Origin of the sequence: Paenibacillus methanolicus, assembly GCF_008124765.1 — a bacterium.
GTDB lineage: Bacteria > Bacillota > Bacilli > Paenibacillales > Paenibacillaceae > Paenibacillus_Z > Paenibacillus_Z methanolicus.
On the sequence record NZ_VNHS01000021.1, the window covers coordinates 1 to 57,671 of the forward strand.

General features: G+C 56.8%; 52 protein-coding genes, 2 rRNA genes, 3 pseudogenes and 1 riboswitch (1 of these 58 running past the window's edge). Of the genes and pseudogenes, 54 read left to right on the forward strand and 3 right to left on the reverse strand.

Annotation, left to right across the window (positions count from 1 at the left end):
- A 23S ribosomal RNA gene (locus tag BCM02_RS33755) occupies positions 1 to 94 on the forward strand; the annotation flags it as partial.
- Positions 95 to 178: 84 nt separating this feature from the next.
- Positions 179 to 295 (forward strand): 5S ribosomal RNA (gene rrf / locus BCM02_RS33760).
- A 375-nt stretch (positions 296 to 670) separates the two neighbouring features.
- On the opposite strand, the gene BCM02_RS33765 is transcribed toward rrf, so the two are convergent.
- A complete protein-coding gene (locus BCM02_RS33765; RefSeq protein WP_148933525.1) occupies positions 671 to 1,201 on the reverse strand; it encodes a transposase in 531 nt (176 codons plus the stop codon).
- 218 nt (positions 1,202 to 1,419) lie between these two features.
- Here BCM02_RS33765 and BCM02_RS33770 point away from each other — a divergent pair, with 218 nt between their 5' ends.
- The 10 genes from BCM02_RS33770 to rsmI all read left to right on the forward strand — a co-directional run bounded on the left by BCM02_RS33770 (position 1,420) and on the right by rsmI (position 8,884).
- Positions 1,420 to 1,614: a sigma factor G inhibitor Gin gene (locus tag BCM02_RS33770; protein ID WP_148933526.1), complete on the forward strand. Its 195-nt coding sequence runs from the start codon at positions 1,420 to 1,422 to the stop codon at positions 1,612 to 1,614.
- A 102-nt stretch (positions 1,615 to 1,716) separates the two neighbouring features.
- Positions 1,717 to 3,222 carry an aminotransferase class I/II-fold pyridoxal phosphate-dependent enzyme gene (locus tag BCM02_RS33775; RefSeq protein ID WP_246183682.1) on the forward strand — a complete coding sequence of 502 codons (1,506 nt, stop codon included), beginning with the start codon at positions 1,717 to 1,719 and terminating at the stop codon, positions 3,220 to 3,222.
- 97 nt (positions 3,223 to 3,319) lie between these two features.
- Positions 3,320 to 3,979 (forward strand): dTMP kinase, encoded by a 660-nt coding sequence (tmk, locus tag BCM02_RS33780; protein WP_148933527.1) that lies wholly within the window; start codon positions 3,320 to 3,322, stop codon positions 3,977 to 3,979.
- 55 nt (positions 3,980 to 4,034) lie between these two features.
- Positions 4,035 to 4,364 carry a cyclic-di-AMP receptor gene (locus BCM02_RS33785; protein WP_148933528.1) on the forward strand — a complete coding sequence of 110 codons (330 nt, stop codon included), beginning with the start codon at positions 4,035 to 4,037 and terminating at the stop codon, positions 4,362 to 4,364.
- A 16-nt stretch (positions 4,365 to 4,380) separates the two neighbouring features.
- Entirely contained in the window at positions 4,381 to 4,824 is a 444-nt protein-coding gene (locus BCM02_RS33790) for a YaaR family protein (RefSeq protein WP_148933529.1), read from the forward strand.
- A gap of 23 nt (positions 4,825 to 4,847) precedes the next feature.
- Positions 4,848 to 5,825: a DNA polymerase III subunit delta' gene (holB, locus tag BCM02_RS33795; protein WP_148933530.1), complete on the forward strand. Its 978-nt coding sequence runs from the start codon at positions 4,848 to 4,850 to the stop codon at positions 5,823 to 5,825.
- 4 nt (positions 5,826 to 5,829) lie between these two features.
- Positions 5,830 to 6,630 carry a PSP1 domain-containing protein gene (locus BCM02_RS33800; protein WP_148933531.1) on the forward strand — a complete coding sequence of 267 codons (801 nt, stop codon included), beginning with the start codon at positions 5,830 to 5,832 and terminating at the stop codon, positions 6,628 to 6,630.
- 48 nt (positions 6,631 to 6,678) lie between these two features.
- Positions 6,679 to 7,107 (forward strand): initiation-control protein YabA, encoded by a 429-nt coding sequence (locus BCM02_RS33805; RefSeq protein ID WP_148933532.1) that lies wholly within the window; start codon positions 6,679 to 6,681, stop codon positions 7,105 to 7,107.
- A gap of 119 nt (positions 7,108 to 7,226) precedes the next feature.
- Positions 7,227 to 8,000, forward strand: a complete 774-nt coding sequence (locus BCM02_RS33810; protein ID WP_246183683.1) for a tRNA1(Val) (adenine(37)-N6)-methyltransferase — start codon at positions 7,227 to 7,229, stop codon at positions 7,998 to 8,000.
- Positions 7,997 to 8,884: a 16S rRNA (cytidine(1402)-2'-O)-methyltransferase gene (gene rsmI / locus BCM02_RS33815; protein ID WP_148933533.1), complete on the forward strand. Its 888-nt coding sequence runs from the start codon at positions 7,997 to 7,999 to the stop codon at positions 8,882 to 8,884. Before BCM02_RS33810 ends, rsmI begins: the two co-directional genes overlap by 4 nt.
- A gap of 124 nt (positions 8,885 to 9,008) precedes the next feature.
- On the opposite strand, the gene BCM02_RS33820 is transcribed toward rsmI, so the two are convergent.
- Positions 9,009 to 9,263 (reverse strand): AbrB/MazE/SpoVT family DNA-binding domain-containing protein, encoded by a 255-nt coding sequence (locus tag BCM02_RS33820; RefSeq protein WP_148933534.1) that lies wholly within the window; start codon positions 9,261 to 9,263, stop codon positions 9,009 to 9,011.
- 358 nt (positions 9,264 to 9,621) lie between these two features.
- Between BCM02_RS33820 and BCM02_RS33825 the strand changes: the two genes are divergently transcribed.
- From BCM02_RS33825 to BCM02_RS33890, 14 genes and pseudogenes are all read left to right on the forward strand, one after another.
- The gene (locus BCM02_RS33825; RefSeq protein WP_148933535.1) at positions 9,622 to 10,929 is read left to right on the forward strand and encodes an HD domain-containing protein; all 1,308 of its coding nucleotides are present in this window, start codon (positions 9,622 to 9,624) and stop codon (positions 10,927 to 10,929) included.
- Between the two features lie 18 nt (positions 10,930 to 10,947).
- The gene (locus tag BCM02_RS33830; RefSeq protein ID WP_148933536.1) at positions 10,948 to 11,721 is read left to right on the forward strand and encodes a TatD family hydrolase; all 774 of its coding nucleotides are present in this window, start codon (positions 10,948 to 10,950) and stop codon (positions 11,719 to 11,721) included.
- Between the two features lie 175 nt (positions 11,722 to 11,896).
- Positions 11,897 to 12,104: riboswitch (cyclic di-AMP (ydaO/yuaA leader) on the forward strand.
- A 240-nt stretch (positions 12,105 to 12,344) separates the two neighbouring features.
- Positions 12,345 to 13,454 carry a resuscitation-promoting factor gene (locus BCM02_RS33835; protein WP_425466218.1) on the forward strand — a complete coding sequence of 370 codons (1,110 nt, stop codon included), beginning with the start codon at positions 12,345 to 12,347 and terminating at the stop codon, positions 13,452 to 13,454.
- Positions 13,455 to 13,573: 119 nt separating this feature from the next.
- A complete protein-coding gene (gene rnmV, locus BCM02_RS33840) occupies positions 13,574 to 14,140 on the forward strand; it encodes a ribonuclease M5 (protein WP_148933538.1) in 567 nt (188 codons plus the stop codon).
- Positions 14,137 to 15,015 carry a 16S rRNA (adenine(1518)-N(6)/adenine(1519)-N(6))-dimethyltransferase RsmA gene (gene rsmA, locus BCM02_RS33845; protein WP_148933539.1) on the forward strand — a complete coding sequence of 293 codons (879 nt, stop codon included), beginning with the start codon at positions 14,137 to 14,139 and terminating at the stop codon, positions 15,013 to 15,015. The genes rnmV and rsmA overlap by 4 nt, the downstream gene beginning before the upstream one ends.
- Positions 15,016 to 15,757: 742 nt before the next feature.
- On the forward strand, positions 15,758 to 16,642 hold the full coding sequence (gene yabG, locus BCM02_RS33850; RefSeq protein WP_148933540.1) for a sporulation peptidase YabG: 885 nt from the start codon (positions 15,758 to 15,760) through the stop codon (positions 16,640 to 16,642).
- Positions 16,643 to 16,792: 150 nt separating this feature from the next.
- Positions 16,793 to 17,065: a biofilm formation stimulator Veg gene (gene veg / locus BCM02_RS33855; RefSeq protein WP_148933541.1), complete on the forward strand. Its 273-nt coding sequence runs from the start codon at positions 16,793 to 16,795 to the stop codon at positions 17,063 to 17,065.
- Positions 17,066 to 17,277: 212 nt separating this feature from the next.
- Positions 17,278 to 17,451 (forward strand): annotated as a pseudogene (locus BCM02_RS33860) (small, acid-soluble spore protein, alpha/beta type); the annotation flags it as partial.
- Positions 17,452 to 18,061: 610 nt separating this feature from the next.
- Entirely contained in the window at positions 18,062 to 18,916 is an 855-nt protein-coding gene (ispE, locus tag BCM02_RS33865; protein WP_148933542.1) for a 4-(cytidine 5'-diphospho)-2-C-methyl-D-erythritol kinase, read from the forward strand.
- 95 nt (positions 18,917 to 19,011) lie between these two features.
- Positions 19,012 to 19,857 (forward strand): pur operon repressor, encoded by an 846-nt coding sequence (gene purR / locus BCM02_RS33870; protein WP_148933543.1) that lies wholly within the window; start codon positions 19,012 to 19,014, stop codon positions 19,855 to 19,857.
- Between the two features lie 167 nt (positions 19,858 to 20,024).
- Positions 20,025 to 20,420, forward strand: coding sequence for a RidA family protein (locus BCM02_RS33875; protein WP_148933544.1), 396 nt, complete (start codon positions 20,025 to 20,027; stop codon positions 20,418 to 20,420).
- A gap of 126 nt (positions 20,421 to 20,546) precedes the next feature.
- Complete coding sequence (gene spoVG, locus BCM02_RS33880) at positions 20,547 to 20,831, forward strand: septation regulator SpoVG (protein ID WP_018759486.1); 285 nt, start codon at positions 20,547 to 20,549, stop codon at positions 20,829 to 20,831.
- 252 nt (positions 20,832 to 21,083) lie between these two features.
- Positions 21,084 to 22,478, forward strand: a complete 1,395-nt coding sequence (gene glmU / locus BCM02_RS33885) for a bifunctional UDP-N-acetylglucosamine diphosphorylase/glucosamine-1-phosphate N-acetyltransferase GlmU (protein WP_148933545.1) — start codon at positions 21,084 to 21,086, stop codon at positions 22,476 to 22,478.
- Positions 22,479 to 22,711: 233 nt separating this feature from the next.
- On the forward strand, positions 22,712 to 23,365 hold the full coding sequence (locus tag BCM02_RS33890; RefSeq protein WP_148933546.1) for a 50S ribosomal protein L25/general stress protein Ctc: 654 nt from the start codon (positions 22,712 to 22,714) through the stop codon (positions 23,363 to 23,365).
- Between the two features lie 127 nt (positions 23,366 to 23,492).
- Here BCM02_RS33890 and BCM02_RS33895 read toward each other — a convergent pair whose 3' ends face one another.
- Positions 23,493 to 23,693, reverse strand: coding sequence for a hypothetical protein (locus BCM02_RS33895; protein ID WP_148933547.1), 201 nt, complete (start codon positions 23,691 to 23,693; stop codon positions 23,493 to 23,495).
- Positions 23,694 to 23,868: 175 nt separating this feature from the next.
- Here BCM02_RS33895 and pth point away from each other — a divergent pair, with 175 nt between their 5' ends.
- The 28 genes and pseudogenes from pth to nadB form a co-directional block, all read left to right on the forward strand.
- The gene (pth, locus tag BCM02_RS33900; protein ID WP_148933548.1) at positions 23,869 to 24,429 is read left to right on the forward strand and encodes an aminoacyl-tRNA hydrolase; all 561 of its coding nucleotides are present in this window, start codon (positions 23,869 to 23,871) and stop codon (positions 24,427 to 24,429) included.
- 77 nt (positions 24,430 to 24,506) lie between these two features.
- Positions 24,507 to 24,737 (forward strand): anti-sigma-F factor Fin, encoded by a 231-nt coding sequence (fin, locus tag BCM02_RS33905; protein ID WP_148933549.1) that lies wholly within the window; start codon positions 24,507 to 24,509, stop codon positions 24,735 to 24,737.
- A 254-nt stretch (positions 24,738 to 24,991) separates the two neighbouring features.
- Positions 24,992 to 28,516, forward strand: a complete 3,525-nt coding sequence (gene mfd, locus BCM02_RS33910) for a transcription-repair coupling factor (RefSeq protein WP_246183684.1) — start codon at positions 24,992 to 24,994, stop codon at positions 28,514 to 28,516.
- Between the two features lie 460 nt (positions 28,517 to 28,976).
- Positions 28,977 to 29,360 (forward strand): annotated as a pseudogene (locus tag BCM02_RS36715) (peptidylprolyl isomerase); the annotation flags it as partial.
- A gap of 171 nt (positions 29,361 to 29,531) precedes the next feature.
- A pseudogene (locus BCM02_RS36730) lies at positions 29,532 to 29,630 on the forward strand (TUGYCR motif thioredoxin fold (seleno)protein); the annotation flags it as partial.
- A gap of 156 nt (positions 29,631 to 29,786) precedes the next feature.
- Positions 29,787 to 30,842, forward strand: a complete 1,056-nt coding sequence (locus BCM02_RS33920) for a lactonase family protein (RefSeq protein WP_187434560.1) — start codon at positions 29,787 to 29,789, stop codon at positions 30,840 to 30,842.
- 321 nt (positions 30,843 to 31,163) lie between these two features.
- Positions 31,164 to 31,706 carry a stage V sporulation protein T gene (gene spoVT / locus BCM02_RS33925; protein WP_148933552.1) on the forward strand — a complete coding sequence of 181 codons (543 nt, stop codon included), beginning with the start codon at positions 31,164 to 31,166 and terminating at the stop codon, positions 31,704 to 31,706.
- A gap of 144 nt (positions 31,707 to 31,850) precedes the next feature.
- Positions 31,851 to 33,677 carry a polysaccharide biosynthesis protein gene (locus BCM02_RS33930; RefSeq protein ID WP_148933553.1) on the forward strand — a complete coding sequence of 609 codons (1,827 nt, stop codon included), beginning with the start codon at positions 31,851 to 31,853 and terminating at the stop codon, positions 33,675 to 33,677.
- 746 nt (positions 33,678 to 34,423) lie between these two features.
- A complete protein-coding gene (locus BCM02_RS33935; RefSeq protein WP_148933554.1) occupies positions 34,424 to 35,908 on the forward strand; it encodes a serine hydrolase domain-containing protein in 1,485 nt (494 codons plus the stop codon).
- Between the two features lie 66 nt (positions 35,909 to 35,974).
- On the forward strand, positions 35,975 to 37,459 hold the full coding sequence (yabN, locus tag BCM02_RS33940; protein ID WP_148933555.1) for a bifunctional methyltransferase/pyrophosphohydrolase YabN: 1,485 nt from the start codon (positions 35,975 to 35,977) through the stop codon (positions 37,457 to 37,459).
- Positions 37,460 to 37,629: 170 nt separating this feature from the next.
- Complete coding sequence (locus BCM02_RS33945) at positions 37,630 to 37,902, forward strand: HU family DNA-binding protein (RefSeq protein ID WP_148933556.1); 273 nt, start codon at positions 37,630 to 37,632, stop codon at positions 37,900 to 37,902.
- Positions 37,903 to 37,904: 2 nt separating this feature from the next.
- Positions 37,905 to 38,183 carry an RNA-binding S4 domain-containing protein gene (locus tag BCM02_RS33950; protein WP_148933557.1) on the forward strand — a complete coding sequence of 93 codons (279 nt, stop codon included), beginning with the start codon at positions 37,905 to 37,907 and terminating at the stop codon, positions 38,181 to 38,183.
- Between the two features lie 312 nt (positions 38,184 to 38,495).
- On the forward strand, positions 38,496 to 38,783 hold the full coding sequence (yabP, locus tag BCM02_RS33955; RefSeq protein WP_148933558.1) for a sporulation protein YabP: 288 nt from the start codon (positions 38,496 to 38,498) through the stop codon (positions 38,781 to 38,783).
- On the forward strand, positions 38,780 to 39,412 hold the full coding sequence (gene yabQ, locus BCM02_RS33960; RefSeq protein WP_246183685.1) for a spore cortex biosynthesis protein YabQ: 633 nt from the start codon (positions 38,780 to 38,782) through the stop codon (positions 39,410 to 39,412). The genes yabP and yabQ overlap by 4 nt, the downstream gene beginning before the upstream one ends.
- A gap of 44 nt (positions 39,413 to 39,456) precedes the next feature.
- A complete protein-coding gene (locus tag BCM02_RS33965; protein ID WP_148933559.1) occupies positions 39,457 to 39,765 on the forward strand; it encodes an FtsB family cell division protein in 309 nt (102 codons plus the stop codon).
- Between the two features lie 172 nt (positions 39,766 to 39,937).
- Entirely contained in the window at positions 39,938 to 40,486 is a 549-nt protein-coding gene (locus tag BCM02_RS33970; protein WP_148933560.1) for a S1 domain-containing RNA-binding protein, read from the forward strand.
- Positions 40,487 to 41,153: 667 nt separating this feature from the next.
- Positions 41,154 to 43,649, forward strand: a complete 2,496-nt coding sequence (gene spoIIE / locus BCM02_RS33975) for a stage II sporulation protein E (protein WP_148933561.1) — start codon at positions 41,154 to 41,156, stop codon at positions 43,647 to 43,649.
- A gap of 340 nt (positions 43,650 to 43,989) precedes the next feature.
- The gene (locus BCM02_RS33980; protein WP_148933562.1) at positions 43,990 to 44,718 is read left to right on the forward strand and encodes a vWA domain-containing protein; all 729 of its coding nucleotides are present in this window, start codon (positions 43,990 to 43,992) and stop codon (positions 44,716 to 44,718) included.
- Positions 44,702 to 45,628, forward strand: a complete 927-nt coding sequence (locus BCM02_RS33985; RefSeq protein ID WP_148933563.1) for a protein kinase domain-containing protein — start codon at positions 44,702 to 44,704, stop codon at positions 45,626 to 45,628. Before BCM02_RS33980 ends, BCM02_RS33985 begins: the two co-directional genes overlap by 17 nt.
- Positions 45,629 to 45,673: 45 nt before the next feature.
- The gene (gene tilS / locus BCM02_RS33990; protein WP_246183686.1) at positions 45,674 to 47,092 is read left to right on the forward strand and encodes a tRNA lysidine(34) synthetase TilS; all 1,419 of its coding nucleotides are present in this window, start codon (positions 45,674 to 45,676) and stop codon (positions 47,090 to 47,092) included.
- A 70-nt stretch (positions 47,093 to 47,162) separates the two neighbouring features.
- On the forward strand, positions 47,163 to 47,702 hold the full coding sequence (gene hpt, locus BCM02_RS33995; RefSeq protein ID WP_148933564.1) for a hypoxanthine phosphoribosyltransferase: 540 nt from the start codon (positions 47,163 to 47,165) through the stop codon (positions 47,700 to 47,702).
- Positions 47,703 to 47,845: 143 nt separating this feature from the next.
- Positions 47,846 to 49,846: an ATP-dependent zinc metalloprotease FtsH gene (gene ftsH / locus BCM02_RS34000; RefSeq protein WP_148933565.1), complete on the forward strand. Its 2,001-nt coding sequence runs from the start codon at positions 47,846 to 47,848 to the stop codon at positions 49,844 to 49,846.
- Between the two features lie 383 nt (positions 49,847 to 50,229).
- Positions 50,230 to 51,318, forward strand: a complete 1,089-nt coding sequence (locus tag BCM02_RS34005) for a BMP family lipoprotein (RefSeq protein WP_148933566.1) — start codon at positions 50,230 to 50,232, stop codon at positions 51,316 to 51,318.
- A 201-nt stretch (positions 51,319 to 51,519) separates the two neighbouring features.
- Positions 51,520 to 53,040, forward strand: coding sequence for an ABC transporter ATP-binding protein (locus tag BCM02_RS34010; RefSeq protein ID WP_148933567.1), 1,521 nt, complete (start codon positions 51,520 to 51,522; stop codon positions 53,038 to 53,040).
- 12 nt (positions 53,041 to 53,052) lie between these two features.
- On the forward strand, positions 53,053 to 54,183 hold the full coding sequence (locus tag BCM02_RS34015; protein ID WP_148933568.1) for an ABC transporter permease: 1,131 nt from the start codon (positions 53,053 to 53,055) through the stop codon (positions 54,181 to 54,183).
- Positions 54,180 to 55,142, forward strand: a complete 963-nt coding sequence (locus BCM02_RS34020) for an ABC transporter permease (RefSeq protein ID WP_148933569.1) — start codon at positions 54,180 to 54,182, stop codon at positions 55,140 to 55,142. The genes BCM02_RS34015 and BCM02_RS34020 overlap by 4 nt, the downstream gene beginning before the upstream one ends.
- A 248-nt stretch (positions 55,143 to 55,390) precedes the next feature.
- Complete coding sequence (gene nadA / locus BCM02_RS34025) at positions 55,391 to 56,329, forward strand: quinolinate synthase NadA (protein ID WP_148933570.1); 939 nt, start codon at positions 55,391 to 55,393, stop codon at positions 56,327 to 56,329.
- A gap of 42 nt (positions 56,330 to 56,371) precedes the next feature.
- Positions 56,372 to 57,671, forward strand: partial view of an L-aspartate oxidase gene (nadB, locus tag BCM02_RS34030; RefSeq protein ID WP_148933571.1) — the 5' portion only. Its footprint extends 323 nt past the window's final position; the window shows 1,300 of its 1,623 coding nt (coding positions 1-1,300); it begins with the start codon at positions 56,372 to 56,374; the stop codon falls past the right edge of the window.

The window sequence follows — 57,671 nt, forward strand, 5'->3', positions numbered from 1 at the left end:
AGACCCCTGGAAGACGACCAGGTTGATAGGTTCGAGGTGGAAGCGCAGCAATGCGTGCAGCTGACGAATACTAATCGGTCGAGGGCTTATCCTAACGTTTAAGTTCGCAAGAGCTTAAACAAAACACAGCTAAAGTGTTGAGTTTCGTATCCAGTTTTCAGGGTGTACACCTTGAATGTTTGGTGGCGATGGCGGAAGGGAACCACGCGTACCCATCCCGAACACGACCGTTAAGCCTTTCAGCGCCGATGGTACTTGGACCGCAGGGTCCTGGGAGAGTAGGACGTCGCCAAGCACGAATGACCGACCACAGTGATGTGGTCGGTTTTTTGTTGTCCGGCTATGATTACATGAGCGTCCGAATAAAGCGGGGAATATTCGTACAGAGAGCTCGCAGGAGGGAGCGGCTTGAGTTTATATTGCATGTTGAAGACCTTGCGGGAAATGATGGCATGGAAAAGAATCATTTACTCGACTAATATACCTTGAGAATAACTGGTTACTGAATTAGCACTGGATGGTTAACTATAAAATATGCAGGCTCAGTTAGATTACGAAGCTTCAAGCGGCCCTCTACAAGCCGTGGAGGAGTACGTGGAACCGTTTAGAGACGCACTTAACAATCAAAGGCCGTACAGGTATATACCCATATGGCCTTTGGCTATTGCGTTTAGCGGTGATAGAAGCTTACCTCAGTCGTCTGGAACTTGAGCACGCCGTCTGGCCGGCATTTGCGAAGCGGCCTAAGAACAAGCAATCTCGGAGCTAGAAACCAAAGGTGCCAGCTAATCAAGCTTATCATCTGGGCTTCGTTAGCCCATGGATAGGCGACTCCGATCGCACAAAGTCCTAGCCATAACAGGTGGCGGTGTACTTTTCGATAAAGGCTAAGTTCGATAAACGCGGTTGGGATGTAACCAAACCAGGGTTTGCTGAACCGCAGTCCCCAACGACGATAATTCGGCTCATCGACACGAACGAGCGTTAATCGAATAATAAGGAAATGAATGATCTGGGTAAATACAATTCCAATCCCTAGCGCAATCGCTCCATCGGTTCGGTACATGGTGAGCTGAAACAGAATAAGGACAAATGCGATGACGAAGTAGCTCCAGACGTATTCCTTGTGGATGTTGATTCTACGTATCAGTTGGTATTGATAAATCGTTGCTTTCACTTGTTCCGCAAGTGTGCCCCTCATGCATCAACGCCCTTTCAATCAGACTTTCGTTACTATTATCGGTATTTTGGCGCATGAAATGAAGACCAATGCGGAAACTGGTACAAGGTGAAGGGGCACCAAATCAAATGAAGCGACATACACTGTATTACTATTTGAAATGGGCTATGAAAGAAGTATAGGTTGCTAGAGTTTGTGGCATACTAGCAGTAAGGTAATAATGGGCGAGGTGAACGGCCATGACAGAACGGCAAATCGGCGGCGAAAGACTTTGCATCGTGTGCGGCCAAGAGAAAATGAACGGGATCTGCATCGTCAGCGAGTTCATCTGCGACGCTTGCGAGACCGAGATGGTTCGGACGGATGTACAGGACGCCAAATATCCTTTCTTTATCCATCAACTCAAGCGGCTATGGGTAGAGAAAAATGCATAATGATTAAAAATCCCCGTTCACGCGCGTTCGTGACGGGGATTGTTGTTTCTTGGCTGATATCCGGTATGATGGAAAGAGAGTTTAGAGAGAGGACGAACGAGAATGCGCCATCGAGAGATGAAACCTTGGCATGCGCCTATTGCGGCCATGCTCGAGCAACATAAACGTTCAGAGCCAGTGTCTTTCCATGTACCAGGGCATCAATTTGGCAGGGGGCTTCACCGTCTTACGGACGTTCAGTCAGCTGATCTGTCGGCTGCCATATTGCCGGTCATGGGAATTGATATCACCGAACTGTCTTTTACAGACGATCTGCATGATCCGATGGGGGTAATCGCGGAAGCCCAGCAGCTTGCTGCAGCTTGCTTTGGCGCACAGGAGACTTACTTTCTTGTCGGAGGCAGTACGTCTGGCAATATCGCGATGATTCTGGCCAGCTGCAAGCCGGGTGATCGGTTGTTGGTGCCGCGCAATGCGCATAAGTCGGTAATCAATGGCCTGACGTTAGCCGGAGCGGAAGCGGTATTTTTGAACCCGACAGTAGATGGAGATACGGGACTCTATCTACCTCCTTCGCCTGCCGTGGTGGAAGAGGCCTTAAAAAGCTATCCAGATGCGAAAGGTATATTGATGACTAATCCTAGCTATTATGGACTTAGCGTAGATTTGGGACAGTATGCGAACCTCCTGCATGCCAAGGGTAAATTACTGCTGGTCGATGAAGCGCATGGCGCTCATTACGGGCAGCATGCGGCGTTCCCAACATCCGCTGTGCAGGCTGGCGCGGACATGGTGGTTCAATCAACGCATAAGACGCTCCATGCGCTGACCATGGGGGCTATGCTGCATACGCAAGGTAGGCTGGTTGATCATGCCGCTATTCGACATTCCCTCCAAATGGTGCAAAGCTCTAGCCCCTCCTACCCGATCATGGCATCGCTCGATATTGCCCGGGCAATGTTGGACACCTACGGCGAAGCGTGGTTTGAACCGGGGTTGGGGGCTGTCCGAAAGGTCAGAGAAGCGCTGCATGCGGCGAAGGGAAGATTCGAGGCTGTCCAGATCGAGCAACGTCACTGCCGTATGGATCCTTTGCGCCTCTTGCTCCAAGACAAGCTAGGACAACTATCCGGATTTGAGATTCAACAGCAGCTAGAGAAGCATAATATTTGGGCGGAGATGGCGGATACAAAGCGTGTAGTCTTATTATTCGGTGCGCAAACGACCGAGGCTGATGCGGAACGTCTCTTGCAGGCGTTACATCATATTACGGATGAGCAATCAAGTCTGAGCTGCGGCAGTTGGATCTCGACGAGAGCGACAGATATATATGAGAGCGAGCTGGAAGAGGAATTAGCGGCTATAAGCGAACCCGTCATGTTCGATCGTAACCTTGTGAAAAGCACGGTGGTGGATCTTGAGGCGGCTGTGGGCCATTGTGCGGCCGAGATGGTCGTCCCTTATCCACCGGGCATACCGCTAGTGTATCGAAGTGAACGCATAACGGTACAAGCCGTTAATCGAATTCGTAGTTTAGCGGCAGCTGGCGCTCGATTTCAAGGGGCATCCGACCCGGCGATGCGGACGATTTCGATTATTGTTTCATAATAGAAGCGGCGAAAGACGCGCATGTCATTTACGGTTTGCGTTTCTTTTTGCTACAATACGGGGATAATCGAAATTCGGACAAGGGAGTTCACCTCATTTGCATACGGGTATATTTATTACAATCGAAGGCGGCGAGGGTGCCGGCAAAACGACACTCATCGAGACATTGGCACATAGACTGGAAGCAAGCGGCTTGACGGTCGTAAAGACGCGCGAACCGGGCGGAATCCCGATTGCGGAGCAGATCCGCGGCATAATATTGGATCGCGCCAACACCTTGATGGATCCGAGAACGGAAGCGCTGCTGTATGCGGCGGCACGACGTCAGCATTTGGTCGAAAAGGTACAGCCCGCGCTCGCCGAAGGGGCTGTCGTTATCTGCGACAGGTTCGTGGACAGCAGTCTTGCTTACCAGGGACATGCGAGAGGACTTGGCATGGAGGAAGTGCGCTCGATCAACGCGTTCGCCATTCACGACACCATGCCGGATCTCACGCTATATTTGGATATTAACCCGGAAGCGGGGCTTCGACGTATTCACGCGAGCGAGGAAGCGAGCCGGGAGATCAATCGTTTGGACCTGGAGGCGCTTTCGTTCCACCAGTTAGTCCGAGAAGGGTACCAGCAGCTTCATCGGTCGGAGCCGGAACGCATCGTGAAGTTGGACGCGGAGCAGAACAGAACGGAGCTCGCCGAAGCGGCATGGACCGCCATTTGCCGTCGATTAGAGGAAAAGGGGCTATCCGTGTCAAAATAGTAGACAGGGCTGAATGCGCGTTTATTCGGCTGGCAGAACATGGGAGGGGATTGGGATGAAGTTAGTCGTCGCGATTGTGCAGGATAAGGATAGCAACCGGTTATCGAATGCGCTCGTCCGGGAAGGTTTTCGGGCAACCAAGCTTGCGAGTACGGGCGGATTTCTTCGAGCGGGGAATACTACGTTCATGATCGGGATCGAAGATGAACGGGTGCACGAGGTCATGCAGGTTATCCGTTCCAATTGCAAAGTGCGCGATCAGCTGGTTTCGCCGGTTTCACCGATGGGCAGCACGACGGACGCCTATATTCCGTTCCCGGTCGAAGTGCAGGTGGGCGGAGCCGCCGTCTTCGTGATGCCGGTCGAGCGATTTGAACATTTCTGAATGGACGTGAGTGGATATGAAAATTAACCCGGGCATGCGTCCGCTTGGCGCGGAACGCGCGCGGACGGATACGGGCTCGAAGCCGCTGCAGCCGAAAGCATTCTCCGATATTATGCAACATCAAGACGAACAACGATCGATGGAGCAGCTCCAGCAGAAGCTTCAAGATATCCATAGTCAAGGCGAGCGCTTGGCGCGATCCATGACCGTCCGGGAGTTGACCGTGTTTCGGAACATGGTCAAGCAATTTCTCGAAGATACCGTGCGCCGCGGAGTCGGGTTGAAGGAAACGAAGGGCTTCGACCGCCGCGGCCGCACGAAACGGTATAAAATTCTGGATGAAGTCGACGGCGTGCTGGTGACGATGGGCGATGAACTGCTCACGACCGAAGAAGGTCGCATCGATCTTCTGCACAAAATCGGCGACATCCGGGGATTGCTCATTAATTTGTTTTTCTAAGAAGAAAGGAACGACGGAAGGCCATGAGCATTGCACAACTAGCCGGCCAGCCGAACGCCAAACGGATCTTGCAGCATGCGCTTACGACCGGGAAAGTGTCGCATGCTTATCTGTTCAGCGGCCCGCCGGGGAGCGGAAGGCTGGCTATGGCTGAGCAATTCGCCAAAGCGATTTTCTGCACGAGCGGAACGGGCGATGCATGCGGGGAATGTTTGGCCTGCCGCAAATTCGAGCACGGCAACCAACCCGACCTGCATATCGTCGAACCGGACGGCAATTCGATCAAAATCGATCAAATCCGCGAGCTTCAAAAGGATATGGCGTATCGGAACAGCGGCACGGATCGCAAGGTTTATATTATGAAGCGGGCCGAGACGATGACGCTTCAAGCGGCGAACAGCTTGCTTAAGTTTCTGGAAGAGCCGCCGACGCCCGTTGTGGCGATCTTGCTCACGGATAACGGACAAGCGATGTTGCCGACGATTCGTTCGCGCACGCAATGGGTGCCGTTCATGCCGCTGTCGCCAACGGAGATGCTGGAGGTGCTTCTGCAGGAGGGGCATCCGCCTACGCTGGCTCGAGCGGCGGTACATATGGCCTCGGGATTGGACGCTTGCCGGGCGATCGTCCAGCAGAATGGGTTTGCAGAAATGAGAAACGTAGTGATACAATTAGGGAAGGATAGTCTAACCCGATTCACCGCGGCGATGTTGACTGCCCAACAGCACGTATTCAAGAGCGAGCTCGGTGAGAAGCCTCAGCTGCTTCTTTCGTTGCTCTATCTCTGGTATAGAGATTTCATACAGGTTCAAGCAGGTAGACAAGAGTCGGTTGTTTTCATAGATCAGATTGAATTTCTTAGCAGGCACGCCTACAACCGTTCGTCGGAAGGATGGGTGCGTTGCATGGAGTATACGCTGGAGACGGGGAAACGCATGCGGGCGCATGTGTCGCCTCAGCTCGCGCTCGAGCAGCTGCTAATACGCATACAAGAGGGGTGACGGGTTGTATAACGTCGTTGGCGTCCGCTTCAAGAAGGCGGGCAAGATCTATTATTTTGACCCCGTCGATCTTCCCGTGGAGAAAGACCAGCATGTCATTGTCGAAACGGCAAGAGGGGTCGAATACGGCAAAGTGGTGGTCGGACAGAAGCAAGTCGGTGAATCGGATGTTGTCCTGCCGCTTAAGAAAGTAATCCGCATTGCCGGTGACAACGACGCCAAGATCGTCGAGGAGAACAAGACGGCTGCGAAGAATGCCTTCGCCACGTGCCTCGACAAAATTCGCGATCATCAGTTGAAAATGAAGCTGGTGGATGTGGAGTTTACTTTTGACCGTAACAAAATCATTTTTTATTTTACCGCCGAAGGGCGGGTTGATTTCCGGGAGCTTGTGAAGGATTTGGCCAGCGTGTTCCGCACGCGGATCGAGCTGCGGCAAATCGGCGTCCGTGACGAAGCCAAGATGCTCGGTGGCATCGGGCCGTGCGGTCGCGTGCTCTGCTGCTCCTCTTGGCTTGGCGATTTCGAGCCCGTGTCGATCAAGATGGCGAAGGATCAGAACTTGTCGCTCAACCCGACGAAGATTTCCGGTCTGTGCGGACGTCTGATGTGCTGTCTGAAGTACGAGCACGATAACTACGAAAGCGTTCGCGAAGAGATGCCGGCAGTTGGCAAAATCGTCATTACCTCTTACGGCGAAGGTAAAGTGACGGGCATTAACGCAGGTTCCAAGGCCGTATATGTGCAATTATTCGATGGCGGCAAGCCGAAAGAGCTCCCGCTTGATGATGTTGTAGTGAAGTAGATCTTGTCGGATGATGTTTCGAAGCCGAGCAGTCTTGGGGTGGAGAATATGAACAAGAACGACCTTTTTAACCAAATGGACGAGCTGGAGAAGAAATCGCTCGCGTTTCATCAAGAGCTCGGTTCAATGAAGCAGCAGATAAAGGCGCTTCTCGAAGAGAACAAGCGTCTCACCATAGAGAATCAGCAGCTGCGCAAAGTACTGAAGCGAGAAACTGGCGCGCATACGGGAACGCCACAGCCTCGCAAGCAAACGCCGGCCCCGGTTGCCGTCAACGTGGCGGCAGCGCCAGCGAGCCGGGCGCAGCAAACCGAGCTCCCGTTGGCGCTGCCGATCGATCAGGCTGCAGCCGTAGGCGAAGGACACGATAATTTGGCCCGGTTGTATCATGAGGGCTTCCACATTTGCAACGTATATTACGGTCACCTACGTACGGAAGGCGATTGTTTGTTCTGCTTATCCTTTCTGAATAAATAATCACGTACAGCCGCTTCGGGCAAGCGGCAGGTGCCGAAAGCGTCGGGCCGTCCTTCTCGAAGGGCGGCCTTTCGGTTTGCCAACTCATCAGGATTCAATAGAAACGAGGTTTCCGCGACGTGAATAAAGAAATTGCGCTTCTACCCAATGAACGTCTGGACGATTTGTTGAGCTATGGTCTGCATATTATCCAGAGCCGAGAGGTGTTCAGCTTCTCGATGGATGCCGTTCTGTTGGCGCGGTTTGCGGGCATCCCGCCTAAGGGGAACGTGCTTGATTTATGTACGGGTAACGGAGTGATTCCACTGCTGTTAAGCACCCGCACGAAAGCGATAATCGACGCCGTCGAGATTCAGCCTAGACTGGCCGATATGGCGCGCCGCAGCGTGGCATGGAACGGGTTGCGGGAGCAGATTCGTGTTTATGAAGGCGATTTGCGCACGTTTTTCGACCGGAGCCAATACGGTAGCTATGATGCGATTACGATTAATCCGCCGTATTTGCCGCCGGAGAACGGGGATCAGAACGAGAACGAGCATTATGCATTCGCGCGCCATGAGCTCAACGGATCGCTGGACGAGATGGTCCAAGTCTGCGCGAAGCTGGTCCGGACCGGGGGCAAGGTATCGATGGTACACCGACCCTCGCGGCTGGTGGAAATTACGGAGACCATGCGGCGTCATCGGCTGGAGCCCAAACGCATTCGGTTCGTGCATCCGCATGAAGAAGCAGAGTCGAATATCGTCCTCATCGAAGCGGCCCGAGACGGCAAGCCCGAGGTTCGATTGCTCCCGCCGCTTATTGTATATAATGAAGAAAGACAGTATAAGGAAGAGCTCATGCGCATTTATTATGGGGAAGCGCGCCCCGGTCAGGAGAAGAAGGAATCATGATCGTACAGCGTAGTTTCAGCGGCTCGCAAGAGAACGGAGCCGGGACGCTCTATCTGGTCGGCACGCCGATCGGCAACTTAGAGGACATGACGTTTCGGGCGATTCGAACGTTAAAGGAAGTCGATTTGATCGCGGCGGAGGATACCCGTCAAACCCGCAAGCTGCTCACGCACTTCGAAATCGCCACAAGGCTCGTCAGCTATCATGAGCATAACAAAGCGGCGAGCGGACCGGAGTTGATCCGGATGCTGGAGAGCGGGCAGTCCATCGCGCTCGTCAGCGACGCCGGCTTGCCAGCGATCTCCGATCCGGGGGCTGATCTGGCCGCAGAAGCGGCTTCTCATGGGATTAAGGTGGTGCCGATACCTGGCGCGAACGCGGCCCTGTCGGCGCTGATCGTATCCGGGCTGCCAACCGAGCGGTTCCTGTTCGTCGGCTTTCCGCCGCGCGACCGCAAGCCGCTGCGCGATTGGTTGGAGAAACTGCGGAGGCAAGAGGGAGCGGTTATCTGCTACGAATCGCCTTATCGCCTGGCCAAGACGCTCGCTGCCATGCTGGAGGTTTGGGGAGACCGCCGAATCGCGATGGTGCGGGAGCTGACGAAGCGGTACGAAGAAGTCGCGCGGGGCACGCTGTCGGAGTGCATGGCGTGGCTAGAGGAGCATCCGCCTATAGGCGAATACTGCCTCGTTGTCGAAGGCATAACCTCTGGGGGTCATGCAGAGGATGACGAGGACACCCAATGGTGGCTGCCGCTTTCGTTAGCCGAACATGTGGACCGTTATGAAGCGGAACTGGGCGATCGGAAGGAAGCAATGAAGAAGGCGGCCACAGACCGGGGATTGTCGAAGCGGGATGTCTACAATGAACTAATGCGCAAATAGCCGAAACAAAAAAAGGGCCTTCCTAGTCGGGTTCAGACCAGGAAGGCAGTAAAGGAGTTATAAAAAGGTTAGAATTAACAAGTTGGTATAAAACTATTATAACCGATTAAATTCGATTTGTCTCTTATTTTGTAACGGGCGCCGGCATTTCGGACAAACAAGAGTGGCAAATGATTTTGCCCTTGAAGTAAGTCACGTTCTCCGCGTTGCCGCAGAAGATGCAGGCAGGCTCGTATTTTTTAAGCATGATACGCTCGCCGTCCACATAAATTTCAAGCGCGTCTTTCTCTCCGATGCCGAGTGTGCGGCGGAGCTCGATTGGGATAACTACACGCCCGAGCTCATCAACTTTCCGTACGATTCCAGTCGATTTCATCATGATGGTCCGTGCTCCTCTCAAATACATATATTCGTCATTATTCGACAAAATTCTATCATTTCTTTTCTCTATAGTACCAACGTTTCCCATAATAGTCAACCTCGAAAACCCTGTTAAATTTGGGTAATTATCAAAGGATCGGCGCTAGAACGGGGTTTTGGGCTATATATATCGTACAATATTATGTCGGGTTTTGGAAACGGCATCGCGACACTTTTCGACAAATATATTAGGATTGTGTCGAATTATTGTCGAATAGCGGAATGATAGCTTAATACTGGTAGTGGTTTCTCGCATTTAAAAGTCTTGAAAGGTATTATTAGGTAAGAAGGGGAACGAAGATAGGAGGGTGAGGCTTATGGATAGCCGACTGCAGCCATTGGCGGAGGAGAAGGTCTTTAAGGATCCGGTGCATAAATACATCTACGTGCAGGACCGCACGATATGGAATTTGATCAATACGAAAGAGTTCCAACGGCTTCGGCGCATTCGTCAGCTGGGTACCTCGTATTTGACTTTCCATGGGGCGGAGCACAGCCGATTCTCCCATTCGCTCGGCGTGTACGAAATTACGCGTAAAATCATTTCGCAATTCGAACGCGGCGGTTACGAGGACTGGCCGAAGGATGAGAAGCTGGTGACGTTGTGCGCGGCGCTGCTGCACGATGTCGGACACGGTCCTTTCTCCCACTCCATCGAAGAGGTGTTCGATACCCATCACGAGGATTGGACATGCCGCATATTATTAGAAGAAACCGAAGTTAACCGCGTCCTTCGCGAGGTCGATCCCGGCTTCCCGGAGCAAGTCGCGGCAGTCATACGCAAAACGTACGAGAAGCCGATCGTTATCAGCCTTGTCTCCAGCCAAATGGACGCCGATCGCATGGACTACCTGCTGCGCGACGCTTATTTTACGGGTGTTAACTACGGTACGTTCGATCTGGAGCGCATCCTGCGCGTGCTGCGGCCGCATAAAGGACGCATCGTCGTGAAAGAGAGCGGGATGCACGCCGTCGAGGACTATCTGATGTCCAGGTACCAAATGTACTGGCAAATTTATTTCCATCCCGTCACACGCAGTTCGGAAATCATTCTGCGTCAAATCCTGCGTCGGGCTAAAGAGCTTTATATGAATGGTTATGCATTCGGGTGGATGATCGAACCGATACGCAGGCTCATTAGCGGCACGATCGACGTCCCGAGTTACCTGGCGCTGGACGAGGCTTCGATGCAGACGGCCTTTACGCTTTGGCAGTCGGAAGAGGATGCGCTGCTAGCCGACTTATGCCGCCGATTCATCGACCGCAAGCTGTATAAGTATGTAACGATGGATGAGGCGGACGAGTCGTTGTGGGCTTCAATCCGGGAGCAGTTTGCCGCCATCGGGTTGCATCCGGATTACCACTTGGAAGTCGATTTTCCCTTTGATTTGGCGTACGCTGTCTATCGACCGGGGACGCGCGGCGCGAAGAAGAACGATAAGCCGCCGATTCTCGTGCTGGACCGCGACGACGTCGTATCGGAGATTTCGCAAAAATCCGATATTATTCGCTCGATTACCGGCATGCACAGAGGGAAATACCATCTGTATTACCCGTACGAACCGCTGCTTGAATCAGCGAACAAGCTGAGTCCCGACCTTCGCAAGCTGTTTGAACTGGATTAGAGAGGAGTTTCGCCCTTCATGTTAATCGACACGCATACCCACTTGGATTCGCATAAATTCGACGACGACCGCGCGGAAGTCATCGAACGGGCCCGCGCCGCCGGTGTCGAATTACTGGTAAATATCGGATTCAACCGAGAGACCATTCCGACGACGATAGCGCTTGCCGAACAGTACGATTTCATCTACGCGGCGGTAGGGTGGCACCCGACCGACAGCCTCGATTACGGTCCATCCGACCTCGATTGGATCGCCTCGCTGTGCGATCATCCGAAGGTGGTCGCGATCGGGGAAATCGGTCTCGACTATTATTGGGATACGTCGCCTAAGGATGTGCAGAAGCGGGTATTTCGGGAGCAAATCGAGCTCGCGAAATCCAAGCGAAAGCCAATCGTCATCCATAATCGGGATGCGCACGAGGACGTTGTTAGGATTTTGAAAGAAAGCGATGCCAAGCAAGTCGGCGGGATCATGCATTGCTTCTCCGGTAGCTGGGAGACGGCCAAGCAGTGCTTGGACATGAACTTCTATATTTCGTTCGGCGGACCGGTCACGTTCAAGAACGCGCGGGTGCCCAAAGAGGTGCTGGCGAAGGTTCCGTTGGACCGTTTGCTGATCGAAACGGATGCGCCTTATTTGGCCCCCCACCCTCATCGAGGCAAGCGAAACGAGTCCGCTTTCGTCCGTCTTGTAGCAGAAACCGTTGCGGAAATAACAGGAAAAAGACTGGAAGAAATCGCTGAAATCACGAGCGAAAACGCCAGGAAATGTTTTTCCATCGGACGAAAATAGCCCAAAACGAGAGCATTTTGAATGATTCGGGTGAAAAAACTTGTTTTGGTTGGATAAATTGCGGTTTTTTCGAGAGTTTTTCCTTTAAATTCGGTAAAATCGTCCTTTATCTCATCTTTACAATCTGGAGCAAAAGACGGTATCATTCATCTCAGGGCTTTCAAGATGTATTCCATTTCCAATAACGCTTAGTCTCCAAATTGGAGAGCGGGGGAACCAAATGAGGACTTGTGCCGGGGTATGCGAGGCACGCAAAGTCGCGTTGAATTCTTCTAGGGGTGAATTTCCGCTGCGGCGCGCTTAACTAGTGCCGACAGCCGAATAGGGCGACTCTCTCGCCCGAATCCGACAGCTAACCTCGCAAGCGTCATAAGAGAGATCAACTCGTGCATCCATTCCATGCTACCCGTGTCCCACAGGAAGCCACGAAGCAGATCTTCTGTCGTCGGCTTCTTTTTATTTTGAATATTGCGAATTGTGGCGACATAGTGTGATTCATGGAGGAGGTATGAGGGAGCAATTGGAAGAAGCGGGCTTCATGCGCGCTAAATCTAATAGTCGACGCGTCTAAATCTATTTCATGCGTAACAGGGCGGCGGGGCTATGTAAGGAGGACCGAAGAAGTGGGCATAATCCAAGTTAAGGACACCCATGGGAAACGATCATCCAGCATGTCTTTCGCATTGCGATGGAAGCATGAGAACGTGCGTTTAATTGTCCTAAGCGCTATGATCTCAATCGCTATGACTTTCATGTTTCTGGTGTTGTTGTACGGAACGGCTGACAAGCGCGTCTCCGTAGTGTTGAATGGACAAGAAAACATTGTGGAAACCAAACAATGGGTCCTGCAACGCCTACTGGATGAACAAGCCATTACGGTGGGGCCGTATGATAAGGTGTCGTTGCCTTTGAATGCGGGCGTAAAAGACGGTGATCGGGTGGTCATCGAGCAAGCGGTTCCCCTAACCGTGAAGGCTGACGGCAATGTAAGAACGGTGTACACGACAGAAAGAACGGTACAGGCGGCGATCGATCAGGCTAACATATCGATTCGCAGTGAAGACAAGGTGCTGCCGTCGAAAGACGCGGCCATCGAACCGAACATGGCCGTAACGGTCGTCCGGATCGACAAGCATGTAATGCAAAACGAGTACGATGTGCCATTCACTACTGTTACCAAGGCCGACCCGACGCTGCTTGAAGGGAAGAAGAAGACCATTCAGGCAGGCAAGGCCGGCGTTGTCGTGAAGAAATACGAGAAGGTGTTCGCAGACGGCAAGCTTGTCTCGCATACCTTCGTCTCGAAGACGACCCAAAGCGATGCGGTGAACCAAGTCGTGGCGGTCGGCACCAAGAAACCCGTGGTTATGCTGACGAAGGGCGGGGTGTCGTTCCAAGCGAAGAAGACGCTGAAGAATGTCACGCTCACCGCATATTCGGCTGGTTTGGCTTCCACGGGCAAAACCAAATCCCATCCGGGTTACGGCATCACCAGATCCGGCTCCCGCGTCACGGAAGGGCGCACGATCGCGGTTGACCCGAAGGTCATTCCGATCGGATGGTGGGTGTACATCGAAGGCATCGGATTCCGCCGCGCGGAAGATACCGGCAGTGCCATCAAAGGCAACAAGATCGACGTTTACTTCGATAGCGAAGACTATGCGGAGAAATTCGGTCGCAAGAAGGGTTACACCGTGTACGTGCTGGGTCCCAAAAAGCCCGAGGCGATCTAGCGCGCCACAGGTGTCCGTAGTTACAATTTATCGTCAAACCGATGCAATTATGCCATGATAAGAAGAGGCCTCGCCTCTTCTTTTTGTACGTTTGTCCGGAAGGGATGTCAGGGAAGTCCATGATCAAAGAAATCATCGTCGTGGAAGGCAAAGACGACACCGTCGCGATCAAGCGGGCCGTCGAGGCCGAGACCATCGAGACCGGCGGATCGGCGATCGGCGAAGCGGTGCTGAAGCGGGTGGCGCTTGCCCACGAACGCCGAGGCGTCATCATTTTCACCGATCCGGACCATGCGGGCGAGCGCATCCGCAAAATCGTCGCGCAACGCGTGCCGGGGTGCAAGCATGCTTTCTTGCCGCAGGAGGAAGCGCTGTATAAGGGCGACATCGGCGTGGAGAACGCGAAGCCGGAGGCCATTCGCCGCGCGCTCGCAAGCGTCCGGACGGAAGCGATCGAAGGACAATCGGACGAGCCGCAAATAACGTGGGACGAACTGATGCGGGCGGGCTTACTCGTGCATCCGGCTGCGGCGGACCGCAGGCTGCGCATGGGCAATTTGCTCGGCATCGGCTATGCCAACGGCAAGCAGTTCTTCAAGCGCTGCACGATGTTTCGCATCACGCGGGAGGAGTTCGAGCAGGCGCTGGCGCAGATGGACCAAGAAACCGGAGGAAGCGGCCAATGACAACCAACATCGAGGTGGCGACACCGAAGCGGACGAAAGACATCATTCAGAAGTACGGCTTCTCGTTCAAGAAGAGTCTCGGTCAGAACTTCTTGATCGATCAAAATATTTTGCGCAAAATCGTCTCCGCCGCTGGCCTCGACAAGACGAAAGGGGCGCTGGAGATCGGCCCGGGCATCGGCGCGCTTACGCAGCATCTTGCGAATGAGGCGGCACGCGTGACGGCCATCGAGATCGATGATCGCTTAATACCGATCCTAGGTGATATTTTCGCCGATGCGGATAACGTGCATATCGAGCATGGCGACGTGCTCAAGCTGAACTTAAGCGAGCTGATGGCACGTCAGTTCGCTGGACTGAGCGGCGTCAGCGTCGTGGCCAACCTGCCGTATTACGTCACCACGCCGATTCTGATGAAGCTGCTCGAGGAGAAGCTGCCGCTCGAGAATATCGTGGTCATGATTCAGAAAGAAGTCGCCGAGCGGATGGCGGCCAAGCCGGGCGGCAAGGAATACGGCAGCCTCAGCGTCGCCGTGCAATACTACTGCGAAGCGGAACTCGTGTGCATCGTGCCGCACACGGTATTTATCCCCCAACCGAACGTCGACTCGGCGGTCATTAAGCTATCCGTGCGCAAACAGCCTCCGGTTCAGGTGGAAGACGAAGCGTATTTCTTCCGCACCGTCCAAGCCTGCTTCGCGCAGCGCCGCAAGACGCTCGCCAACAACCTGACCGCTTACGTCGGCAAAGCCAACCGGGAGCAGCTAGGGCCTCTCCTGGCCTCCATCGGCATCGATCCGTCCCGACGGGGCGAGACGCTCTCTCTCCAAGAATTCGCCGCGCTGAGCCGGGCGTTGATCGCCGCGGGGTTTTAATAGGAGTTGCAGTTAACCGTGCTGAATAGGCACGGTTATTTGGCGTTTCATTATCTCTTTCCACGGATGCAGAAACTCGCCGACTGGGGAGCGGCCCAAGTAAGCTTTGTCCGCCAGGACAAAAGCGTGCCTCGCCCGAAAGCACCCGCCGTCCACAGCCAATCAAGCCAGCACGAAAAAAGCGGGTGTCCAGAGGGCGGCAGCCCTTGGAGTCCCCTCGGCGGAGGGCAATGCTGTCAGGTTAAGGAAAAACGGCTGGTGAAGCCAGCCGTGGCTATAGTTGCTCGGCTTACGCACATGCCTATGTCTGAGGCCGAACTTCAAAACCCACTGAAGCTTTGTCCGTTAGGACAAAAGCGTGCCACACTCAAGCCTTCCCGCCGACCGCGAACAAACAATGCCAGCACGAAATAGGGAGTCCAGAGGGCAAAGCCCTATGGTTCCCCTCAGCGGAGGGGGAAGGGGGAGGGAGCAATAAAAGTCGGGTCAAAGGGCGGAGCCCTCTTAACCTGACAGCATTGCGGCGGAGGGGGTTGGGGGAGCGATTTTATGGAGCGACGCTCAAGAGACGGGGGTATAGCTCACAAGCTGGGTTTCAGGGGGCACAGCCAACAAAAGGGTGCAGGGGCGAAGCCCCAAATACTAACTGAGAGTCCGAGGGCAGCCGCCCTCGAAATAGGCCCCTGTCAGGGGCACCAACCGCCCCCCCTTCCCATACGATAGACGAAGAGGTGATTTGCCCATGAATCAAGGGGACCTGGTCGTCCGCAAATCGTATGGCGGGGACGTCCTATTTCGCATTGCATCGTTACATCAACAGTCGGCTATGCTAAAAGGCACGGACTACCGACTGCTGGCTGATTCGCCCGTCGACGACCTGGCGGTCGTGCCCAATCCGGAGCATAGCGGAGCGGCCAGGATGGCGCGCGTGAAGGAGTACGAGTCGCTCCAGCGGATGCAGGAGCAGCGGATGCAGCAGGCGATGAAAGGGGAAGAGGAGCAGCGGCGGACGTTAACGGACACGAAACATCCGTTCTTCGAAATGCCGGGCAAGGTGCTCCACTTAGACGGAGATGCGAATTACTTAAAGAAGAGCATGCAGCTCTATTCCCAAATGCGGGTACCGGCGCATGGCGTCTACGTACACGAGTCGCAGATGGCAGAGACGGTCAGCCGGCTGCTGCCGCAATTTCGCCCGGATATTGTCGTGATCACCGGTCACGACGGGGTGCTGAAGAATCGGACGACGAATGATCTATATAGCCTGGCCAGCTACAAAAACTCGCAAAATTTCGTCAATGCCGTCCGGATCGCCCGGGACTATGAGAAAAGCCGTGATGGGCTGATTGTCGTAGCGGGAGCCTGCCAGTCCCATTTCGAGGCGCTCCTATATGCCGGCGCGAATTTCGCAAGCTCTCCGGGCCGCGTGCTCATTCACGCGCTGGATCCGGTTTATATTGCGATCAAGTCCAGTTTTACGCCCATCAAAGAAACGGTTAACTTGCCGGACGTCATCCAAGGGACGATTAGCGGTTTTGACGGCGTGGGCGGAATCGAGACAATCGGTAAGTATCGCGTTGGGTTGCCGAAGCCAAAGACCCTGTCCGGCGTAAAGCCAACTGTTTAATATGCCGCAAGGCGGGTGCATTATGCACCAAAATCAAAAAAACCATAAAAAATTTATTGACAGGTTATTTTACATGCTGTTATAATATAAATTTTTGACAAACCACCTCACTCGCGCTATAATGGACAAGGAAAGAGGTGGTAGTGGACAATGGCAAAAAATGCGCTGTTGGAAATCAAACGCAGTCTGGAAGCCCATGTGGGCGCCAAGATTCGGCTTCGAGCTAACGGTGGTCGGCGAAAGACCATCGAACGTACCGGTGTGTTGGAAGAGATCTACCCTTCTGTATTCATTGTGAAGCTGGATCAGGAGGCCCACGCCTTTAAGCGCGTGTCCTACAGCTACGCGGATATTCTGACCGAATCGGTGGAAGTAACCGTGGACAGCGACGACGGCCAGATTCGCATATCCTATTTGCAATAAACTCTCCTTCCACATAGCACGACAGGCAAGAACGCGAATGCTTCGCGCGGCTTGAACAACGACACCACTCCAAGCGGATGTTCGGGGCTCAGGCGGCGCGAAGCAGCTCGCGTTCTTTTTGCGCTGGATAAAAACGGGCGGCGAAGCGCTGTATAGGCAAACGCGCACAGCACAAACTAGAGCGTAAAGAGGTATAAAGGAGGACAAGGCAGATGAGCCGCAGACGCAAAAGCACGATGAGCGAGCAACTCAAGTACGAGCTGGCCAAAGATCTGGGCTTTTACGAAACCGTCCAAAAAGAAGGCTGGGGCGGCATACGCGCGAAAGACGCAGGCAATATGGTGAAGCGGGCCATCCAGCTGGCCGAGCAGGCTGCAGCGAAGCAGTATGAAGACGCTAGAGCAGCCGAGCGGGCCGATGCGGTTGCCCAAAGGTATACGCAGCAGCAGCAACGTCAGACGCCGTCCTATGCAACCCAACCAAGTCAGGGAATGCAAAGGCAAGAGGAGCCCGTCTATGCCGCAACTGCTATCCCGGCAGTCGGAATAGGGGCAACGTCGCAAACAACGGCCGCGCATATCCCTTCGGGCTCGACATACGGCAGCGGGTCGGCGATAGGAAGCTATGGGCAGTCAATCCATCCGAATCCGCAGCAGCCGCAAGCCTTCACGCAGCAAAGCCCGTATATCGCGCGTTCCCAACGCAGCCAGGCAGAGTCGGCGGCCGCGTTTATCCCGTTCGGGGCGATGCCGCGCCAAGGCGCCGAGCAGCCTTCATACCGAAACTAACGCAAGCTTCATATACGCGACCAAACCAGCTAAGAAGCCGAATAAACCCGCATGAGGAAGCCGCGCCGAACGTCATTAGGGCGCGAAGCGCAAGAAGCGGGTGCGGCGTCTTAGCTTTTCTTTTGCCCTTTTGTTAAAATAGGGATAAATGGTTATTCGCGCTATTGCGGCGCGGAGTGAAATGGGAATGAGCGGGTGACGACGACGAATGAAAATTTATGAGAAAGCTCCGGCTAAAATCAATCTGCTGCTCGACGTGCTGCGCAAGCGCGAAGACGGTTTCCATGAGGTCGAGATGGTGATGACCATGGTGGATCTGGCCGATCGCCTGACCATGGAAGAGATGCCTAGAGACAGCATCATGATCTCCAGCCAGGCCGGTTATATTCCGCTGGACGAGAAGAACCTGGCGTTCCAGGCCGCGCAGTTGATCAAGGAGCGTTATGACGTGCGCAAAGGCGTGTACATCCACTTGGATAAAAAAATTCCGGTGGCGGCCGGCCTGGCGGGGGGCAGTAGCGACGCGGCGGCCACGCTGCGCGGACTGAACCGGCTGTGGGGCTTAGGCATCTCCACGGAGGAGCTCTGCACGCTCGGAGCCGAGCTCGGCTCCGACGTACCGTTCTGCGTAACGGGCGGCACGGCGCTCGCGACGGGACGGGGCGAGAAGCTGGAGCGGATCGCGAACCCGCCGCAATGCTGGGTCGTGCTCGCGAAGCCGCCGATCAATGTGTCGACGGCGGATGTATACGGACGGCTGCGGGCAGCCGAGCTGAAGGAACATCCGTCGACCGCGGGCATGCTGGACGCCATTGAACGCGGATCGTTCGCGGACATCTGCGACAGGCTGGGCAACGTGCTGGAGAACGTGACGCTTGGCATGTATCCGGAAGTCATGCAGGTCAAGGAGAGCATGGAGCGGCTAGGGGCCGACGGCGTGCTGATGTCGGGCAGCGGACCGACCGTTTTCGGCTTGGTCAGCAAGGAAGCGAAGGTATCGCGAATCTATAACGGACTGCGCGGATTTTGCAAAGAAGTATACGTGGTAAGAATGCTTACATGAATGCTGACATGAACCAGACGTATACCTTGATTAAATCCGTATAAAAATGATATATTGTCTATATATTATTCGGATTTAGCCAGGGGTGAATCGCCATGAAGAAATTAAAACGAAGTGCACGGCTTGTAGAGATGACGCAATATTTGCTGAATCGCCCCCATACGTTAATTTCGTTGACAGCCTTCGCCGACCGCTACCAATCCGCCAAGTCCTCGATCAGCGAAGACCTCGCGATTATTAAAGAGGTGTTCGAGGAAGAGGGCCTAGGGGAATTGCATACGTTAGCGGGCGCGGCGGGCGGCGTGAAGTATACACCGAAGATGCATGTGGAAGAAGCGCGAAAGATCATGGAACGCGTCTGCGGCCAGTTGGAACAGCCGGAACGCGTCCTTCCGGGCGGCTATCTGTATATGACCGACATGCTGGGACAGCCAGGCTTGCTCGCCGATATCGGGCGGATGTTCGCAACCGCTTTCGCGTCGAAGGAAATCGACGTCATCATGACGGTGGAAACGAAAGGCATCCCGCTCGCGTACGCGACGGCGGCGTCCATGAATTTGCCGGTCGTTATCGTGAGGCGCGATAACAAGGTAACGGAAGGCTCCGCGGTGAGCATTAATTACGTCTCCGGGTCGAATAAACGGATCCAGACGATGTCGCTCGCCAGACGGGCGCTAAGGGAGCAGTCCCGCGTGCTGATCATCGACGACTTCATGAAGGCCGGCGGCACGATACAAGGCATGATGGACCTGCTGCACGAGTTTAACGCGCATGTCGCGGGCGTTGGCGTATTCGTCGAGTCGGGCGAACTGGAGAACGAGGAGCGTCTTTTCGAGGACTACGTCTCGCTTGCCAAGCTCACGGCGGTGGACTTGAAGACGAAGCAGACGACGATCGTGCTGGGCAATTTTTTCGATCAACATAAAGTCGAGCCGAGTTAAATCGGATGATGCAGGGCGTGCCGACCGGCGCGTCCTTTTCGCTATATTGATGTTGAAGGGCGTAATCCGCGGCGGATTGGCCTTTGCAATCTGCCGCAGGTTATGGTGTAATTCATCTGAAGTTATACTTGTATAAACCTTACACCGACTAAGGAGGCAAATCTTACATGAAACAGCAACCGCAATCCATCGCGACGGACAAGGCGCCGGCGGCGATCGGTCCCTACTCGCAAGCGATTAAATTAGGCAATCTTCTTTTTACGTCCGGACAAATTCCGCTGAACGCAGCCGGCGAATTGGTGGAAGGCGGCATCGAGGAACAGACGCATCAGGTGTTCCGCAACCTCGAAGCGGTGCTGGCGGAAGCGGGCGCGACGTTCCAGGACGTGGCCAAAGCGACCGTATTCATTAAAGATATGAACCAATTCGCGGCGGTGAATGCGATCTACGCTTCCTACTTTGGCGACCACAAACCAGCCCGTTCGACGGTAGAGGTGGCGCGGCTGCCGAAGGATGTTCTTGTCGAAATCGAGCTCATCGCATCGATCAACGTCGAAAAGTAGCGAAAAAGTTTTGAATAGAAAAAATATTTTTAAAGTTAGCGTTAAATTTCCAAAATCATGAAGGATTTTGAAAGGACATGTGGAAATATACAGCAAGTCTTTGAAAGGCAAAGGTGGTGAACACAAGTGCAAATTACCGATGTCAGACTCCGCCGTGTAAATTCCGAAGGTCGCATGAAAGCCATCGCATCCATCACCATTGACAATGAATTTGTTGTTCACGATATCCGCGTGATCGACGGGAACAATGGTATGTTCGTGGCAATGCCGAGCAAGCGGACTCCGGATGGAGAATTCCGCGATATCGCGCATCCAATCTCTTCGACGACCCGTGAGAAGATTCAAGCGGCCGTGCTCGCCGAATACGAGCGCGCTGCGACGGAAGAAGAAGTGATTGAAGAAGGAGCGTAAGTGATGTAAGAGGGGTTTCGTGCAGCATGGACGACCGTCCGCTTCGGAAGGGAGCTTTGCCTGCAGATTTGCGTCTGAATACGGGGCGCATGGAGCGCCCCGCGCATTCTTTCGCGGGAGAAGAGAGCCGATCGCCGGCTCTCTTTTCTTTTGGGGAGATATGAGCTATGCTCAGGAGAGCACATGTTGCGGCAAGCCGCATGTAATATAGAATGCGCAGAGGTTCTAGGATTCTCAGGAGGGATTACGTTCATGAAAGTGATGGCAATCGTGCTTGCGGCGGGTCAGGGCAAGCGGATGAAATCTAAATTGTATAAAGTGCTGCATCCGGTATGCGGCAAGCCGATGGTCGGCCACGTGCTGCAGACGGTGAAGGAAGCCGCTTGCGAGCGTACGGTCGTGGTCGTCGGCCACGGCGCGGAAGCCGTGCAAGCCTATGTAGGCGGCGGCGCGGAATTCGTGCTGCAGGAGAAGCAGCTGGGAACGGGCCATGCCGTTCGCCAAGCGGAAGCGCTGCTCGGCGACGAGGAAGGCACGACCGTCATTCTGTACGGCGATACGCCTCTGGTGACGAGCGGCACGATCCAATCGCTGCTCGGCCTGCATACGGAACGCGGCGCGGCGGCTACCGTGCTGACCGCGGTCGTGCCGAATCCGCAGGGGCTCGGGCGCATCGTGCGAGGTGAAGACGGCCGCGTGCAGCGGATCGTCGAGCAGAAGGACTGCACGCCGGAGCAGGCGGAGATTACGGAGATCAATACCGGCATGTACTGCTTCGATAACAAGAAGCTGTTCGAAGCGTTGAAGCTGGTGACGAACGAGAACGCCCAGGGCGAATTTTACTTGACCGACGTGCTGGAAATTCTGCGCAAGGCGGGCGAGACGGTGGAAGCCTACGTCGCGCCGGACTTCGCCGAAGGCGTCGGCGTGAACGACCGCGTCGGCTTGGCCGAGGCGGAGCAGCTGATGCGTGCGCGTATCGTGCGGGCTCACCAAATCGGCGGCGTCACGATTATCGATCCGGCCGCGACTTATATTGAAGCGGATGTCGTCATCGGTTCCGACACCGTGATCTATCCGGGCAGCTTCCTGCGCGGCAAGACGGTCATCGGGGAAGACTGCGTGATCGGACCTAGCGCGGATCTGACGGATACGATCGTAGCGAACGGCGCGGAAGTGAAGCACTCGGTCATCGCCGAAGCCTCGATCGGCGAAGGCACGTCCGTCGGGCCGTTCGCCTATATTCGTCCGGGCTCCAAGGTCGGCAAGGATTGCAAAATCGGCGACTTCGTCGAGCTGAAGAACGCGGAACTGGGCGACGGCTCGAAAGTATCCCATCTGAGCTACGTCGGCGACGCCAAGGTCGGCAAGGACGTCAATATCGGCTGCGGGGCGATTACGGTCAACTATGACGGCTTCAACAAGTCGCTGACCGAGATCGGCGACGGCGCTTTCGTCGGCAGCAACGTCAACTTGATCGCGCCGGTCAAAGTCGGCGATGGCGCTTACGTGGTGGCCGGGTCGACGGTCACGCACGACGTGCCGGCAGGCGACTTGGCGATCGCGCGCGAGCGCCAAGTGAACAAGGCGGGTTATGCGGACAAAATCCGGGCACGCGCCAAAGCAAAGAAGGAAAGCGCGAAGTAGGCGCGCAGGCGCTCGTTCGAGAGCCGCTGGCATCCATAACGCGAAAGAACATCGCTCCGAGTCGGACGGTGTTCTTTTGCTTTTCTAAGACATGCAGCGCTTCGCGCCGCCAACGCCGACGGCTGCCGCACAGTCTTTATGGTTATTCTGGGGCCAAATGGGGTAAGAATATATGGAAATCACGTGTACAAGCTTGCGGTGACTGTACGCATACACTATAGGAGGTTTTGCGCATGGCGATTCCATTCAAGGCCCAGGAAAGATCGGTGAAGACGCGCGGCGAGCTCAACCAGCTGCGGAAGAAGGGTGCGGTGCCGGGCGTGGTGTACGGCAAAAAACTGTCGGCTCCGGTAAGCATCGCGGTGGACGAAAAGGAATTGCAGCAGCTGCTGCGCACGACGCCTCACGCCTTGCTCGAGCTGGAAGTAGGCGCGGCGGGCAAACAACCGGTGATGCTCACCGAAGTGCAGCGTGATCCGATTTCCCGATCGGTGATCCATATCGACTTCCACCAAGTCAACATGAACGAAGAAGTGCGGACGCAAGTACGCGTCGAGTTGGCGGGGGATTCGGCGGGCGTGCGCGAAGGCGGTATTTTGCAGGCGATGATTCACGAACTCGAGATTCACTGCCTGCCCAACAACATTCCGGACGCCATCGAAGTCGACGTGTCCCAGCTGCAAATCGGGGAGAACCTCCTCGTGGTCGACCTGCAGCTGCCGCAAGGCGTAACGACCAAGGTCGATCCGGCGCAAGTGGTCGTGACGATTCTGGCGCCGCAGAAGGAGCTGTCCGCGGAAGAAGCGGCAGAAGCCGAAGTGGAGCAGAAGGAAGCAGCGGAGCGCGCGGAAGAGGCCAACATGGAAGACGTACATACTTCCGTCTAACAGCTTAAATTACGATTCGGGACAAGGCGGCCGCTGCCGCCCGGTTCCGTCGCATACGAAAAAACAAGGGCTGCTCGCTGCAGCCCTTGTTTGCGTTGAAGCCCGTAATAGGGCGATAGCGTTATTTTTAATATCCCGGCCGGGAGACGAAGGTGAATTGCCTCCGGTTGTAGAACACATTATTGACCTTGACGAACACTTCGGAATAATTCTCCACGTAGCCAATATCGCTATGATGACGGCCGTGATAAATTTGAATCGGAACTTGATGGTCGCAGTGATCCTGAAATTGATCATCCTTGTGAAGCAGTTGTCCATTCTGGTACATGTGCAAGACGCTCCTTCGCTTGTTTTGGATTGCAGGGCACCATAAGCTCTATCTATACTAAGAAGACAATCGAGAAGGGCAAATCGTTGCACGAATTACAAAAAGATTACACCTTTGGGTTTGAAGTCCTCATTGGACACTCGGCCCGCGAAGCTTGAGAAGCGAGGGAAGCAGCATGAAATGGATCGTAGGGCTCGGCAATCCGGGCACGCAATACGCGGGTACGCGCCACAACGTCGGCTTCATGGCGATCGACGAGATGGCCCGGCGGCATGGCATTAGCGTCACCCAAAGCAAGTTTAAGGCGCTCGTCGGGGAGGGCAATATCGCCGGGACTAAAGTCGCGCTCATTAAGCCGATGACCTATATGAATTTGTCCGGCGAGACCGTTCGAGCTTACATGGACTTTTACAAAGCGAGTTTATCCGACCTGATCGTCGTGTACGACGACCTGGATACGGAGATCGGCAAAATCCGTCTTCGTTATCAAGGCAGCGCCGGCGGGCACAACGGCATCAAGTCGATCATTCAACATACCGGCACGCAGACGTTCGACCGGGTCCGAATGGGCATCTCCCGGCCGAATCCGGGCCAGAACATCGCGGATTACGTATTGTCCAACTTCCCGAAGAGCGAGCACGACAAGCTGGCCGGCATGGTCGTGGAAACCTGCGACGCGCTCGAGTTCGCGCTCACCAACTCTTTCGAGAAGACGATGGCCAAGTATAACCGGTAAGAGGCGGCAGGTAGGCCGTTAGATTCCGGCCAAAGCGGGCATACTGAGGGTATAACCTATCCTCGGGAGGCATACACATGGCTGTGAACTATATCTGCCGGCATTGCAAAAGCGAAATGGGCTCGATCGACAGCGCCCAAGTATCCGAATTGCAGCTCGGTTTCCATTTCTTGACCCCTGAAGAGCGCAGCGATATAATAGCGTATAACCCAAACGGAGACGTGACCGTCAAAGTGGTATGCGACTACTGCCGGGAGGCGCTAGAGGCCAATCCGGAGCTTGCGCTGGTCGCAAGTCCGCTGCAATAGCAAGAGGAGCCGCGCGCGGCGCGGGTAAGAATGCAAGGGAGTCTTGGCTTTTCGGCCGAGGCTCCTTTTGTGAACTTTCCGGCGAGCGCTCTCCTTGGCGGAGGGGCGCATGCCGCTGATTTCGGGGCCGCGGGCGAAGGGCGCGCCACCGCGTCGCGTAATTGAAATTTAGTTCGTTAACGTACGAAAGCGTTTAACAGGCGTTTTCGATATAGAAAACCTTTTTTGCGGAATGAAACGGGGTGCCAGTGCAGTTGAAACCATTATTAACGGCGTATGCCGCGGATGCCGATTTTCAATCGGTCTTATCCGGTATTAGAAAAGGGATGCAGGAGCAGCTGATCTCCGGATTGGCCGGCTCTTCGCGGCAGGTGATGCTGGCGGCGCTCGCGCGCGAGCTGGACCGCCCGCTGCTCGTCGTGACCCACAATATGTTCGCGGCTCAGAAAGTCGCGGAGGACCTGGCGGAATGCTTGTCCCCGGCCGAGGTGCTGCTCTATCCGGCCAATGAGCTGGTCGCGGCGGAAGCCGCCATCTCCAGCCCCGAGACGCTTGCCCAGCGGATGGATGCGCTTATCCGCCTGTCGCAAGGGTTTCGCGGGGTTGTTGTCGTGCCGTTCTCCGGCGCCAGAAGATATTTGCCGCTGCCGGAAGTCATGGCAGCCGCGCGCGCGGAGATCCGTGTCGGCCAGACGGTTCCGATGGAAGCGTTTTTACACCGGTTGGTGGAACTCGGCTACGTCCGGACCGACAAGGTCGAGACCAAGGGCGAGATGAGCGTGCGCGGCGGCATCGTCGATCTGTATCCGCTGACCTCCCCGCACCCGTATCGGATCGAATGGTTCGACGACGAGGTCGACTCCATCCGCACGTTCGACCCGTCGGAGCAGCGTTCCATCGAGAAGCTGGAAAGCTACGTGGTCCCGCCGTGCCAGGAACTGCTGGCCGAGGGCGCCCGCATGGAGCAGGCGGCGCAGCGCGCTTCCGAGCTGCTGGAGAACCAGTTGCAGAAGATGACCGACCGCACGGCCAAGGACCGGCTGCGCGCCGAGATCGGCGGCGAGCTGGAGAAGCTCCGGGAGCATCAATATTTTACGGAGCTGTACAAATACGTCGCGCTGCTCTATCCGGAGCGCAAGACGCTGTTCGATTATATGCCGAGCGATACGCTGCTGATCTATGACGAGCCGACGAGATTGATAGAGACCAGCCGCCAGCTGGAGCGGGACGAGGCGGAATGGGCCACGCACTTGCTGTCGAACGGCAAATCGCTGCCGGGCTTCGTTTTGGCGCGCCCGTCGGACGAGATTCTCTATCAGCGGCCTTTCCCGACCCTGTTCATGTCGCTATTCTTGCGTCAGATTCCGCATACGCATCCGCAGAACATCGTGAACGTGGTCAGCCGGGCGATGCAGAACTTCCACGGTCAAATGAACGTGCTGAAGACGGAGATGGAGCGGTGGCGCAAGGGGAACGCCAACATCATCATGGTGGCCGGCAACGCGGAGCGGATGGAGCGCATGCGCCGCGTGCTCCAGGACTACGACATCGAGCCCCCGACGATGGTGGAAGGCAATCTGCAAGCGGGCTTCGAACTGCCGTCGATTCACCTGGTCGTTATCACCGAAGGCGAGATGTTCTCGCAGAAGCAGCGTAAAGTCCGGCGCGCCGACAAGAAGGTCGACAACGCCGAGCGGATCAAGAGCTATACCGAGCTGAAAGTGGGCGATTACGTCGTCCATCAGAATCACGGCATCGGCAAATACGTCGGCATCGGCACGCTGGAGATTGCCGGCATTCATAAGGACTACATTCATATTTTGTACGCGGGCGGCGACAAACTGTCGGTTCCGATCGAGCAGATCGACTTGATCCAGAAGTACGTCGGTTCGGAGGAGAAGGAGCCGAAGGTATACAAGCTGGGCGGCAACGAATGGACGCGCGTGAAGAGCAAGGTGCAGTCGTCGGTCAAGGACATCGCCGACGATCTGATCAAGCTGTACGCCGAGCGGCAGGCCACGACGGGCTTCGCGTTCGGACAGGACACCAGCTACCAGCGGGAGTTCGAGGAGATGTTCCCGTACGACGAGACGCGCGACCAGCTGCGGGCGATCGAAGAGATCAAGAAGGATATGATGATTCCGCGGCCGATGGACCGGCTGCTCTGCGGCGACGTCGGCTACGGCAAGACGGAGGTCGCGGTGCGCGCGGCGTTCAAGGCGGCGATCGAGGGCAAGCAGGTGGCGATTCTCGTGCCGACGACGATCTTGGCGCAGCAGCACTACGAGACGTTCCGCGAGCGGTTCTCCGAATTCCCGTTCAACATTCAGGTGCTCAGCCGCTTCCGCTCCCGCAAGGAACAGAACGAGACGATGAAGGGCATCAAGGACGGCTCCGTCGACGTCGTCATCGGCACGCACCGGCTGCTGTCGCAGGATATTACGTTCAAGGATCTCGGCTTGCTCATCATCGACGAGGAGCAGCGGTTCGGCGTGTCGCATAAGGAGAAGCTGAAGCGGCTCAAGACGAACGTCGACGTGCTGACGCTGACGGCCACGCCGATTCCGCGGACGCTGCACATGTCGATGCTCGGCGTGCGCGATCTGTCGGTCATCGAGACGCCGCCGGAGAATCGGTTCCCGGTGCAGACGTACGTCGTCGAATACAGCCCGGCGCTCGTCCGCGAGTCCATCGAACGGGAATTGGCGAGGGGCGGCCAGGTGTACTATATGTACAATCGGGTGCAGGGCATCTATCAGATGGCGGAGCAGATCAACATGCTCGTGCCGGACGCGAAGGTGGCCGTCGCTCACGGCCAGATGTCCGAGCAGGAGCTCGAGAAGACGATTCTGGACTTCCTGGACGGCGAGTCGGACGTGCTCGTCAGCACGAGCATCATCGAGACGGGCGTCGATATTCCGAACGTCAACACGCTGATCGTGCACGACGCGGACAAAATGGGCCTCTCTCAGCTGTACCAGCTGCGCGGTCGCGTCGGCCGGTCCAATCGGATCGCGTATGCGTATTTCACGTATCAGCGGGACAAGGTGCTCACCGAGGTGGCGGAGAAGCGCCTGCAGTCGATCAAGGAGTTCACGGAGCTTGGCTCCGGCTTCAAAATCGCGATGCGCGACTTGGCGATTCGCGGAGCGGGCAACCTGCTCGGCGCGGAGCAGCACGGGTTCATCGCCTCGGTCGGCTTCGACCTGTATTCGCAGATGCTGTCCGACGAGATCGCCAAGCGGAAGATCGGCATGGACGGCGCGGCGGCGCCGGTCAAGGAAATCGTGACGATGATCGACGTCAGCATTGACGCGTACTTGCCCTCGGCTTACATTTACGATAGCATACAGAAGATAGAGATTTACAAGAAAGTGGCAGCGGTTCGTTCCGCGGAGGAAGGCGAAGATTTGCGCGAAGAACTGATCGACCGCTTCGGCGATTTGCCGCAGGCCGTCGACAATTTGCTGTCGGTCGCGCGCGTGAAGGCGCTCGGATCGGCATGCGGCGTCGAGCAAATCAGCCAGAAGGGCGACGATCTCATCCTCAAATTCGCGGAGCGGGAGAAGCAGCGTTTCGACAAGAAGAAGGTCGACCAGCTCTGCTTCTCGTTCGAGAACCGGTTCGTCCGTCACCCCGACGGCGAGCCGAATCCCCTTGTGCAGCTGCGGGGCAAAGGCCTTGCCATGGATCAGAGGATGGAGCTACTGGAGCGCTTTTTGACGCAGTATAAGGACACCATTCAATCGAAAGGGGAACTACAAGATGTTGCGCATTAACTGGAAGAAGGGGTCGCTCCTTGCGATGACGGCGGTCCTCGCGCTTGTCCTTGCGGCAGGCTGCGGCAAGAAAGACGAGCAGGAAAGCGGCGCCAACGCCGTTCCCGGAGCCGCCGACACCAAGATCGTGGCTGAATATAAGGATGGCAAAGTAACCGAGGAAGAGTATGCGAAGTACACGGCGTTCTTCAAAATCGTCAATCCCGACGTAGCCAGCTACTTGCAAATTCCCCAGCTGCAAGAGCAGTTCCTGAAAGAATACGTGGGCTACAAGATTCTCCAGACCCGCCTGCCAGAGCAGACGGAAGAGAAGAAGAAAGAAACGGACACGAAGACCAACGAGTTCTATGACCAGCTCAAGACGGCCGAGGAGACGAACGCCGATCTGAAGAAGCAGGTAGAGGACGCGAAGCTGTCGGAGACCGATATCAAATATTTTTACGGCTTGATCACGGCGATCATGGCGAACGAGCAGGACAAAGTGACCGACGAGCAGGTGCAGAAGAAGTACGAAGAGACCAAGGACGACTACAACATCGTCACGCTTCGCCATGTGCTCGTCGGCACCACGGACGGCACCACGGGCGAAGAGCTGCGCAAGGAAGAGGAAGCGCTGAAGCGGGCGCAGGAAGTGAAGAAGAAGCTGGACGCGGGCGGCGATTGGACGGCGCTGGCCAAGGAATATTCCGACGATCCGGGCTCCAAGGACAAAGGCGGTCTCTATGACGCGGCCGCGGTTGGCGGCTACGTCGCCGAGTTCAAGGATGCGGCCAACAAGCAGGAGATCGGCAAGATTGGCGAGCCGGTCCTCACGCAGTATGGCTACCACGTCATCAAGGTCGAGAAGCGCGAAGCGACGGCGTTCGATAAACTGACGGCCGAGCAGAAGACGTCGATCGAGCAATCGGTCGCGTCGGCGACGCTGAACGACTTCATGACCAAGGAACTGCCGGGGCTGATTACGAAGACGAACCTGCCTCAGACGTCGACGGAAGGCACGACGGACGGCGGCACGACGAATAGCGGCACCACCGAAGGCGGTACGACGGAAGGCGGCGCGACGAACGGCGACGCGGCCAAAGAGGGGACAACCAATAGCGGTGCGTCCACGAACGCCGAGAAGAGCACGGAAGAGAAAAAATAGCACGTCTCACCATGAACGCCAGCGAGCCTGGCCGGGAAGCCCCGGCTAGGCTCGCGCTGTTTCAAAAGCGGCTCGCGGTCGTAAGTAGACGCGAAATACGCGGGACATGACGAAGGAGAGATGACGATGAAGCAATTATTTTATGTCGGATCATATGCGCAGAAGAACGAAGAAGGCTTATACGCGTACGTGCTCGATACCGAGACGGGCGCGATGACGAAGCAATACGGGGTCAAGGGCGTCGAGAATCCGTCGTTCCTGACGGTGAGCAAGGATGCCTCCCGAGTCTATGCCGTAGGCGAGACGACCGACGAGCGGCCGGGGACCGTCGGCGCGTTCGTCGTCGATCTGAACGGCCAAGGGCTGACGCCGCTTAACGAGCAATCCTCGCTAGGCTCCTCGCCTTGCCACGTCGTGCTTGATCCCGAGGAGAAACTCCTCGTAGTCGTCAATTACGGCGGAGGCAACCTGTCCCTATATCCGGTCATGGCCGACGGATCGGTAGGGCCGACCGAGGACCATGTGCGCCACGAAGGCGCAAGCGTCATGACCGACCGTCAGGCGGGACCGCATCCGCATTCGTCCATCCTCGATGTGCAGGGCCGTTATGTTCTGGTGGCCGACTTAGGCGTCGATCAGATCGTGCACTATGAGCTGGACCGCGAGGCGGGCAAGCTGGTTAAGCGCCTCGAGACGAACGTTGCGCCTGGCACGGGACCGCGGCATATGGATTTTCATCCATCCGGGAAGTGGCTGTACCTGGTGGGCGAGCTGAACAACACGGTCTGCGTCTACGAATACCGGGCGGAGGATTCGGCGCTCGCGCTCGTGCAGACCGTCTCGACGCTGCCGGACGGCTACGAGGGCGTGAGCTGGAGCGCGGATATTCATCTGTCCGCCAGCGGCCGCTTCCTCTATACGTCGAATCGGGGGCATGACAGCATCGCCGTATTCGCGGTCGGCGAGAACGGGCAGCTGACGCCGATCGAGCACGTCTCCACCGAGGGCAGCTATCCGCGCAACTTCGCGATTACGCCGGACGATCGTTTCCTGCTCGCGGCCAATCAGCAGTCGAATTCGATCGTCAGCTATCGCATCGACGAAGCGAGCGGGCGTCTGACGGCGACGGGACAGCGGACTGAGATTGGCGCGCCGGTATGCATTCGTTTTGTACAAGCATAGCGTACGTGGAAGGGCGCCGGGCAACCGGCGCTTTTTGGCGTATTCGCTGCATGGGCGAAGGGGAATGAATGGATGCCGGTACACGTGCAAATCGCCTCGGACGGGCGTCGTGGGAGTTGGTTCCAACCGTCCGAATTCAGCAGGAACGCGGTTTTGAGCCGTGCATAAGAAATTGGGAGGGGATGAATACTATGGTCAGATTCGAATCACCATCTAGTCCAGGATCTTCTCCTCTTGAGCGATAGAAAAGAAGCGCAACAACCGTTACCGCAGCCCATCTGTCGAATTCAAAATCTTCCAGGAAAGTGGGGCAACTAGAACATGAAAGCAACTGGTATTGTTCGCCGCATCGATGATCTCGGCCGCGTCGTGATCCCGAAGGAGATCCGTCGCACGCTGCGCATTCGAGAGGGCGACCCGCTTGAAATTTTCGTCGACCGCGACGGAGAAGTGATTTTGAAGAAATATTCGCCGATCGGAGAACTTGGCACGTTCGCCAAGGAATACGCGGAATCGCTTTCGGAAAGCACGGGCCACATCGCATTAATTTCGGACCGCGATAATATCATTGCCGTGGCCGGCGCTTCCAAGAAAGATTATTTGGAGAAACAAATCGGTCAATTGCTCGAGAGTTGCATGGAGAACAGGAAAGCGGTGTCCGAATCCGGGGGCGGCTCGTTCGAAGTCATCAAAGACATCGGCGAGACGTTCAGTTCCATCGTAGCCGCCCCGATCGTAGCTGGCGGAGATCCCATTGGCACGGTTGTGCTGCTAAGTAAAGAAGACGATACAAAGATGGCTCAAATGGAAACGAAAATGGTCGAGACCGCTGCCGGTTTCTTGGCCAAGCAAATGGAGCAATAGCAAGGCGTCCAGCTTCCTTGAAGAATCAGTCTTCCGGGAAGCTTTTTATTTTGTCCGGATGTCCGCGCCCGCAAACCAGCCGCCGATTCGCCCGCTGATCGGTTATAATGAATCCAGCGAAATGGACGGGCAGGTGCGGTGAACGTGACAAGAGGCAATAAAGGGAACGGGATCCAAGTTCGGGTACCGGATAACGGAAGGAACGAAAAGCGACTCCTTGGCAGCATGCGGGCGACCGTTGCGGAGATTGAAGACGAAACGCCGACGCATGACGGGGAAAGAATGGAGCGGGATCGCGGGGCAAGCGATAATCGTGCTGGCGCCGGAGATCGACAACGCGTGCGCGACGGGCGCGGACCTTCGATGATGAAGGGTGCGGCTGTACTAGGGGCGGCCGTTATCGTGAGCAAGCTGCTCGGGACGCTGCAGAAAATCCCGCTGCAAAACCTGGCCGGCGATCGCGTATTCGGTATTTATAATGCGGTGTATCCGTTCTATCAGCTGCTGCTGGCGGCGGCAACGGCGGGCATCCCGGTGGCCGTCTCGATTGTGGTTGCCGAGCAGGCGGCGGCAGGCGGCGGACGCGCCGCCAATCGAACGCTGCAGATCAGCGCGCTGCTGCTGGCGGCGGCGGGATTGGCCGGATTCGCCCTCATGTGGGCGGGAGCGGCCCCCATCTCGCGCTGGATCGGCGATCCGGTTGCATCAACGGCGATTCGCGCCTCGGCGCTGGCGCTATGGGTCGTGCCGGTCATGGCTGCGCTGCGCGGGTACTATCAGGGGCTTGGCCGCATGCTCCCCACGGCCGTGTCCCAGCTGGCGGAGCAGAGCGTTCGGGTCGCGGCAATGCTGTCGTTGCTTATGATCGGCCTTAAGCTCGGCTGGACCGACGGCGCGCTCGCCGCCGGCGCCACGGCGGGCTCGGCCGCGGGCGGCATAGCTGGACTTGCCGTGTTGACCGTGCTATGGGCGCGGGAGCGGACCAAGGATGAGCCGGGCGGCGGGTTAGGAAGCCGTCGCGAAGAGGGCGATCCGAGCCGGGGCCGCACGATACGCAGGCTGCTCGCGCTAGCGCTCCCGGTGACGCTCGGCGCGCTGGCGCTGCCGGTGCTGGGCGTGGTGGATTCGTTCACCGTGCCGCCGCTTCTCGCGGCCGGCGGCCTGAGCGGAGCGGAGGCCATGGCGCAATTCGGTCTGTACAGCCGCGGGCAGCCGCTCGTACAACTCGTCGTCATGATCGCCGGGGCGGTCGGAGGAGCGCTCGTCCACGGGCTTGTATCGGCCCGAGCCCAGGGTGACGAGGCGGCATCCCGCGCGCAGGCTTCGCTCGCCATGCAGGGCGCATGGTGGATCGGGTCCGCGGCGGCGTGCGGTCTAGTGCTGCTCGCCCCCGCGATGAACCGGATGCTGTACGCGGACGAAGCCGCATCCGCGACTTTCGCGCTAGTCGGCATGGGGGCGCTTGCCGGGACCGTCAGCGCGATCGCGTCCGCGGTGTTGCAGGGCGTCGGGTCCGTGCGCGCCCCGGCACTCTATATGCTGGCGGCGGCCACGCTGAAGGCCGCGCTCAACGCGGCGCTCGTGCCGGCGTACGGCATTTCCGGCGCCGCGTGGGCCGGCCTCGCCGCGCTCGGCGCGGCCGCGCTGCTCGGCGCGGCCGCCGTACGCCGCGTATGCGCGGCGCGGATGCCCGCGCGAAGCCTCGCGGGCCTGGTCCTGGCGCTGGCGGTCATGGCCGCCGCGCTGATAGCGCTCGAGCGCGCCGCCTACCCGGCGCTGCTCGATTGGCTGCCGCCGAGGGCGGCAGCGACCGCGCTCGCGCTCGGCGGCACCGGCCTCGGCGCGGCGCTGTTCCTCGCCGCCGGGCTGCGCTTCGGCGGCGTGAGCGCGCGCGAGGTGCGCGCGCTGCCGGGCGGCGTCAAGCTGGCCGCCCGCCTCCGACGGCTGCGGCTCCTGCCGCCGGGCGACTAGCCCTCGCTTGTTTCGCGCTCGCTGCACGGCGCCCAGCGAGCTTGCTGCACTCTCGCGGCCGCAGGCACCCAGCCCCCGCTTGCTTCGGCTCGTTGCCTGCGGCCTCCGCTTTTTTCGCCTTCGTACCGCATCAATTCACGCGGTACCGCCCCATTGCCGGGACAACGCGCCGCCGCACTTGCTTTGCGGCGGCGCGTTCCATACAATTGGCGTATGCAACGTTTTTTCGAAAGACAAGCATTTATAAGTTTCACGCTTATAAAACATCTTGCATTTCTCTGTCGCTGAATGCTGCCTTCCCAATCTTCGGATTGTGAACGCAAACCAATCAGCTTGATGTTCGCTGAATGCTGCCTTCCCAATCTTCGGATTGTGAACGCAAACCAATCAGCTTCATGATCGCTGAATGCTGCCTTCCCAATCTTCGGATTGTGAACGCAAACCAATCAGCTTCATGATCGCTGCATGCTGCATTCCCAATCTTCGGATTGTGAACGCAAACCAATCAGCTTCATGATCGCTGCATGCTGCATTCCCAATCTTCGGATTGTGAACGCAAACCAATCAGCTTCATGATCGCTGCATGCTGCATTCCCAATCTTCGGATTGTGAACGCAAACCAATCAGCTTCTCCGAAATGAAACGCGCCGCGCCGCAAGTGGACGGCGCAGCCGCTTCACCTTGGTGCAGTTTGATCGGCGGGTTCGCGTGAAGCGAAGCCGCCGCGTAATAGAGGAGGGATTGACATGGTTGCTTCAGGAGGCAATCAGCTGCCGCGCGGCACGCCGGAGGCATTCGGCGTGGCGTCCGGGGCGGTAACCGCGTTTTTGGAAGCGGCCGAAGCGACAGGCCAGGAGCTGCACGGCTTCATGCTGCTGAAGCGCGGCACGGTAATCGCCGAGGGCAGCTGGCAGCCGTACGAAGCCGGACGCAAGCGGCTGTCCAACTCCGTCAGCAAAAGCTTCACCTCCGCGGCGATCGGCATCGCCGTCGCGGAGGGCAAGCTGTCGATCGAGGATGCGGTCGTCTCGTTCTTCGAAGACGAGGTGCCCGAGCAGCCGGATCCGAAGCTTTCCGGCATGCGCGTCAAGCATCTGCTGACCATGTCGACCGGGCATGACGTCGACACCGTCGTGCCGGTATTGAAGTCGGGCGAGACCGATTGGGTGCGCGCGTTTCTGGCGCTGCCGCTTGCGTACGAGCCGGGAACCGTGTTTAAATACAATACCGGCGCCACGTACATGCTTTCGGCCATTTTACAGCGGGTGACGGGCGAGCGGCTCGTCGATTATTTGCAGGATCGTCTTTTCGCCCCGCTTGGGATTGACAATTCCGCCTGGGACAGCTGCCCGGCGGGCATCACGGCCGGCGGCTGGGGCTTGTCGCTGACGACCGAGGAGATGGCAAGGTTCGGCCAGCTCTACTTGCAGCAAGGCATGTGGGAAGGCAAGCAGCTCATTCCCGCCGAATGGGCGAGCGCGTCGGTATCGCCGCAGATCGGCAATGGGGACGATCCGGACAGCGACTGGTCGTCCGGCTACGGTTATCAATTCTGGTGCAACCGGTACGGCACGTACCGGGCGGACGGGGCGTTCGGCCAGATTATTCTGGTCATGCCCGCGGAAGAGGCGGTGCTGGCGTTCACCAGCTCGCTAAGCGATCTGTCGCAGATTCTGAACGCGGTCTGGGCGCATCTATTGCCCGCGCTGCAGAAGGGGAGCGAGCCGCTGCCGAACGAGGCCCAAGCGCTCGAGGCGCTTCGCGCCAAGCTGGCCTCGCTTGAGATCGCCCCGCCTGCTGCGGCGATCGGAGTCCGGCACGGCGGCGAACACGCGGAATACCTTTTCGAAGACAACGCGCTCGGTCTTGCCAGCTTGCGTTTGCACGGCGAGGATGAAGGCTGTACGATCGTATGGACGCTGCACGAGAAGACGTACGCGTTTGAGGCGGGCGGCGAAGCATGGGCCATTAGCCAGTGGCCGAGCGCCCCGGAAGTCTACCATGCGGAGGCTAAGCCCGTACCGGCGGACGCCGCGGCGGTCGGCAGGTGGCAGGACGATGGTTCGTACCTCATCTCGATTCGTCTGCTCGATACGGCTTATCACGACGCGGTCCATGTCCGTTTCGAGGAAGAAGGCCATGCTTCCATCACGTTCGCGCGTAAATTCTCGGTGACGCCGCTTCATGTCGGTACGCTGCAGGCGCATCCCGTGCAAGCGGCTCGCCGGTAGAGCCGCGTCAACAGCGTTCGCATAAAGCCATAATCTCTATTCCAATTCGGAAGGATGAACCTGTCTATGACCACATCCGCGATCACCGTCGTCGGTCTCGGCTCGGGCGACGCCGACCAGCTGACGCTGGGCGTATGGCGCCTGCTGCAGCAAGCGAAGCGCGTCTTCGTGAGGACCGACCGGCATCCGATGATGCGTTTGTTCCAAGAGAACGAGCTGGCGTATTCTTCGTTCGATGAACTCTACGAGCAAATGGACTCGTTCCCCGATGTCTACGCGGCGATCGCGGACCGGCTGATCGCCGAAGCGCGCTCGTCCGAGGAGACGATCATATACGCCGTGCCGGGCCACCCGATGGTCGCCGAGCGTACCGTTCAGCTGCTGCGCGAACGGTGCGAGCCGGAAGGCATCGCGCTGCGCATCCTCGGCGGCGAGAGCTTCTTGGATCAGGCGTTCACGCGCTTGGGCTTCGATCCGATCGAGGGCTTCCAGCTGCTTGACGCGGCGAGCATGACAGCTTCGCTGCTGCGGCCGGAACTCCACACCGTCATCGGCCAAGTGTATGATGCCTTCACGGCATCCGACGTCAAGCTGACGCTCATGGAGCTGTATCCGGACGAGTATCCGGTCGTGATCGGCCATGCGCTGGGCGTGCCGGGCGAAGAGCAGATCGCGACCGTTCCGCTCTACGAGCTTGACCGCGCGACGGGCTACGGCAATTTGTCGCTGGTGTGGGTGCCGCGATCCGACGATGCTTCGCTGCGCAATCGGACGTTCGACCGGCTGCACGAGATCGTCGCGGTGCTTCGCAGCCCCGAGGGCTGCCCGTGGGACCGCGAGCAGACGCATCAGTCGATCCGCAAGAACTTCATCGAAGAAACGTACGAAGCCATCGAAGCGCTCGACAACGACGATCCGATCGGCATGCAGGAAGAGTTCGGCGACGTGATCCTGCAGGTCATGCTTCACAGTCAGATGGAAGAGGAGGTCGGCTCCTTCTCCGTATTCGACGTCATCCAGACGCTGAACGAGAAGCTGCTGTTCCGCCATCCGCACGTGTTTGGCGACAAGGACGCGGGCAATTCGCAGGAAGCGCTGCAGAACTGGGAGCAGATGAAGGCCGAGGAGAAGAAGCGCAAAGGCATCGATCCGGCCGCGCAGTCGCAACTGGACGGCATTCCGCCGGATTTGCCGGCCCTCATGAAGGCGTACAAGCTGCAGAAGAAGGCGGCCAAAGTCGGCTTCGACTGGGATCAGATCGGACCGGTGCTGGACAAGATCCAAGAGGAGCTGGCCGAGCTGCGCGAGGCGATATCCGCCAAGGACCGCGAAGAACAGGCGGGCGAGCTGGGCGATCTGTTGTTCGCGACCGTCAACGCCGCGCGGTTCATAGAGGCCGATCCGGAGGAAGCGCTCGCCCGCACGAATCAGAAATTCAAGAAGCGTTTTGCGTATATTGAGGAGCAGCTCCGTATAAGCGGACGAACCTTTGACCAGACTGATTTAACAGAAATGGACAGATTTTGGGAGGAAGCGAAGCGATTGCCCTAGGCATTTCGTCAAAATTCGTCTAAAATCTACATAAAGATCAAAATTTATTTACCAAATAGCAGGATTTATTTAGCATCTGCGCGAATACGTCACGATAGTAATCGAAACCATCATCGGCAGCAGATGCCGCCAATAGGAACAACAACTTAATTCGGGAGGCTATTTAAGCTATGAACAAGAATGATCTGATCACCAACATCGCTACAAAAAGCGGATTGACTAAACGTGACGTGGAGTCCGTCCTGAACGGCTTCATGGACGAAGTAACGGAAGCGCTGGCGAAAGGCGACAAAGTCCAGCTGATCGGCTTCGGCAATTTTGAAACGAGCAAACGCGCAGGCCGCACGGGCCGCAACCCGCAAACGGGCGAGCCGATGACGATCGCGGAATCGATCGTGCCGAAGTTCAGCGCCGGCAAGAAACTGCGCGACGCGATCAAGTAATCATGCGCCTGGATAAATTCTTGAAGGTGTCGAGGCTGATCAAGCGGCGTACCGTGGCGAAGGACGTGTCCGATCAAGGGCGCGTGTGGATCAACGGCCGCGAAGCCAAGGCCAGCAGCACCGTCAAGGTTGGCGATGAGCTGACGGTTCAATACGGACAGAAAGTCGTCACCGTCCGCGTGGAACGTCTCGTCGAGACAACGAAGAAAGACGAAGCCGCAAGCATGTACGAGCTGGTAAAGGAAGAAACGCGCCAACGCGAAGACAAGCTGGAATGGTAATTCGTCTTACATAGCGCGACCGCCCTATTCGGCATTTGTCCGAAGCGGCGGCGTACCGGATCGGTCTCTCCCGCCGCAAGGCGGGAGAGACCGATTTGCTTTTTCCGGTATCGCTCCGGGTCGGCCCTTCATACTCGCAGGCACGCGCGACGACCTGCCCCGCCGTTCATCCCCAGCGACTTCCAACAACGCCCGCCATGCGCCGCTTACGCCTATCCCCGCATCCATTCGCCGTTCTTCGGCCGTCCCAACGGCTTGTTCTAAATCCGCCCGCCCTCCCATAGGCTAGTCATAAAAAGGAGGGACAAGGCAATGATCGACCAAGGGAAGGGACAGAAACGGCAGGAAGTGAAGATGCTCAACCGCAAGCTCCTGGAGATTACCGGCGTGCAAAACGTCGAAAGCTTTGACAGCGAAGAGTTTTTGCTCGAGACCGATCTTGGCTTCCTCGCCATTCGCGGGCAAAATTTGCATATGAAGCATTTGAGCTTGGAGCAAGGTCTCGTCGCCATAGAAGGGCTCGTCCATTCGCTCGCCTATTTGGACGGCAACAATGCGGCCAAATCCTCCAAAGGTTTCTTCGGGAAGCTGTTTAAGTGAGCCTGAGCGTCCAATGGATGACGATGGCGGCGATGCTGCTCTCGGGCATCGGCATGGGAGTCGTGTTCGACGGCTACCGGGTCGTATCCGATGAACTGAAGATCAGCCGCTGGTGGGTCCCCGTGTTCGATCTGCTGTACTGGATCGCCGCCACGATCATCGTCTTTCAAGTATTGTCCGCAAGCAACGAGGGCGAGGTGCGGACATACGTGTTCATCGGGCTGCTGCTGGGGATCGGCGCCTACTACTGGCTGTTCAGCAAAATCGTGGTCCGGCTCGTGCATGGGCTCATCCGGCTGGTCCGGGCGCTCATCGATTTGGCGATCAAGCTGTTCGTCATTTTCGTCGTTCGCCCGCTGCTGCTTTTGTACAAGCTGGCGAAGGTGCTGCTGGCGTTTTTGCTGGCCGTAACTATGTTCCTGCTGAAAATTATGGTACAATTGGTTCGTCCGATCGGGCTGCTGCTGTGGTGGATGATCCGTCCGGCGGTTCGGCCGCTGATCAAGTGGATCGACGGATGGGCACGGCCGCTCGCGGTCCGATTTCGCCTGAAGGAGAGGACAACCATCGTCAACAATTGGGCTATCGCGGCCTGGCGGCGAGTTTTCAAACGCAAAGATAACGGTTAATAGTGAATAGCTATATCACGGCGCCGAAGGAGGGACATCGAATTATGACGGCACAACCGAGCAAATCAACCGCAAAACAAGGCACGAAGCGAAGGCTGAAGATTTGGTTCTTCTTTGTCGTCATATTCATGTTCTGGGCGACCTATACGCTTTACGACCAGCTGGGGATGCAGCAGGAGGCGGCCGCCAAGCTGAGCGAGGTGGAGTTGAAGATCGAATCGGCCACCAAGCAGATGAGCGACCTCAAACTGCAGGTCGACCGACTGAACGATCCGGAATATATCCAGCAAGTCGCGCGCAAGGAACATAACATGATCATGCCGGGGGAACAGTCGATTCATGTCGCAGAATAGGCGGTTTCCGTGGGACATACGTCTGTTGACCTTGCTTCTGCCGTTCGAGTATAATCACGGTAGGAAACGTTAGATAATAACTTAAAATGCTTTTATTGTGTGCGCGTTACTTACGTTATCCATCTCGAAGCACATCGCTTCGCATAACGGTTAGGGAGGAACATTTTTATCTATGGCAATTGAAGTGGGCGCCAAGTTAGAGGGTAAAGTGACAGGCATTACGCATTTCGGAGCATTCGTCGACTTGTCGGGGGGTGTTACGGGGCTCGTTCACATTTCGGAAATTGCCGATAATTACGTCAAAGACGTAAAGGATCACCTGAAGCTGGATGACGTCGTCACGGTGAAGGTCATCAACGTCGATAAAGACGGGAAGATCGGACTTTCGATTAAACAGGCTGTCGACCGGCCTGAAGGCTCTCAACCGCCGCAGCGCGAGCGCGGAGCAGGTGGAGGCTTTAACCGTGATCGCGGACCAGGCGCAGGCGGCGGTGGTGGATTCAACCGCGGACCCGGCGGCGGTGGTGGTGGATTCAACCGTGGGCCAGGTGGCGGCGGCGGCGGACGTCCATTCAAATCCCAGTCCGGCAAACCCTCTTACGGCAAACCGTCCTTCGAGGACAAAGTGTCCCGCTTCTTGAAAGATAGTGAAGAACGTATTTCCTCTCTGAAGAAGAACACCGAGGGTAAACGAGGCGGACGCGGCGCAAAACGAGTCTAATATAGATACAGCAAACCGAGCATTCCGCTCGCCAACTTTTGGCGCGGGGTGCTTTTTTGTTGCGCCGGCTAGGTTAGCCAGCTGTTCTCCTGTTTTTCGCCCATCCCAGCTATTCACGGAGAATCTCCAACAAGTCGATCGCCTGACACAACCGCCAACCGGTTCGTGCTTATCCCTTTCAAGCCTGTCCACGCGCCCAACTTCTCCAGCTCGCTTCGCGCCGACCGACAAAATGACAGCGCTTGCTTGCGCGGCATTGTCGGAATCGCGGACGAGTCTTGCCCGGCGACTCCGTTTTCCAGTTTATTACTGCTGACATTTTTACGCTTTCCGCCGCATATACGCCGGTTGAAACGAAAATATACCTCCGCCAAGCGAAAACTTTCCGTTACATCTCCACCATTCCCGACAGGTTCGGACGGCGATTCGCCACGAAATCGCCGCGCGTGCGCCCCGTTATTTTGTTGAATGGTTGCTTTCATCGGACCGGCCGCAGGCGGCAAACCCTTGCGAGGCAAGCGCTTTGGGCGAAGTGACATTTCCCACGGCCGGCGCGGGGCCATGTCGGAAAAAACTTTGAACGCCGCAGCGACTTCTGACAAACTTTCACGTCGGCCCGCTCCTATAATGAGTTCACAAACAACGGAAATGGTGGTGCTGTGAACGAATGGACAAGCATAACGTGGTGATGTTCCCGGGCGTGGCGAAGAAGACGAGCGCGGTGCAGAAGACGGTACGTAAAGGCTTAGACTGGGCGGCGGCCCGTAGGTGGGTGCAGATCGTCGCGGCAAAAAAGTGGACGTTCGTGCTGATGGCGGTGGGGTTGCTGCTCGGAAGGGCCGTCATCCTGGAGTCGCTTGCCCCGTTTGCGGCTTCCTTTTTCGCGGTCGTTTATTTTTTGAGACGGGACGCGCTCATCCCGGTCGCGCTATCGATCGTGGGCGGCAGCCTCCTGGCCATCTCGCCCGAGCCGATGTGGATCGCCATGGAGCTCGCGGTCATCTACCTGCTCATTCGCGGGTTGGAAGCCTACGAGAAGGCCGAACTCAATTACGCGCCGCTGCTTGTCCTCTTAACGACCTTGCTGGTGCGATTATTCGATGCGGTGATCGCGGATTCGCTGGGCTGGTATCAATTGATGATGGTCGGTGTAGAGGCAGCCCTTGCGTTCGTGCTGACGCTCGTCTTCGTGCAGGCGGTGCCGGTCTTGACGATGACCCGCAAGACGTCGCAGCTCAAGAACGAAGAGATCATCTGCCTGATGATCATGCTGGCCTCCGTGATGACCGGCGCCGTCGGCTGGGTCGTCTATGGGATGTCGGTCGAGCACATCATGTCGCGGATGATGCTGCTGCTCTTCGCTTTCGTCGGCGGCGCGCCGCTGGGCGCTTGCGTCGGTGTCGTAGCCGGTCTCATCCTGAGTCTCGCCGACCTGGGCGCCATCGTGCAAATGAGCTTGCTCGCGTTTGCCGGCTTGCTTGCGGGCTTGCTGCGGGAAGGGGGCAAACTGGCGGTCGCCTTCGGCATGCTGCTCGGCACGTCGATTCTCTCCATCTATATCGGCACGCAAACGGACGTGCTGACCTCGACGTGGGAGTCTGCTACCGCCGTCGCGCTATTCCTGCTCTTGCCGCGTTCAATCGTGCGGACGGTGGCCAAATACGTGCCGGGCACGCAGGAGCATGTGAAGCTTCAGCATGAATACGCCAAGCGGGTGAGAGAGGTCACCGCGCAGCGGGTCACGCAGTTCTCCGAGGTGTTCCGCCAACTGTCGCGCAGCTTCGGCCAAGTCAGCGGCGCAAGCGAGCCGATCAGGCGGGACGATGCGGTCAATCATTTCATGAACGCGGTAGGCGAGAAGCAGTGCAGCAGTTGCTACCGCAAAGACTTGTGCTGGGAGGGGCGATTTTACGATACGTACAAAATGATGACCGAAATGATGACGGTCGTCGAGGAGGGGCAGCAGCCGACGGGGAAGGAGATTCAGAAGCAGTGGGGTTCGCACTGCAACCGAGCGCCGCAAGTGCTTGGCGTCATGCACCAGCAATATGAGATGTTCAAGAACGATCTGCATTGGCGCAAACAGCTCCAGGATTCCCGTCAGCTCGTGGCCGAGCAGTTGTCCGGCGTATCCCAGGTGATGGAGGACCTGGCGCGCGAGATTAAGCGGGAGGGGCAGCAGCTTCATTTGCAGGAGGAGCAAATCCGAGAGGCATTGGAAGGACTGGGATTGTCGATTCAGGGGATCGACGTCGTCAATTTAGAAGAAGGGAATGTTGAGATTGAAGTCTACCATACGTTCGGCCGTCGTTACGACGAATGCCGCAAAATTATCGCGCCGCTCTTATCCGATATCCTGGGCGAACCGATCGCCGTTATGTCTGAACGCTTCGCGGACAAGCAGGGCGAGCCGGCGCTCGTCGTCTTCGGCTCCGCCAAAGCTTTCGAGGTCGAGACCGGCGTCGCGGGCGTAGCCAAAGGGGGCGATCTGCTCTCCGGCGACAGCTTCAGCACGAGCGAGCTGGGTAACGGCAAATTCGCCGTCGCGATCAGCGATGGCATGGGCAACGGAGAGCGCGCGAAGCTGGAGAGCAGTACGGCGCTGACCGTGCTGGAGCAGCTGCTGCAATCGGGCATGGACGAGAAGTTGGCCATTAAGTCGGTCAATTCGATATTGCTGCTCCGCTCGCAAGACGAGATGTTCGCGACGGTGGATGTGGCGCTGATCGATATGTATACCGCGAAGACGACGTTCATGAAGATCGGCTCGACGCCAAGCTTCATTAAACGCGGGAACGAAGTCATTCCAATCACGGCCAGCAATTTGCCGGTCGGAATCTTGAAGGAGATCGACGTCGATCTCATCCGCGTACAGCTGCAGCCGGGCGATACGCTCATCATGATGACCGACGGCATTTACGATGCGCCGGGACATGCGGTGAACAAGGAGATGTGGATGAAACGCGTCATCCAGGAAATCGCGGCCGAGGAGCCGCAGCAAATCGCCGATGCGCTGCTCGATCGGGTCGTTCGCTACCATAAAGGGGAGATTGTCGATGATATGACGGTCGTTGTCGCCCGGGTGGAGCGGCATCAGCCGGAGTGGGCGACGTTCCGCTGGCCGGGCATGACCAAGGTCGAGCGCCCAAGGACGGTGAGTTAACTTCCCCATGTTGCCCATAGCTGCCGCCAGAAGAGGATGCCGGTCCGGACCGCAAGCTTTGCACGCGCACAAGAGGCGCGGATTGCAAGCTTGCGGCGGACCGGCATGCTCTTTTTGAGCTTTCCTGCCGGCTGGCGACGGGATTAGGGCTTCTGCTTGTTCCGGAAGCCGAGATTCGGTAAGCTTAAGATCGGCCTTGCGGATTCGCGGCAAGTTCACCGCGGTTAATGAAGGTTGCGGTGCGCAAGCGGACCGCCTAGCAGAGAAGATTAAATTCTCCCAATTATGGCTATGCTGATAGAGACAGTTGGCGGTAGATTCCATACTTGGGGGAATGAGCATGAAGCAGATTTTGCTGATAACCGACGGATGTTCGAACGTAGGCGTAAGTCCGGTCGTCGCGGCGGCGCAGGCGCATGCCGAAGGCATCGCCGTGAATGTGGTCGGCGTGTTGGATCAAGGAGATTTGGGCGAATTCGGCTCCGCGGAGATCGAGGAGATCGCCCGCGCGGGCGGCGGCTTAAGCCGGCTGGCGCATACCCGGCAGCTCTCGCAGACCGTTCAAATGCTGACGCGCAAGACGGTCGTCCAGACCATCCAGCATGCCGTGCATCGCGAGCTGAAGCAGGTGCTTGGCGCTTCTTCCATTGAAGAGCTACCGCCGGAGAAGCGGGGCGAAGTGGTGCGGGTCATGGACGAACTGAGCGAGACGAGCAAGCTGCGCGTGGCGCTGCTTATCGACGCGAGCGCGAGCATGAAGCCGAAGCTCGCGGCCGTGGAAGAGGCGATTCGGGATTTGGCGCTCAGTCTGCAAGCCCGGCAGGGGCGCAGCGAGATCGCCGTGTTTCATTTTCCGGGCTCGGCGCACGGAGACGAATGTTTGCTCGACCTGGACTGGACGACCGACGTGCGCGGCGTCCATCAGTTTCTGCCCCGGCTCCAGATGCGCGGCACGACGCCGACGGGACCGGCGATCTTGCGCGTGGTGGACCACTTCCGCGCCCCGGCACCGCGAAGCTACCGCAATCCAGACGAAACGGACGGCCAGATGAGTGACTACGTCGTTTGATTGGCGCCTGCCGCGCGGCACGGTCATCCGGGGCAAATGGAAGCGGTCCAGCTATAGAGTAGAGCGCCTGTTGGGCGAAGGGGCTAACGGAAAGGTGTATCTCGTGGAGCGGCAGCGCGCGTGGTATGCGATGAAAATCGGGGCCGATGCGGTCGACCTGCAGTCCGAGATCAACGTGCTCCAGGCGATCGCCAATGCCAAATTGGTGAGCCGGTCGGAGCCTTATCTGGTCGAGGTGGACGATTATAGCGGAACGGACGGCAAGGAGTACCCGTTCTATGTCATGCGTTACATCCGGGGCGCGACACTATCCGACTTTCTGTCGAAACGGGGCATGGAATGGTTTCCGGTGGCCGGTTACAGCCTCCTTGTCAAATTAAGCGAGCTGCATGCCGGCAGATGGACGTTCGGCGACTTGAAGGCCGAGAACGTGCTCGTGTCCGATTACGGACGGGTGGAGTTGGTCGACTACGGAGGCGTAACGGCGTTCGGCAAGAGCGTCCGCCAGTTTACCGAGATCTACGACCGCGGATATTGGAATGCCGGGTCACGTTCCGCGGATGCGGGATATGACCTCTTTTCGTTCGGCGTGCTCTGCATCCAGGTCTATGATGCCCGCAGGTTGGCGGCGCTGGCCGGATCGCTGCTGCCGCAAAATCGCTCGCCGGAGGAATTGCTGAAGCTGGCGCAGTCGATCCCGGCGCTAAGGCCGCTCGGCGACTGGCTCGCCAAGGCGCTGCGAGGCACCTTCTCTAACGTGGAAGAAGCCGCGCGGGAATGGCAGCAATGGCAGCGGCGGACTAGCGGACGATCCTCGTCGGTCGTCCCGAGATGGATGAAGGGGCTCTTCGTGGCATCGGCGGCGCTGCTCGCGACGACGATTTATTGGCTGCTTCGAACGGGAGCGTAAGCGCCGGGTAAGAAGACGTAGCAACTGGCGGGAGAGGCTGAATTCGTGGACGAACAAGAACTTATACATAAGGTGAAAGCGCAAGCCGCGGCGAGGAAGCTGTGGGAGCGGGGAGACGCGATTATCGTGGCCGTCTCCGGCGGACCGGATTCCATCGCCCTGCTTGACCTCCTTCACCGAATGCGAGAAGACGAGGGCCTTCGGTTGGTTGCGGCTCATGTCGATCATGGATTTCGGGGAGAAGAGTCGGCATCGGAAGCGGAGACGGTCCGTCGATTCGCGGAGAAACTTGGCGTTCCCTGCGAGTCGGTTTTTATCGATTTGCCCAGTTATATAGAAGAGACCGGTATGAACCCGCAGGCGGCGGCGCGCGAGAAGCGGTACGAGTTCTTGCTCCAGACCGCGCGCAAGCACGGCGCGCGGCGGATCGCGCTTGGCCATCATGCGGACGATCAGGCCGAGACCGTGTTGATGCGGATTCTGCGCGGCACCGGTACGTCGGGACTTGCCGGCATGGCGTTCGCGCGCAGCGAAAAAAACGTGCAACTGATTCGGCCGCTGCTTCGTATTAACAAGACGGCCTTGGAACAGTACTGCAGGGCGCGGGGACTGACCGTTACCGACGACAGCAGCAACCGCAAGCGGGACTATACGCGCAATCGGGTTCGTCTTGATCTCATGCCGGTTTTGCGGAATTACAATCCTCAGTTGACCGATTCGCTGGTCCGATTATCGGATATTGCAGCCGAAGAGGACGACTGGATGGAGTCCGAAGCGCGAGAAGCTTTCCGCCGCCTGGCGGTTGTGGAAGCGGACGGTTGCCGTTTGGAACGCGGCGCTTTGCTTGGCCTTCATGTCGCTTTACAAAGGAGATTGATTAAACTAATATTGATTCATATGGGCATGGAAAAGGAAACCACTCCATTCGATACCGTTGAAAGCATGCGCGAAGCGGCCCGCGAGGACGCGGCTTCCACATGGCGGATCGATGCGGGCGGCGGAATTCGTTTCGCGAGGGAATACGATAACCTGCGCTTTTGGCGGGGCGAAGCGCTCGTCCCGGGCTCTTATCGCTACGAATTGGAAGCAGCCGAGAACCGGCTGTATATAGCGGAAGCGGGAATCGCGCTGTCGCTAACCTTGGGGCCAGCCGCCGTTGCGACCAAGCCTGCGGGCCGGCACGAAGCCGTGTTCGATGCGGAGCGGCTTGCGTTTCCGCTCGTCGCGAGGAATAGACTTCCGGGCGACCGCATGCGGGTGATTGGTTTAAACGGCACCAAAAAAGTGCAAGATATGTTCGTTGATGAACGAATCCCGCCGTCTAGACGGGAACTCATGCCGCTTCTGGCCGACGCTTCGGGGGACATCATTTGGATCCCGGGAGTCAGGCGGGGAGAAGCCGCCCAGGTGACGGAGGTCACGCGGCAGGTGCTGCGCATTCGGGCTCTTACTGATGACTATTAAGGCAGAATTTGTCCGAATAAGAAGCGCCCAAGATTTCATAGTATAGGTAAAAACATGGGAGGTCCCGGCATTGCTGAACGACATTCAAGAAGTACTATACGACACAGACCAGATTCAGCAGAAAGTGAAGGAGCTTGGCGAGACGATCAGCGCGACGTTCGAAGGGCGCAACCCGCTCGTCATTTGCGTGCTGAAAGGCGCATTCATCTTCATGGCAGATCTGGTGAAGAACATTACGATTCCGCTGGAGATCGATTTCATGGCGGTATCGAGCTATGGCCATTCGACGAAGACATCGGGTGTCGTGAAGATTATTAAGGATTTGGATGTACCCGTGCAAGGCCGGGAAATTCTGATCGTCGAAGATATCATCGACAGCGGTTTGACGCTGAGCTATCTGATCGACGTTCTCGAAAGACGCAACGCGAAATCCATTACGCTCGTCACCTTGTTCGATAAGCCGTCCGGCCGCAAGGTGGAACTCAACGCCGATTACAGCGGATTCGTCCTGCCGGACGCGTTCGTGGTGGGCTATGGGCTCGACTATGCCGAGAAGTACCGCAATCTGCCGCTCATCGGCATTTTGAAGCCGGAAGTTTACGAGAAGTAAGACGAGGGGAAGCTTCGGCTTCCCGCTGACCGTTTCTTTCGCGAACGATGCGATTCGCCGTACATGCACCCTCCCTGACGCGGTTTGTGGTGGAGATTCATGATATGGTAAAATATCTTAAGCGTCTTGAGAGGAGGTAGGGGATGAATCGGATCATCCGTAACACTGGTTTTTATCTAATCATCTTTTTAGTGACTGTCGGGATATTCCAATTTATCAGCAGCCAAAACGATAGCAGCGTCGAAATCCGCTACGACCAGCTACAGCAGGAATTAGCTAACGATAACGTAAAGGTACTCACGCTGCAGTTCGAGAATTATTCCTACTTGGTCACTGGTGAATATAAAACGCCTCCCGCGGGAAGCAAGGACCCTGAACAGAAGAAGTTCTACACGCACACGAACGTTGAGGAATTCGTCATCGAGGACATTTTGTCCGTGGCGGAGAAGAACGGCGTCGAGGTGAAGAACAAACCGATGAAGGGCGACAGCATTTGGCTGACCTTTCTGACGTCGATCATTCCGTTCGTGATTATTTTCATTCTGTTCTTCTTCTTAATTAATCAAGCGCAAGGCGGCGGCGGCAAAGTGATGAACTTTGGCAAGAGCCGGGCACGCTTGTATAACGAAGAAAAGAAACGCGTGACGTTCGAGGACGTCGCCGGCGCCGACGAGGAGAAACAAGAGCTCGTCGAAGTCGTCGAGTTTTTGAAAGACCCGCGCAAGTTCGCGGCGGTCGGCGCTCGCATTCCGAAGGGCGTCTTGCTGAACGGACCTCCAGGTACGGGTAAAACGTTGCTGGCGCGCGCCGTTGCGGGCGAAGCGGGCGTTCCGTTCTTCAGTATTTCCGGTTCCGACTTCGTCGAGATGTTCGTCGGCGTCGGTGCTTCCCGCGTCCGCGACTTGTTCGAGAACGCGAAGAAGAACGCGCCGTGCATTATCTTCATCGACGAGATCGACGCCGTTGGCCGTCAGCGCGGCGCCGGACTCGGCGGCGGGCATGACGAGCGCGAGCAGACGCTCAATCAGTTGCTCGTCGAGATGGACGGCTTCGGCGCGAACGAAGGCATCATCATCGTCGCGGCAACGAACCGGCCGGATATCCTGGACCCTGCCTTGCTTCGTCCAGGCCGCTTTGACCGTCAGATTACCGTAGATCGTCCGGACGTGAAGGGCCGCGAAGCGGTACTTAAAGTACATGCGCGCAACAAGCCGCTTGCGAAGGATGTCAAACTCGATATTATCGCCAAGCGTACGACGGGCTTCACCGGCGCGGACTTGGAGAACCTGTTGAACGAGGCGGCGCTGCTTGCGGCTCGCCGCAACAAGAAAGATATCGCCATGGTCGAAGTGGACGAAGCGATCGACCGCGTCATCGTCGGCACGGAGAAACGCAGCCGCGTGATCAGCGACCGCGAGAAGCGCATCGTCGCTTACCACGAAGCCGGCCATACGATTATCGGCTACTTCCTGGAGCATGCCGATATGGTGCATAAAGTTACGATTATACCGCGAGGCAAAGCAGGCGGCTATGTCATCATGCTTCCGAAGGAAGACCGGATGCTGACGACCAAGCAAGAATTGCTCGATAAAGTAACCGGTTTGCTTGGCGGCCGCGTGGCCGAAGAACTCTTCATCGGGGAAATCGGCACGGGCGCCTATAGTGACTTCAAACATGCCACCAGCATCGTTCGCGCGATGATCATGGAGTACGGCATGAGCGAGAAACTTGGACCGCTTCAATTCGGCAGCTCGCAGGGCCAAGTGTTCCTGGGCCGCGATATCGGCCATGAGCAGAACTACTCCGATGCGATTGCTTACGAGATCGACCAAGAGATGCAACGCATCATCAACGATTGTTATACGAGAGCGAAGAACCTGCTGAACGAGAAATCCGATGCGGTTCACCTGATTGCCCAGACGCTGCTTCGCGAGGAGACGCTGGAACTGGAGCAAATCAAGCGCTTGATCGACGGCGGTTCCATCAATGGCGGCGGCGACGCAGCCGGCGAATCCGCCGAAGAAACGACGGCCGATCCGATCGTAGATACAATCGGCGGCGTGAAAGTTCGCATTCAATCCCGCGAACCGGGGGAAGGAACGCCGAATAGCGATCCGGACGACGGTTCGAACGGCAACGGATAGTGCGATGAAGCTGTTTCAATCGATGCTCGACCCTTCACCGGGGCGGCGCGATTGAAACAGCTTTTTCATGTGCACAAGGCTTTCTGGCGGAAAAGGAAATATGTTACACGATAATAACATTTAGTGCGGGATATACTACTTGTACAGCCATTTCTGATGAATTTGATGTGAATTTAATGGTATTAATGCGTTATGTTAGTTGACATATTTTAGATTGACGCAGACATGCTTTTCGAAGATAATAGGTAAAGTATCGGCGATAGGCAGATATAGGTTGCAATGGTCAATTGCCTTGATTCCGGCGAAGCCGGATGTAGCATTTGGCCCGTCCTGTAGCGTGCGAATCGGCTGGAACTTTTACCAAGAATAGGAGCGATTAACACATGAAGAAGCGTCTGATGTGGGTAACAGTGGTCGCGCTGGTGCTAACGCTTGCACTCGCAGGCTGCGGCAGCAAGAACAACACCGAGAACGGTGGGTCTAACGCAACAACGAACAACGGTGCAACCGGCAACGGTGGCACGAACGCCGATAAAGAGACAGACGGCGGAACGAACGGCAAAGACATTCGCATCGGTATGGCGACAGACGTTGGCGGCGTAAACGACAAATCGTTTAACCAAAGCGCTTGGGAAGGCCTCCAAGAAGTCGAAAAAGCGACTGGCGCATCCGTTAAATACCTGGAATCCAAAGGCGACGCTGACATGGAGCCGAACCTGAACAAATTCGTCAAAGAAGGCTACGATCTCACATGGGGTATCGGTTTCCTGTTCGAGACCGCTATGAAGAACGTTGCTGCGCAAAACCCGGACGCGAAACTCGGTCTGATCGACAGCGTAGTTGACGCGCCTAACGTGCAATCCGTTACGTTCGCCGAGCATGAAGGTTCTTACCTCGTCGGCGTGGTTGCGGGCTTGATGACGAAATCCGGCAAAATCGGCTTCGTTGGCGGCATGGACATCCCGGTTATCAAACGCTTCGAAGCTGGTTTCAAAGCAGGCGTGCTGGCAGTTAAACCGGACGCAGACATCAAAATCAACTACACGGGCGACTTCTCGAAGCCTGACCTTGGTAAAGCAGCAGCAGCTACGATGTACAATGACGGCGTAGACATCATCTTCCACGCAGCAGGCGCGACGGGTAACGGCGTGTTCACCGAAGCCAAAGACCGCGTGAAGAACGGTACGCAAGTATGGGTTATCGGCGTAGACAAAGACCAATCGCTTGAATTCGGCGACGAAGTAACGCTCACATCGATGATGAAAGGCGTTAAACAAGCCGTTGAGAAAGTATCCAACGACTTGATCGCAGGCAACTTTGCCGGCGGCACGACGACTGTCCTTGGTTTGAAAGACAATGCGGTAGGTCTTCCGGAGACTTCGTCGAAGAACGTTCCGGCCGACGTGCTTGCGAAAGTAGACGAGTACAAACAACAAATCATCGACGGTAAAATCACGGTTCCTACGGAATAACATCTTTTCGTGAAACTTGGCTTTCTCGGGAAGGGATTAAAGACCGGCTCTCGAGCCGGTCTTTTTTAAAGAGCAATTTGAGTATCAACAAGGAATTATTTGTTATTTAAAAATGGATTTCAATTCTAGTATACGCTTACATAAACCGTGAAGTATACTGTTCAATGGAGCAATAAGGTTTAGAAAGGAGATGGCCATATCATGGAACAGAACGCGACAGCGGTTGAATTGAGTGGCATCACGAAGCGGTTTCCGGGCATTGTAGCGAATGACGGAATTAGCTTCAAACTCCGTAAGGGCGAGATTCACGCGCTGCTTGGGGAGAACGGTGCCGGCAAGTCAACGCTGATGAACATATTGTTCGGCCTGTACCAACCGGATGAAGGCGAAATCCGGGTTAATGGCATGCCTACCGTCATCGATGGTCCTTCCAAAGCCATTGAACTTGGCATCGGCATGGTGCATCAGCATTTCAAGCTCGTTCAACCGTTCACCGTAGCGGAGAATATCGTGCTGGGCAGCGAGCCGTCCAAGGGCGGCGTGATCAATTTGAAGCAAGCGAACGAGAAGGTTAAGCGGCTGTCCGAGCAGTACAGGCTGCAGGTAGATCCGAACATGCGGATCGAGGACATCACGGTCGGCATGCAGCAACGGGTGGAAATCCTGAAGACGCTCTACCGCGGCGCGGATATTCTGATCTTCGACGAGCCGACGGCGGTGCTGACGGTCCAGGAAATCGAAGAACTTCTCGAGATTCTCCGAAGCCTGGCGGCCGAAGGCAAGTCGATCATCATCATTACGCATAAGCTGAAGGAAGTCATGGCGCTCTCCAATTCCGTCACGGTCATCCGACGCGGCAAGGTCGTAGGCACGGTCGAGACGAAGAGTACGAACGAGCGCGCGCTGGCGGAGCTGATGGTAGGCAGAAGCGTAAGCCTGCAGACGGAGAAATCGAGACGCGAAGTCGGCAAAGTGATTTTCGCCGCGAAAGATCTGCAGATGAAGTCGAATCAGAACAAATTGGTGCTCAATGGCGTAAGTTTGGAGATTCGCGCAGGCGAAATTCTCGGCATTGCGGGCGTCGACGGCAATGGTCAGTCGGAGCTGGTGCAGGCGATTACCGGCATGGTGAAGCTGAGCGGCGGTCAAGTGTCGATCAACGGCAAGGACATCACCAATCAGAGCCCGCGCCAAACCGGTTTGGCCGGCATCAGCCATATTCCGGAGGACCGTCACAAACATGGCTTGGTGCTGGACTTCACGCTCAGCGAGAACGTCGTGCTGGGCAACTACTTTCAGAAGCCTTTCAATAATGGCGGATTCCTGAAGTACGAGGAAATGGACAAGCTGGCGCATAAACTAACGACGGAGTTTGACGTCCGTTCTTCGGGCATTCACACGCATGCTCGTTCGCTCTCCGGCGGTAACCAGCAGAAGGCGATTATCGCCCGCGAATTGTGGCGGAATCCTTCGCTTCTCATCGCGGTGCAGCCGACGCGCGGCCTGGATATCGGAGCGATTGAGTATGTACAGCAGCGGCTGCGTCAAGCAAGAGATGAAGGCAAAGCGATTTTGCTGATTTCCTTCGAGCTCGACGAGCTGTTTGAATTATCGGATCGGATTGCCGTTATGTATGAAGGGCGAATCGTCGGCGAGGTTGACCCGCTCAACCGCGACAATCAGCGCCTGGGCATGCTGATGGCGGGCGACACCAACGCGTAGGGGGGTGAAGGTATGGAATCTCCAGAGAAACAATATAACAAGGCTTTAGGCAAAGGCATCAAGATTTTCACGAAGTCGTCTTCGCTCGTTCCAATCGTCGCCATCATTCTCGGTTTGATTACCGGCGCCCTCGTCATGTTGGCAGGCGGTTACAATCCGCTGGTCGCGTACGGTGCGCTGTTCGGCAAGCTAATCGAGAGCCCGTATGACATTGGCGAGACGATTCGCGCCATCACCCCGCTGATTTTCACGGGGTTGTCCGTAGCCTTCGCGTTCCGGACGGGCCTATTCAACATCGGCGCCGAGGGACAATTCGTCATGGGGATGCTGGGCGCGACGCTCATCGGCGTGAAGCTGGATCTCCCTTGGTTTATTCATGCGCCGCTTGCGATGGTCGGCGGAGCGGTGCTTGGCGGCATTTGGGCCGGCATCGTCGGCTACCTGAAAGCCAAGCGCGGCGTGAACGAAGTTATCTCGAGCATCATGATGAACTGGATCGGTCTCTACTTCGCCAACTACGTCATCGGTACGTGGCTTAGCGAGAAAGGGCAACAGAAGTCCAACGAAGTTCATGAATCGGCCTCGTGGTCCATCGGCTGGTTGTCGGAGATGATGGATCATGCGCGCATGCACGGCGGTACGATCGTCGCGCTTATTTGCGTCTTTCTCTTCTATATCCTGCTTTGGAAAACGAAACAAGGCTATGAGCTTCGCGCGGTTGGCTTGAATCCGGACGCGGCTCATTACGCAGGCATGAACGTCGGACGCACGGTCGTGAAATCGATGTTCATCGCGGGCGCGTTCGCTGGTCTTGGCGGCGCCTTCGAGGTGCTTGGCGTATTCGGCTATCAAACGATTTCGTCGGCATCTCCTGGTTATGGATTCGACGGCATCGCGGTATCGCTCTTGGGCGGCAATACGCCGGTCGGCATTTTGCTGGCGGCTATCCTGTTCGGCGGTCTAACGTACGGGTCGGGCGGAATGAGCTTCGAGGCCGACGTGCCGACGGAAGTCGTGCGCATCGTTATCGGCGCGATAATTTTCTTCATCGCTTCGCATGGCATCGTACGCATGGTCATGAAGCCGTTCTCCTTCCGTAGAAACAAGCCGACTGACGGCAGCAAGGAGGCGTCACGCACATGAACGTAATCGAAATTCTCGGTCAATTAATGAACACGACGCTCGTATTCTCGACCGCTCTCATCTTCGTGGCGCTCGGCGGTTTGCTATCGGAGCGTTCCGGCGTCGTCAACATCGGCTTGGAAGGTCTGATGACGGCAGGCGCATTCGCGGCGGCGGTCGGCGCGGATTATGCGGCGCGCAGCGGTATGGGCGGCTTGACCGCGGCATGGGTAGGCATCGTCACGGCGATGATTTTCGCCACGGTCTTCGCCTTGCTGCACGCGCTGGCAACCATCACGTTCAAGGCGAATCAGGTTGTCGTCGGTACGGTCATTAACTTCTTGGCGCTAGGCTTCTCCCTGTACTTGGTGAAAAACCTGTACGACGGCGCGGGCGAGACCAACTCCGTCGAGATGTTCTCCAAATACGCGATTCCGGGTCTGTCGGATATTCCGCTGATCGGCGAAGGGCTCTTCACGGCGTATCCGACCACGTATCTCTGCATCGTCATGATCGCGATCGTCTGGTTCGTCCTGTTCAAGACGCCGTTCGGCCTGCGCCTGCGCGCGGTAGGCGAGCATCCGGGTTCCGCCGATACGGTCGGCATCTCGGTTACGAAGTATCGTTACATCGGCGTGCTGCTTAGCGGCGTGCTGGCAGGTCTCGGCGGCGCGACGATTACGCTGACGACGACGGGTACGTTCTCGCATAACACGATTTCCGGTCAAGGCTTCATTGCCTTGGCGGCCGTTATCTTCGGCAAGTGGCATCCGCTCGGCGCGGCCGGCGCGGCGATCTTCTTCGGCTTCGCGATTTCGCTTCGCAACTTCGCGCAGCTGTTCGAGTTCTCGCAGCAGATTCCGGAGGAATTCTTCTACATGCTACCGTACTTGCTGACGCTCATTGTGCTGGCGGCAGCGGTTGGCCGCTCTCGTGCGCCGGGCGCGCTCGGCGAACCATACGATCCGAGCAAACGGTAAGTGTTTATTTAACCCGATAGCCATTTCAAGCCAAATTGGTTCATCCTGATGGCTGTGGACCCTCATGCTTTCGATTACGCGAAGGCATGGGGGTTTTTCTTATGGGGACTTTATTGACAGCCTTTCGCCCCTTGTGTAAATTAATTCTTAATCAAATGAATTTCCCCGAGATGGTTCACACTATATCTGTTCTTATCGATAAGTTTGTGCATCTGTTCACAAAGTGGAAAAAGAGGAGAGGTCACGACATGGAAGCATTGGCACTCGAGCGCAAAGCCGAACAGAATCGAGAACTGCGCGAACGCCTGATGCAATTAAAGAAAGAGCGTAATGCCATCATACTTGCTCATTATTATCAGCGCGATGAAATACAGGAAGTGGCGGATTTCCGCGGGGATTCCTTCCTGCTGGCACAAAAAGCGGCGCAGACGGACGCGGACGTTATCGTGTTCTGCGGCGTCCACTTCATGGGCGAGAGCGCCAAAATTTTGGCACCGAACAAGACGGTCATCATTCCCGACGAACGGGCAGGCTGCCCGATGGCGGATATGGTGAACGTGGATGGGCTTCGCAAGCTGAAGGCGCAGCACCCGAACGCGACAGTCGTGACGTATATCAACTCATCGGCCGAGATCAAGGCGGAGACTGATATTTGCTGTACGTCGGCGAATGCCGTGCGCGTTGTCAACTCCGTCGAATCGGACGAAATCATTTGGGTGCCGGATAAGAATCTCGGCCACTACGTACAGCAGAAAACCGACAAGAAAATGATCATCTGGGAAGGCTACTGCAATACGCACGATATGCTCACCGTCAAAGACGTGGAAGAGATGAGAGCCAAGTATCCGAATGCCGAATTCGTCGTCCACCCGGAATGCCGTCCGGAAGTCGTGGCGCTCGGGGATTTCGTCGGCAGCACGACCGCCATTATTAAATATTGCAAAGAATCGCCGAATAAAGAGTTTATCGTGGGAACGGAAGACGGCACGGGATACCAACTGCGCCTCGATAGCCCAGACAAGACCTTCCACTTCGCGACCAAATATCTCGTTTGCCCGAATATGAAGGTCAACAACTTGAAGAAGCTGGTCAAGTGTCTGGAGACGATGCAGCCGCAGATTTACGTGCCGGAAGAAGTCGCAGATAAAGCCCGTTTATCCTTGGAGCGCATGTTACAGGTGAAGTAGCATGCGCTACTCTCTTTCCATAGAAAGGAACGACGAGACCCGATGATCCCACGTTATTTAATTGATATTGATCTATCCGAGCTCCCTGTCGTGGAGAAGGACGTCCTCGTCATCGGCGCCGGGATTGCGGGCTTGTTCACCGCGCTTAAGGCAAGCAAGACGCATGACGTGCTCATGATTACGAAGAAGTCGCTCATGGACAGCAATACGCGCTATGCCCAAGGCGGGATTGCCGCGGTCGTCGCCGAGGACGATTCCCCGGCCTACCATCTTCACGATACGCTTATCGCGGGCGCGGGGCTTTGTTCGGAGACGGCCGTGGACGTCCTCGTTCACGAGGGGCCCAGAGGGGTCGAGGACCTCGTTCGAATGGGCACGCAGTTCGACCAAGAGAATGGCGAATACGAGCTGACCAAAGAAGGGGCGCACAGTCATCGGCGTATCCTGCATGCGAACGGTGACGCGACCGGCTACGAGATCGTGCGCGCGCTGTCGGAGAAAGCGATGGCGGAGTCGAGAATCGAAGTCTGGGACGATCATTTCGTCATTGATCTGGTGACGGCGGACGGCGAGTGCAGCGGCGCGATCGTGCAGAAGCCGGATGGCAGCCGATTGTACGTGCGGGGCAAAGCAACCGTGCTCTGCTCGGGCGGAATCGGTCAGCTATATCGCTATACGACCAACCCGGACGTCGCGACGGGCGATGGCGTCGCCATGGCTTATCGCGCAGGCGCTTACATACAAGACATGGAGTTTATTCAGTTCCACCCGACGTCGCTCTGTTATCCGGGCGCGCCGCGCTTCCTTATCTCGGAAGCGGTGCGCGGCGAAGGGGCGGTGCTTCGCAATATACGGGGCGAGCGATTTATGGACCGCTATCATGAGCAGCTGGAGCTTGCGCCGCGCGACGTCGTCGCGCGGGCGATCATCAGCGAGATGGAGGCGACCAAGTCGACGTTCGTGTATTTGGACATCACGCACGAATCGCCGGAGATGGTGCGTCACCGGTTCCCGAACATATACGAGTTCTGTCTTACCTACGGACTGGATTTGACGACCGACTGGATTCCGGTCGCTCCTGCCGCGCACTATATGATGGGCGGGGTGAAAACCGATTTGCAGGGCGAGACCAACATTCCCCGTCTGTTCGCGTGCGGCGAATGTTCATCCACAGGGGTGCACGGGGCGAATCGGCTGGCGAGCAACTCGCTGTCGGAAGCGATCGTGTTCGGCCGCCGCATCGTGAAGCGCATTCACGAGCTGTCCCCGCTGCAGGCAGGGCTTTGCGATCAGCCGATCTCGCAGCAGCGCACGCATGCGCCGATGCAGGCCGTCGTCGAGA

What these genes read in the sequence shown, in the direction of transcription:
- BCM02_RS33950 (WP_148933557.1), top strand. Translation starts at nt 37,905, where the DNA reads ATGCGCCTGGATAAATTCTTGAAGGTGTCGAGGCTGATCAAGCGGCGT.
- pth (WP_148933548.1), top strand. Translation starts at nt 23,869, where the DNA reads ATGAAATGGATCGTAGGGCTCGGCAATCCGGGCACGCAATACGCGGGT.
- BCM02_RS33765 (WP_148933525.1), bottom strand. Translation starts at nt 1,201, where the DNA reads ATGAGGGGCACACTTGCGGAACAAGTGAAAGCAACGATTTATCAATAC.
- rnmV (WP_148933538.1), top strand. Translation starts at nt 13,574, where the DNA reads ATGATCAAAGAAATCATCGTCGTGGAAGGCAAAGACGACACCGTCGCG.
- BCM02_RS33830 (WP_148933536.1), top strand. Translation starts at nt 10,948, where the DNA reads ATGTTAATCGACACGCATACCCACTTGGATTCGCATAAATTCGACGAC.
- spoVT (WP_148933552.1), top strand. Translation starts at nt 31,164, where the DNA reads ATGAAAGCAACTGGTATTGTTCGCCGCATCGATGATCTCGGCCGCGTC.
- BCM02_RS33895 (WP_148933547.1), bottom strand. Translation starts at nt 23,693, where the DNA reads ATGTACCAGAATGGACAACTGCTTCACAAGGATGATCAATTTCAGGAT.
- BCM02_RS33935 (WP_148933554.1), top strand. Translation starts at nt 34,424, where the DNA reads ATGGTTGCTTCAGGAGGCAATCAGCTGCCGCGCGGCACGCCGGAGGCA.
- BCM02_RS34020 (WP_148933569.1), top strand. Translation starts at nt 54,180, where the DNA reads ATGAACGTAATCGAAATTCTCGGTCAATTAATGAACACGACGCTCGTA.
- BCM02_RS33965 (WP_148933559.1), top strand. Translation starts at nt 39,457, where the DNA reads ATGACGGCACAACCGAGCAAATCAACCGCAAAACAAGGCACGAAGCGA.
- BCM02_RS33890 (WP_148933546.1), top strand. Translation starts at nt 22,712, where the DNA reads ATGGCGATTCCATTCAAGGCCCAGGAAAGATCGGTGAAGACGCGCGGC.
- rsmI (WP_148933533.1), top strand. Translation starts at nt 7,997, where the DNA reads ATGATCGTACAGCGTAGTTTCAGCGGCTCGCAAGAGAACGGAGCCGGG.
- ispE (WP_148933542.1), top strand. Translation starts at nt 18,062, where the DNA reads ATGAAAATTTATGAGAAAGCTCCGGCTAAAATCAATCTGCTGCTCGAC.
- ftsH (WP_148933565.1), top strand. Translation starts at nt 47,846, where the DNA reads ATGAATCGGATCATCCGTAACACTGGTTTTTATCTAATCATCTTTTTA.
- BCM02_RS34010 (WP_148933567.1), top strand. Translation starts at nt 51,520, where the DNA reads ATGGAACAGAACGCGACAGCGGTTGAATTGAGTGGCATCACGAAGCGG.
- BCM02_RS33790 (WP_148933529.1), top strand. Translation starts at nt 4,381, where the DNA reads ATGAAAATTAACCCGGGCATGCGTCCGCTTGGCGCGGAACGCGCGCGG.
- fin (WP_148933549.1), top strand. Translation starts at nt 24,507, where the DNA reads ATGGCTGTGAACTATATCTGCCGGCATTGCAAAAGCGAAATGGGCTCG.
- holB (WP_148933530.1), top strand. Translation starts at nt 4,848, where the DNA reads ATGAGCATTGCACAACTAGCCGGCCAGCCGAACGCCAAACGGATCTTG.
- BCM02_RS34005 (WP_148933566.1), top strand. Translation starts at nt 50,230, where the DNA reads ATGAAGAAGCGTCTGATGTGGGTAACAGTGGTCGCGCTGGTGCTAACG.
- BCM02_RS33875 (WP_148933544.1), top strand. Translation starts at nt 20,025, where the DNA reads ATGAAACAGCAACCGCAATCCATCGCGACGGACAAGGCGCCGGCGGCG.
- BCM02_RS33980 (WP_148933562.1), top strand. Translation starts at nt 43,990, where the DNA reads ATGAAGCAGATTTTGCTGATAACCGACGGATGTTCGAACGTAGGCGTA.
- BCM02_RS33805 (WP_148933532.1), top strand. Translation starts at nt 6,679, where the DNA reads ATGAACAAGAACGACCTTTTTAACCAAATGGACGAGCTGGAGAAGAAA.
- BCM02_RS33770 (WP_148933526.1), top strand. Translation starts at nt 1,420, where the DNA reads ATGACAGAACGGCAAATCGGCGGCGAAAGACTTTGCATCGTGTGCGGC.
- BCM02_RS33825 (WP_148933535.1), top strand. Translation starts at nt 9,622, where the DNA reads ATGGATAGCCGACTGCAGCCATTGGCGGAGGAGAAGGTCTTTAAGGAT.
- BCM02_RS33775 (WP_246183682.1), top strand. Translation starts at nt 1,717, where the DNA reads ATGCGCCATCGAGAGATGAAACCTTGGCATGCGCCTATTGCGGCCATG.
- yabP (WP_148933558.1), top strand. Translation starts at nt 38,496, where the DNA reads ATGATCGACCAAGGGAAGGGACAGAAACGGCAGGAAGTGAAGATGCTC.
- BCM02_RS33785 (WP_148933528.1), top strand. Translation starts at nt 4,035, where the DNA reads ATGAAGTTAGTCGTCGCGATTGTGCAGGATAAGGATAGCAACCGGTTA.
- nadA (WP_148933570.1), top strand. Translation starts at nt 55,391, where the DNA reads ATGGAAGCATTGGCACTCGAGCGCAAAGCCGAACAGAATCGAGAACTG.
- yabG (WP_148933540.1), top strand. Translation starts at nt 15,758, where the DNA reads ATGAATCAAGGGGACCTGGTCGTCCGCAAATCGTATGGCGGGGACGTC.
- glmU (WP_148933545.1), top strand. Translation starts at nt 21,084, where the DNA reads ATGAAAGTGATGGCAATCGTGCTTGCGGCGGGTCAGGGCAAGCGGATG.
- BCM02_RS33920 (WP_187434560.1), top strand. Translation starts at nt 29,787, where the DNA reads ATGAAGCAATTATTTTATGTCGGATCATATGCGCAGAAGAACGAAGAA.
- BCM02_RS33820 (WP_148933534.1), bottom strand. Translation starts at nt 9,263, where the DNA reads ATGATGAAATCGACTGGAATCGTACGGAAAGTTGATGAGCTCGGGCGT.
- BCM02_RS33945 (WP_148933556.1), top strand. Translation starts at nt 37,630, where the DNA reads ATGAACAAGAATGATCTGATCACCAACATCGCTACAAAAAGCGGATTG.
- yabN (WP_148933555.1), top strand. Translation starts at nt 35,975, where the DNA reads ATGACCACATCCGCGATCACCGTCGTCGGTCTCGGCTCGGGCGACGCC.
- BCM02_RS33970 (WP_148933560.1), top strand. Translation starts at nt 39,938, where the DNA reads ATGGCAATTGAAGTGGGCGCCAAGTTAGAGGGTAAAGTGACAGGCATT.
- purR (WP_148933543.1), top strand. Translation starts at nt 19,012, where the DNA reads ATGAAGAAATTAAAACGAAGTGCACGGCTTGTAGAGATGACGCAATAT.
- rsmA (WP_148933539.1), top strand. Translation starts at nt 14,137, where the DNA reads ATGACAACCAACATCGAGGTGGCGACACCGAAGCGGACGAAAGACATC.
- spoIIE (WP_148933561.1), top strand. Translation starts at nt 41,154, where the DNA reads ATGGACAAGCATAACGTGGTGATGTTCCCGGGCGTGGCGAAGAAGACG.
- veg (WP_148933541.1), top strand. Translation starts at nt 16,793, where the DNA reads ATGGCAAAAAATGCGCTGTTGGAAATCAAACGCAGTCTGGAAGCCCAT.
- BCM02_RS34015 (WP_148933568.1), top strand. Translation starts at nt 53,053, where the DNA reads ATGGAATCTCCAGAGAAACAATATAACAAGGCTTTAGGCAAAGGCATC.